We start from the raw sequence: 57,671 nt of genomic DNA, 5'->3' as shown, positions 1-57,671 counted from the left end.
TAAAATTCCGACTTTCGGCGATCACAGTGTACTGAACGCACTTTCTGTCATTGCACTTTGTCATTACGAAGAGATTGATGCAGAAGTGATTCAGGCACAGCTTCAAACATTTGAAGGTGTTAAGCGCCGTTTTAATGAAAAGAAAATCGGCAATCAAGTTCTCATTGATGACTATGCGCATCATCCTACTGAAATCACAGCAACGATCGACGCTGCAAGACAGAAATATCCGGACCGTGAAATCGTTGCGGTATTCCAGCCGCATACCTTTACACGCACACAATCGTTTTTAGAGGAATTCGCGGACAGCCTGAAGAAAGCTGATACGGTCTACCTTTGCGACATATTCGGTTCTGCACGCGAAAACATCGGGAAACTGTCGATTCAGGATCTGCAAGATAAAATCGATCGCGCCTCATTAATTGATGAAGAAGAAACGGCCGTCTTAAAGCAGCATGAAAATGGAGTTCTCGTTTTCATGGGAGCTGGTGACATTCAGAAATACCAGCAGGCTTATGAAAAGGCTCTGGCATAATAAACACAAAAAAAGCATGGGCGAGAACGCCACATGCTTTTTTTGTGTTTATTTTAGGTTTTCAGGATTCAAGCCTTCTAGCGCATCAATGACAAAACGGCCGTCTTTTCGGATAAGCACTCCGTCAAAATACATTTCTCCGCCCCCGTATTCAGGGCGCTGAATGTTTACCATATCCCAATGAATGTTAGAGTGGTTATCATTGAAAGCATCGTCATAGCACTGACCTGGAGTGAAGTGGAAGCTGCCGTCGATTTTTTCATCAAAAAGAATGTCCTGCATCGGATGCTGAATGTAAGGATTAACGCCAATTGCAAATTCACCGATATATCTTGCTCCTTCATCAGTGTCGAAAATGCTGTTGATGCGTTCTGTATCATTAGCAGAAGCTTCAATAATTTTTCCGTCTTTAAATGTGAGCTTTACATTTTCAAATGTAAAGCCGTTATATGGAGACGGAGTATTGTATGTAATCGTTCCATTAACAGAATCACGAACCGGAGCTGTATAAACCTCACCGTCAGGGATATTCATTTCCCCTGCACATTTAACAGCAGGAATGTCTTTGATGGAGAAAACCAAATCCGTTCCCGGCCCTGTAATTCTTACTTCATCTGTTTGATTCATTAAATCGGCAAGCGCGTCCATAGCTTTGTCCATTTTTCCGTAATCGAGGTTGCACACATCAAAATAAAAATCTTCAAATGCTTCGGTACTCATCTTTGCGAGCTGAGCCATTGATGAGTTCGGATAACGTAAAACAACCCATCTTGTTTTAGGAACGCGAATATCACGGTGAACCTTTTGGCCGATTGTTCTGCCCTGCAGCTTCATTTGAGCATCAGGCACATCAGCATGCTCGTTGATGTTGTCTCCTGAACGAAGGCCAATATAGGCATCCATTTTGCTCATGACATTTGCTTCAAACTCAGCCATCATGCCAAACTGTTCTTCCTGTCCTCCGAGCAGGAGAGCACGGTCCACCTGCTGATCTTTAAGAGAAACAAACGGATATCCCCCTGCAGCATATGCTTCATGGACGAGCGCTGTAACTAATTCTCTTTGCAGGCCAAAGTTTTCAATCAGTACCTTTTCTCCTTTTTGGAGCTTGACTGAATAATTGATCAAGTTCTTTGCGAGCGTTTGAATTCTTGGGTCTTTCACTTGTTTTCCTCCCGGTATGCGAATAAGTAATACATGTCTATTGTAACCGATGTCATAAAAAATTTTAAAATATTTATTGAAAATTTAAAAACACGGTCATAATAGAAAAGGAATCCCATTTTTTTTGTAGAATACTAGCTGTATGAAAAATCTTTATGTTTATAATTGAACACTAGAGGGAAACAGTTACTATCGCTTATTGGAGGTGCTGAAGTTGGAAATTATTTTATATTTAGCTGTTGCACTAATTGCAATTGCATTCACTGTACTGGTCGTTTTCCTGTCTAAGACGTTAAAATCCCTTTCCTCAACCTTAAACAATGTTGCCGGAACACTGGCAGGTCTTGAGAATCAAATCCAGGGGATAACGCTTGAAACGACTCAGCTGCTACATAAGACAAATGCTTTGGCAGAGGATATTCAGGAAAAATCAGAAAAGCTGAACACTGTTGTCTACGCGGTTCAGGGTGTTGGTTCATCTCTTCAGAATTTTAATGATTCTGTTCAGAAAGTATCAGCATCAGTAAGTACAAATCTTGAGAAAAACCAAGATAAAATCAATCAGGTTGTACAATGGAGCAACGTTGCAATGGATGTCTGGGGAAAATGGAAGCTGAAGAAGCAGAAATATGAGCGTCAGCAGAAACAGCCAACTTTATGAATTCGTTTTAAAAAAATATAAAATAAGAATCGCAATAGGGAGGAATTTATCATGAGTAAAGATTCAATCAACAGTAAAGATTTTCTTATCGGAACGCTAATTGGAGGAATTGTAGGAGCAACTACTGCATTATTCCTTGCACCTAAATCTGGTAAAGAACTTCGTGATAACATTGGTGAGCAGGCAGTCATTGTTAAAGAAAAAACAGGAAAAATTACAAATGATGCTCGTGAGAAAAGCAATGAATTTGCAGCACTTGCAAAAGAAAAGTCAGCTAATTTAACTCAGGTTGTATCAGAGCAATCTACTCAAATCATGAATAAAGTCCGTGATCTGAAAAGCTCTAAAGACCAAAACGGGGAGCAATCTGAAAACAATCCTGAAGATGTAAAGCTTAACTTAGCGCCTGAGGCATCAAGTGATGATCCTCAGCTGAACTCTTCCGTTCAAAGCCCTGTTAACGAAACAGTACATCAAGCTTCTGGATCTACACAGCATGCTGAAGAATTAAAAAAGCAAGTAAACAAAGAAATTGAAGAATCTAAAGAAGCATTTTCAGAAAAAAAATAAGACAACGAATCGGCAAAGTTAACAGCTTTGCCGATTGTTTTTATTTTAGAAGTAAATCATGTACAATAAACGAACCAATGAAATTTAGGAGTGAATGGAACAAGATGGCCAAAACAAAGATTGATACAGTTGAAGAATTCCAGCAAATCGCTGAAAGCGGAAAACCCTTTTTATTTTTCAAAAATAGCTTAACTTGTCCTATTGCACAGGCAGCCTACGAGCAATTCGAAACTTTTGCTGAGGAAAATGACTCGGTGAATGCCTATTACTTAAATGTCCAGGAAGCAAGACCGCTTTCAAATTATATTGCAGAAACTTACGGTGTGAAGCACGAATCACCGCAGGCTCTTCTTTTCAAAGACAAACAGATTGCATGGAACGAGTCGCATTGGAAAATCACAAAAGACTCATTAACTAAAAACGTTTTATAAAGCAGAGGATGGGACAGAGGCTTTAAAGCTCTGTTCCTTTTTTATGTGATCTGAGACATGATAGGAGAAAATGTAAAATGAATGAACGTTCTTTTGATCAATTATTAAATATAAAGACTGAGGAGGGTCAAAAAGGATTTGGCAAGTCAATGCATTATCACCGTTATGAACCGACTCCATATGCGGCACTGGAGAAATTGTTTCATGAATATGAGCTGAACAGCAGTGATCAAGTAGTTGACTTTGGCTGCGGAAAAGGCAGAACGAACTTCTATATTCATTATTTAAGCAATGCTGCTGTCAAAGGGATCGAAATGAACGAGGGATTCTATCAGGAAGCCATCCAAAATCGAGATCGTTATGTAAAAAAAGCCAAGAGCCGAAAAGGGCAAATCCAGTTTTATTGCTGTTTGGCCGAAGAGTATAAAATAGATCCTGCAGATAATCGTTTTTATTTCTTTAATCCTTTTTCAAAAGAAATTTTTATGAATGTCATAAATAATATCCTTCAGTCGGTTGAAGAGGCAAGGCGGGAGATCGAGCTGATTTTGTACTATTGTTCAGAAGAGTATATTTATTTCTTAGAAAACCAGACTGCTTTTGAATTTAAAAAAGAAGTCATTCTGCCTGGGTTTCATGACAGAAATCCGTTTGAACGATTTTTGATTTATAGACTTGAATATTAATTAAAAGGATGGAATTGAGTACTATTTTGAATGTCCAGTATTTTACAACTGTTTCGAATTCGAAAAATCCAAGAACAGTCGGATTGAGGAATCAAAGGCGTATTATGATTCCAAAGAAGCTGAGATCAGTCGAGATTGTGGAATCAAAGGAGTATTATGATTCCCAAAATGCTGAGATTAGACATGATAGTGGAATCAAAGAGGTGCTATGATTCCAAAAATGCCGAGATCAGACGAGATAGAGGAATCAAAGGAGTACTATGATTCCACAAATGCAGAGATCCGACGAGATAGTGGAATCAAAGAGGTGCTATGATTCAAAAAATGCCGAGACCAGACAAGATAGTGGAATCAAAGAGGTGCTATGCTTCCACAAATGCAGAGATCAGACGAGATAGTGGAATCAAAGAGGTGCTATGATTCAAAAAATGCCGCGACCAGACAAGATAGTGGAATCAAAGAGGTGCTATGCTTCCACAAATCCCGAGACCAGACAAGATAGTGGAATCAAAGAGGTCCTATGCTTCCACAAAAGCCGAGATCAGACGAGATAGTGGAATCAAAGAGGTGCTATGATTCCAAAAATGCTGAGAACAGACGAGATAGAGGAATCAAAGAGGTGCTATGCTTCCACAAAGGCCGAGATCAGAGGAGATAGAGGAATCAAAGAGGTGCTATGATTCCACAAAAGCCGAGATCAGACGAGATAGTGGAATCAAAGAGGTGCTATGATTCCAAAAATGACGAGAACAGACGAGATAGTGGAATCAAAGAGGTACTATAATTCCACAAAAGCCGAGATCAGACGAGATAGTGGAATCAAAGAGGTGCTATGATTCCACAAAAGCCGAGATCCGACGAGATAGTGGAATCAAAGCAGATTTTTTTATTATCACTATGCCTATCAGAGCTGAACAGCCGGTTCAGCTATTCCTAAAACCATTTAATACTTAATCTGTCTCCAGGCAGCAATTCTTCGTGAAAGGCTGTTTCTTTTTCATTTTTTAACAGGAGAAATTTTCTGCTTCCCTCAGTGGGGATCTTTATGTCGACAGCAGTGAAGACATCCTGAAAAATAAATGAGCTTGGAGGCTGCTTCTTAATGGTTAGGCGGTCACCATTGTGGATTTTATCCTCTAAGGAAAGAAGCTTTTCGTCTCTATAGACTTCAGCCTTCATCTTCTTAATTGTCAGGGGCTCCTTGTTATAGAGAACTTGCAGGGAATCATATGCTGCTATTTTAAGCTCAGACAGGACTTGGCTGATAGATGGTGATTCCGTTGGAACAGCTGTTATTTGATCCCATTCCTCAAATGGAGAGGATGGCAAAGCAGGAACGTTATTAATCAGAATTTTTCCAGAGAATGCATCAAGCTGCACCCTGCTGCCGTCCACTAAAAGATGAAATGGCGCAAAAGAGGCTCCACCTGGCAAAATGTCTTTTATCTGATCAGGAAACGAATAAGTAATGGAGTCCCTGTCAGCTACCATATCCGTTAAAGTGGCAGGCTTCCCATTTAAAGCAAGTTTTGCTTCAATTTGAACCCGTTCTCCATTTAACAGGATGGATTTGGCTGGAACAGCATCAATCAAATCAGAAAGGGCGACACTGAGTGACCGGCCGTCTTGTCCTTTTTCAATGATGATTTCATCTCCATTATTAATTTCATCTTCAACTGAACACACTTTTCCGTTTTTAAAAAGCAAAGGTGCTTCTCCATATGTGCCGGGAATTGTTATTGATTGTCCGTTTAAATCGGCAAAAAATGCGAGTCCAGGTTTTCCATAATAGTTGCTCAGCTGAATCCCGGAAGAGAGAAGACTGTCTGAAACTGTCAGTTTTCTCATATGCAGCAGCCGGACTGAGCGTTCATTTACTTTAACGCAGACATACTGAATCGGATTCTGGTTGGAGGAAATGGCGATTCCAATTGGGGTAACCAGTTCTGGCCCTTTTTTTAAATGCCCGGCAAGCTTGAGCTGCTTGATGGCGTCAATGCCTCTTATCGCAACCCTGTTTAATGGCAGGTTCAGTTTTTCGGCAATCAATTCAGGGAGCTCAGGTGTTAAACTTCCTCCTCCAATCAGCATGACTGCCTTTGGGGAAGTCTTCTTGTTTAAAGAATGAATTTCTTCTTTTATCGCACTTGCCAGTTTGTCAATTGAATCGTGAATCTGCGCAATCGCTTCTTCTTTTAAAATTTCATTTTCAAATCCTAAAATATCTTTCACAAGGATGCTCTCAGATGTATTCAGCTCTCTTTTTGCCTGTTCCGCATCGTGGAAATCCAACAAGAACTGATCAGAAATGGCTTCTGTTATTTCATCTCCTGCGATTGGAACCATTCCGTACGCAGTAACAGTTCCCTCATTTGTTATCGCAATATCGGATGTACCGGCCCCTATATCTACCAGTGCTACATTTAATCTTCTCATCGACGGCGGGATTAACACGTTTATTGCCGCAATTGGCTCAAGTGTCAAAGCCTTCATTTCTAAATTTGCTCTATTTAAGGCAGCAAGGAGAGATTCTACAACAACTTTAGGCAAAAAGGTCGCAATGATTTCTGCAGAGGCAATCTTGCCCTGCTGATCTACCAAACTGCCAATCTTTTGATGATCAAGGCTGTAATGAATCACAGAATAGCCGACACAATCATACTCCTGCATAGCTTTTTCTTTTAAGGCAAGCTGCTTCTGAGCTTCTTGAACGGCCATCAGCTCAAGATGAAAGACGGTTTCTGTCTGAATAATGGGTTTGCCTTCTATTTTGATATGAGCTTCTGCCCGTACCGTTTTTAGAGCCCTCCCCGCAGCAGCCACACAGACTTCACGAAGAGCTCCATGTTTTTCTTCAAGCTTTTCTTTAACAGAAGCAATCACATTCGAAACAGAGATGACATCATGAATTTGTCCATCGAGCATTGAGCGCTCTCCATGTTCCTGTATGACCGTATCAATGACTTCATAGGCACCGTCTTTTTCGGATAACAGCAAACCAACTACCGACCGGGTGCCAATATCTAATGCAAATGTGTAAGTCTCTTTTACCAAAATGAGCACCTCGTTTATTAATCTTCAAAACTTGAAAAATCCTATAAAACAGTATTGTTAGCGCTTAAAAACGCTTTATCACTTAAAAGCGTTTAAATGTTAAAGAAAAATGCGTGACAACGCGAAGGATTTTGTATATAATTATCACTAATTACTAAAGAAAATGTATCATATTTTCTTTTTTTAAGAAAGCTGATGCAGGTTTGCATCACGCCTGAACACTAGTTTTGAAGGGATGCATGTACAAGCCGGATTTCGGCTTTTCATAAGAGTTTCTTCAATTTTAAAAAACGCGAAAGGATGAGTGAGATGAGTAACGCCGAGTTAGAAGCATTGCGAGAGAGAGCAGAAGAGATTAATCTGCAGATTTTACAGCTGATTAATGAGCGAGGAAAGTTAGTACAGGATATAGGTAAAGCCAAGGAAGCGCAGGGCGTTAATCGATATGATCCCGTCCGTGAGCGAAGAATGCTTAACAAAATCAAAGAGAACAATGATGGACCTTTCGAAGACTCCACATTGCAGCATATTTTTAAAGAAATCTTTAAAGCAAGCTTAGAGCTTCAGGAAGATGATCACCGCAAAGCGCTTCTTGTTTCACGCAAAAAGAAGCCTGAAGATACAATTGTTGATGTTAAAGGCGTCAAAATTGGGGACGGAAGCCAAGTATTGATTGTTGGGCCATGTGCAGTAGAAAGCTACGAGCAGGTAGCTGCTGTTGCAGAAGAGGCTAAAAAACAGGGAATCCGCTTATTGCGCGGAGGAGCATTCAAGCCGCGCACAAGCCCTTACGATTTCCAGGGTCTTGGTCTTGAAGGCTTAAAAATTTTAAAACGCGTTGCAGATGAATATGATATGGCTGTTATCAGTGAAATTGTGAATCCGGCTGATATTGAAACAGCGATTCAATACATTGATGTTATCCAAATCGGAGCCCGCAACATGCAGAACTTCGAATTATTGAAAGCTGCGGGTGCAGTTAAAAAGCCTGTATTATTAAAACGAGGCCTTGCTGCTACACTTGATGAGTTCGTAAATGCAGCTGAGTATATTATTTCTCAAGGAAACGATCAAATCATCCTTTGTGAACGCGGCATCCGCACATACGAAACAGCTACTCGAAATACGCTTGATATTTCAGCTGTGCCGATTTTAAAACAAGAAACGCATTTACCGGTAATGGTTGATGTAACACATTCAACTGGCCGCCGCGATTTGCTTATCCCTTGTGCTAAAGCAGCACTTGCTATTGGTGCTGACGGCGTTATGGCTGAGGTTCATCCAGACCCTGCAGTCGCGCTGTCGGATTCAGCTCAGCAAATGGATTTCGATCAGTTCGCAGAGTTCATGAATGAGATTAGACCGTTAGTAAAAGTAAAGGCATAAATTTTTTATATGAGATAAAAAAACCGCCTGCAGCATCCTATCATCAGGATGTTGCAGGCGGTTTTTGTGTTCCTGCTAATAGTTCTCCCTTTTTAATATATGACCCTCTGCTTAATCCACTACATGAATGTAATCTATGATTCCAGTTCTATCAGGCCTCCTGTTCTCTATAAATCCATTATGAAGAGATGCAAGTGCTTTTGGAATATTTACATCCTGTTCTTCTATTAATGTTCGAACTTAGAAAGTCTGTTAAATTACCGCAGATTGCTTTCAGTTGTTAATCGAATCAATCCAATCCGCAAACGCCTTTTCATTAGTGGACAACTTACCCTTTGTTTCAGAGAGAATAAGTTATTAAAAGATTAATGGGTAATTTCTATAAATAGACAAATTGAATTGAATGAACTAGTTTTATTTTTGTAATTGGCTAAAAGTCAATCTTACGAGGAGGTGATAGCAATAAAGAGATTATTTGATCTATTTTGTTCATTTTTTCTTATTGTCGCACTCATGCCTTTAATGATGATAACTGCAATTTTGATATGGATATTTTTAGGGCCGCCAGTCCTTTTTAACCAAGTCCGGCCAGGGCTGCATGGAAAGCCATTTACGATTCATAAATTTCGTACAATGACCATTCAAAAGAGTGGTGAAGATTGTGATGAAAAAAGATTAACATCCTTTGGAAAGTTTATCAGGCGCTGTAGTTTAGATGAATTGCCACAGCTGTTTAATGTGCTGAAGGGAGATATGAGCTTTGTGGGGCCGAGGCCATTATTAATGGAATATCTGCCGCTTTATAACGAGGAGCAAAATCGCCGTCACGATGTAAAGCCGGGGATTACCGGCTGGTCACAAGTTAATGGCAGGAACTCAGTAAGCTGGGAACAAAAATTTAAAATGGATATTTGGTATGTTGAACACTGCTCTTTTTTCCTTGATATGAAAATCCTATTTAAAACGATTCTCAGAGTTTTTCAGGCGAAAGATATTAATCAAGAGGGAAGGGCAACTATGGACGTCTTTAGAGGCAATAAAGAACGACAATAACAGCATCAGGTTTTAATTGAATATAGGCGTAAGAACTTAAAGAGATAGCTCTGCATAACTTATGGAGAATGCCAATTATTAAACGATTTGAGAGGGAGAAAAAAATGAAAGAAGATACACTGGATTTTGCAAGTTTCTTTGAAATCATTTGGAAACGTTTCTGGATCATCATTCTGATTACTTCTTTTGCGGTGCTAACTAGCGCTTTTGTGTCATTTCAAATACTTACACCAATCTATCAGGCAAAAGTAAACTTCCTTGTTAGTCATCAATCTGATCCTGAAAATCCATCAACAAGCAGCATTGATGATTCTTTAAAACTTGTTACCACCTATCAGGATATTGTTCAGAGTCCAATCATTTTAAAATCGGCTCAAACTAAATTAAGTGAAGAAGGTCATATTTTCAGAATAGCAGAGGAAAACATAACCGTAGCAAGCAAAGAGGAATCACAAATGTTTGAACTGCTTGTAAACAATTCTGACAGGGAAGAAGCTATGCTTATAGCAAATGCAATCGCGGATTCTTTTGATGAACGGATTGAGGACCTCATGAATTTAAATGAGAGTAATGTCAAAATCATGAATAAGGCTGCTGTTAACTACGAGCCTGTCAGTCCGAAGCCTTTCCTGATCATGGGCGTAACATTTGTTGTTTCACTGATGGCATCCATCTGGATTACCCTTCTGATGCATTCTGTTAACAAGAGATCTAAGAAATCATAAATAAGGCTTTAAAAATAGATTATACGAAAAATCCTTACGATTTCCGTAACAGTAAGGGGTTATAAGAATGTATGCGATTTATTAAAGATATCTATATTCTTTTCTGTGTGTCTGCTTTATCCGCACTTGTATCCTTTGTAACAGGCATCTGGATCAGAAATATTCTTGGACCGGAGGATTACGGGGTTTGGCTTATCTACTCTTTAATATTAGTGTATGGCTACCGCATGCATCTTGGAATTTTAGATGGTTTTAGCCGGGATATTCCTCAGTTATTGGGGAAAAAAAATTTAAAAAGAGTCAAGCTTGTGCGAAATGTTGTTTTTACATGGATGATTATTTCGGGAAGCTTAGCGATTCCTGGCGTTATCATTGTTTTTCTATTGCCGCTTTCGGAATTTGAAACAATATTAAGCATCCTTGTCATACTGCTTGTTCCTCTGCAAAATTTTGCCTTGTTTTATAACATGCTTTTCTTATCCATTCAAAATTTTAAAGTAGTGGCAATCATTCAGCTGTTTATAGGATCGCTGCAGTATTTGTTTATGGCAATATTTTCAGTGAAATTTGGTATTTATGGTTTGCTGCTTGGTGTTCTTGCAGGAAATCTCATTGCGATTCTTTACAGTCAAATGAGATTGACTTTTAAGTTAAAGGTTAATTGGGACTGGAAAGTGATTAAGCAAATGATTGCATATGGTATACCGATCACTTTGATTGGTATCCTGCTTAACGTTTTCATCACAATTGACCGCCTGATCATTTTTTATTTCTTTGGACCTTCATCTGTAGGGCATTACGGAATAACGGCTTTTGTATATCAGGGCATTATGGTTCTGCCGAGTGTTTTACATCAAGTAATGTATCCTAAGATCAGCTTTAGATACGGGGAGACGGGCGAAAAAAGAGCCTTGAAGAATATCGTAGTGAATCCAACGATTTATTTATCTTATCTTAGCCCTTTCATTCTTGGCACCGTTTATTTGATTCTTCCAGTATTAGTTGAATGGCTGATGCCTCAATATACTGATGGTATAGAAGCAGCTAAATTCATTATCATTGGAATGTTCTTTTTAATTTGGGCTATGCTGTATGCTCATTACTTGACGGTCGTAAATAAACAGTGGACATATTTAAGAATTTTGTTTGCTGCAGTTATAATTAACACCTCTGTCAACCTGACACTTATTTATTTGGGATTTGATATTGAAGGCGTCGCGTTGGGTACTGCATTTTCTTATGTTATTTATCCCTTGCTTATGATGTGGTTTTGTTTTAAGGATATGGGAGAAACGCATAAGATGTATATTCAATCTGCAGGTTTAATCTTTCTGCCATTTATTACAATGATCAGTTTATTGTTTATGATTTATCACCTCCAATTGTATGTTGTTATAAGTTTAGTCATTTTTTTGACTGTCTATGGTTTATGTCTCTTTGTATTTTCATATCACATTTCATTTCTTCGTATATATCGTAATGAGTTGATTGAAAGGATTAAACGAAGATTCATCCATTAATCACAAGTGATCTATAAATAAAAAATGACAGCAGGATTTTATTTTATATATGTAAGATGCAAAACGGGAAAGTTTGGTGGTAGTATGCTATTTCAGTATCATCTGTTTCAAAAACTGCCTTGGATCTTCTTCTTTTTATGCACAGCTCTTTCATTAGGAACATTGCTTGCAATTAATAATTTTATGGTCAATATATATTTAATTATTATTTTGCTGAGCTTCTCAATTGCTATAGGGTTATCTGGGCTATTTAAGCATCCTAAAAATGTGATTAAAATCATTTTTATCGCCATATCAGTTCGAATCATCCTTTTCATCTTCTTGAAAATTTACTCATTTGAAAATGGTCTGGGCGGTTTTTTTCCAGGAGATGTAGATGCCCTTGTTTACCACGGTGATGCACTTGATGCAATCAGAACCCATTCCTGGATAAACGCACTTGAAGGAAATCTTGAATATACTTATTTTGTTGCCTTTTTCTATAATATCTTTGGGCCGGATATGAATGTTCCGCAGCTGATTAACCTTGGAGCGTCTGTCATTATCGTTCCTTTGATTTATGAGCTTGGATACAGAGTGGGCGGCAAGAAGACAGCAGTCATAGCAGCATTGCTGTGGAGTCTTTTTCCAAGTGCTATCTTCTGGTCGATATCCCTTTTAAAAGATGCTTTTGTTACGCTTGGAATGGTATTGGCAGGTTTTTTAATTTTAGGCATAAGCGGAAACAAATTAAACGGCAGAGATCTGATACTCGGAATTTGCGGGGTTATTATCGTCAGTTTTATGAGATCTCAGTTTTTGCTGGCCATCTCAATTCCAATTATTTTGATGATTTTGTTTCAGTTCTTTAAAGGAAATGGAACGTTTTTTAGAAATACTATCTTCTTTATAGTGGGTATTGTTCTATTCGGAACCCTTTTTGCGGGAGAGAACTTGCTTCAGACTGTAAGTAATTCAACATCTCAGACAGAAGTAAACCGGATTAATCAGATTGCATTAGAGGGAGGTTCAGGCATCCGGTTTGTAACACTGTTCCCGCCAGAGATCAGGTGGATTGTACAGCTGCCCTTTTCAATTTTTGCTCCCTTTCCATGGCAGTGGCTGTCTGTTGGTCAAGGTTTGTATCGGTTGTCCGGTCTGGAGATGATTGTCTGGTATGTATTATATTACTTTATCTGGAAAAACCGCAAAATACTAATCGCAAAAAATACCGGCAGCGTCATTATGATGTACGCATTCTCAGTATTTATAGCGGTATCCTTCAGTCTTCCTAATCTTGGATCTATTTATAGATATCGTTTAGCTGCACTTACCTTATTGCTGCCGCTTGTTTTTTATAAAACGATCTATAAAAAAGATAGAAAAGAATGATGCTATGAAAAAGAAGATTTTATTTGTGACCACCATCAGCAGAACGATAGAGGCTTTTTTAGTGCCTCATATCGTGTATTTTAAGAATAAGGGATTTAAAGTGGGAGTTGCAGCAAATACGGATCACAGCAATTTAAGCATTCTAGAAGAACTTGGAGTGACGATCCACCACGTCCCATTCAGCAGGTCTGTCTTAGATCGCGGGAATTTTAAGGCCTATCGAATGATAAAAAAGATCATTAAAGATTATCAAATCCTTCATTTGCATACACCCATTTCATCCTTTATCACCCGAATGGCTTCTTCTAAAACCCATACAGTCATTTATAGTGCACACGGCTTTCATTTTAATGAGAATGGATCAATCGCTGCCAATACTTTATATAAAATAGTTGAAAGAATAGCGGGAATGAAAACGAATAAGCTTATTGTTACTAACACAGATGATATTGCTTCTGCACGTAAAATCATTTCTCCAGAAAAAATTCATTATGTAAAAGGCGTAGGGATAGATCATCTTACTTACGATGCTGAGGGTTACACAGAACGCGATAAACTGTCATACAAAAATGAACTTGGCCTTAATGTTCATACAAAAATTATTACTCATATTGCTGAATTTAACGAAAATAAGAGGCAAATAGATATTGTGCGGGCTTGTGAAGTTTTAAAAGAAAAAACGGAAGATTTCTTGATTTTACTTGTTGGAACAGGGGAAGAATCAGAAACAATTAAAGAGATGGTAAGGGAATCAAACTTAGAAAAATATATTCGCTGTTTAGGATTCAGAACGGATATAGCTGAAATACTCAGTATAACGGATATTGGTCTTCTCGTATCTATTCGCGAAGGACTGCCGCGTTCATTAATGGAAATGATGGCAATGAAGATTCCAGTTATTGCAACGGATATTAGAGGGAACAGAGATCTGATTGAAGATGGAAAAAACGGCTATCTTGTTCCGATCAAAGATCCAGGAGAGCTTGCTGAGAAATGTCTGCTCCTTTTATCCAACGGAGCCCTTGCCAGACAATTTGGAGAAGAGGGAAGAGTGAAAATTGAAAACGATTTTTCCTTAGAGAAAGTATTAATCCAAATGGAAGAAGTATATATGGAGCTTGGAATTATTAAGAGAGAAAAGCTGTTCGAGAGGTGAAAGACCTGTTCGAAACAGCTTTCTTTTTTATATCCAGTTGTTCTTTTATTCGAACACCAAGGGATTTGGAAATAGTAATTGGTTTAACGAACAATACCGAATTGCCTTAATCGATTATCAAAATCTCTTTCATATTCATTAGTTAAGTACATAGATATAAATAAAAATTGTTTACGACACATGTTTCATATTAATCAAGGGATGTGGGTTTTTGAAAAATATCATTATCTTTGGTTCAGGAGGACATGCAAAAGTCGTGATTGATATTTTTGAGAAATCATTTGATTATCGAATCTTAGGCATATCAGATGAAAATCGTTCAAAAACAGAAAAAGTTTATGGATATGAAATTCTAAGCACAGAATATTTATTGAATAATATGGAAGAAATTCATGGTGGAATTATTGCATTTGGAGATAATTGGGCGCGAAATCAAAAAGCAGAAAAGATTATTAGACTCTTTCCGAATTTTCATTTCGTTCCTGCTATTCATCCCGCAGCAGTGATTGGCAGTGGAGTTTCCATTGGAAGAGGAACAGTTGTAATGGCGGGAGCTGTTATCAATAGCTGCACTGCTATTGGAGAGCATTGCATAATTAATACCTGTGCATCAATTGATCATGATTGTACGATTGAAGATTTCGCAAGTATTGCACCGGGAGCTACTCTGGGAGGAAATGTGAAAATCGGCAAATATTCAGCTATATCGCTAGGATCAAATGTTATACATTCTGTTCACATAGGGGAACACTCTGTAATTGGAGCTGGATCTACGGTTATAAAAAATGTTGATTCCTTTAAAGTAGCTTACGGTTGTCCGGCTAAGATCATCCGAAGCAGAACAAAGGGAGAAAAATATTTATAGAGCTTGTTCTTTCCGATTCATTCGCAAAGAGAAAGGAAAAAATATCCTTTTTGGAATAGGGCAAGACATTCTCTTCATATATGTCATTGAGACAATATGATCCGAGTGATTGAAAACTTAGAATAATCGGCGGCACATGATTATTCAGTAGGAGAATGCGCCATGAAGAACATATTAATTGAAAGGTCGGGCAAAGCATTCCTGCCGGTAGTTAATGCTTATCTAAAATACTTTAATGAGAAAGAAGAAGCGTTTCGGTTATACGATTCTTCTTTACTGACAGACTGGAAAACAGAAGATTTTGATATGGTATGGAGGTTTATGGGCATTGATGTATTTCAAAAATTAACCATTCCCGTGATTCATGAATACCCATCGCTTTCAACCGGTATGTTTCCTAAATTAAAGAATAAAATCAAGCAAACCGTCAACCGCAAACCTGAATTAAGAGTTTTTCTAAATCGTTCAGTAAAAGAGGGTATGAATTTTAAAGATCAAATTGAATATATTTATAGAGATATGGGTGTCGATGATATTTTCTTTGGAGTGGATCATTCAGAAAAAAATTTTGATTGTGTTTATGTAGGCTCAATTTCTAAAGAAAGAGACATCCACTTGCTTCTTGACTATTTTAAGTGGAAAGGGAAAAATCTGACCCTTCTGCTTATTGGAGATGTGAGTGATGAGATATACGGGGATTACAGGATGTGCGAAAACATTACTTTTACTGGAAAAATGAAGTATGAAGACGTTCCTGAATGTGCGGCTCAAGCTGTATATGGAATGAATTTTATGCCGGACAAATACCCTTATAATATACAGACATCAACGAAACTACTGGAATATTTATCTATGGGTCTTAAAGTCATTACAACAGATTATTTATGGGTGAGGAATTTCATGGATGAAAATGAAATTCAGCTTGTTACTGTTAATCATAGCCTGGATGGATTAGATTCGTTAATAAAAAAAGATAAGGCAAGATCTATTGATCGGGCCCATTTTGAAAAATATAAATGGTCTCATATTATTCAACAATCAGGAATAGAAGAAAAGATCATGAAACTGCTGTAAAAATCATCTGAATCAGCAGGGAATATGGAAGAGAAGGAGCTGAAACTTAAGACCTCAGGGGCTATGAGTCAGCTCCCTTTTTTAACTTCCTGAATACTCCTTATGTCCATAAAGAGTATTACATTCATTAAAGAAAGAGATGTGAACACCATGGAGTCTGAAACGAAACGCATCTTTCTTTCACCGCCGCATATTGGGGATAAAGAACAGCTTTTTGTTAAGGAGGCATTTGCTGAGAATTGGATAGCTCCGGTTGGCCCGAATATAAATATGTTTGAACAGGAGCTTGCTGTCTATACAGGAGCAGCAGGTGCGGTTGCATTAAGTTCCGGCACTGCTGCTTTGCATCTTGCCTTGCGCTGCTTAGGTGTCGGGCCGGGTGATACTGTCTTTTGCTCTTCTTTTACATTTGTAGCGAGCGCTAATCCAATTTTATATCAAGGTGCTGAACCAGTATTTATCGACTCTGAACCGCTCAGCTGGAACATGAGCCCATTGGCGCTGAAACGTGCTTTAATTGAAGCTGAAAACTCAGGTACATTGCCAAAAGCAGTAATTGTTGTCCATTTGTACGGTCAAAGTGCTGATATGGACCCTATTGTTGAATTGTGCAGCCAATATAAGATTCCAATTATTGAAGATGCAGCTGAATCACTTGGTGCGACATATAAAGGCAGAGCAAGCGGAACGATTGGCCACTTTGGCATTTATTCATTTAATGGAAATAAAATTATTACTACTTCAAATGGCGGCATGCTTGTTTCAAGTAATCTGAATGCATTAGAAAAAGCCCGTTTCTGGTCTACCCAGGCTAAAGAAAATACGAAATATTATCAACATGAAGAATTAGGCTATAATTATCGTTTGAGCAATATCCTCGCAGGCATAGGACGGGGTCAGCTAATGGTATTAGAAAGCAGGGTTGAAGCGAGGCGCAAGATATTCCAGCGGTATTTTGATGAGCTTTCAGCAATAAAAGGGATAACTTTCTTAACTGCAGCTCCATATGGCAGATCGACACATTGGTTAACAGCTTTACAGATTGATCCCATAAAGACGGGAATTTCAGCAGAAAGTATCATTGAAAAGCTGGAAGAAAATCATATCGAAGCGAGGCGTGTTTGGAAACCGATGCATTTGCAGCCTCTATATAAAGGTTTTTCCTACTATTCACATGAAGAGGGCAGAAGTTTATGCGATGATTTATTTCAAAAAGGAATGTGTCTGCCATCAGGATCAAATCTAACATTGAGTGATCAGATGAGAGTGATAAATTGCATCAAGCAGGTATTGCAGAAATCAGTTTAAAAACGATTTACAATACAGGCAGCCCCATATGTCATTCTTTTGTCTCTTTCTCCAGTCTTACATCTACTCAGCAAACGATTAATTTGTTGAAAGGAAAATAGGGGTGATGATGTGGATATTAAAGAAAAGATACAGAAAGAAATAGATAGTTTGAAATGTGAATTTAATTACAGAATTGCTACGATTGGAACCACTGTCAGAGAGTCACAGCCTTTTGCTGTCTTGCCAAGAAGAACGGCTTTAGGCTTTGAAGCCATAAATTTTTTGGTCATTGATCCTGAATATGCAGAAGAATGTTTTAAGTCGCTTGACGGCAATGTCAAATATATCTTAGTAGATATTGAATTAAAAAAGGAAATCAATCTTCTGCAGATTGCAAATCAATTTGTGAAGCAGGCAACAATCGTTACTTATAAACCGAATGATACAACTTTAGAAGCAGCTGATATGTTTTTGAGACACTATTTTAATGATGATTTAAGAAATAGAAAAGTACTAATTTATGGAGCTGGAAATCTCGGTTCCAAGCTATCTCTCAGATTAGCAGAGAGATTGGCAAAGGTTTACCTTGACTCAAGAAATAAGGAAAAAACGAAAGAAATAGTAACAGCGTTAAACTACTTGCTTCATAAATACTCCCAGAGTCATATCACGGCTGTACAGAATTATGATGACTTATTCAGCGAGATTGATATTTTAATAGCCTTTACTTCAGCTTCTAACGTGATCCCTCCCGTATACTTAAATTATTTAAAAAAGAAAGGTCTTGCATTAGACGGAGGAATTAATAATTTCACCTCGGACTTTATAAAAGGTGCAAAGAAAAATGGCATTAACTGCTATAGACTTGATGTCAGAACAGCCTTTCCCCATTCGGTCCTTTTTTCAACTGACTATACAAAAGATTTTTATCATAATATTCAAGGGGAGATGACGATTGATGATGTCAGATTAGTGGCTGGCGGAATTATTGGAAATGATGGAGACATTGTTGTAGATCGAATAAAAGATCCTACGCAGATTGTCGGCGTGGCAAATGGAATTGGCGGATTAAAACTTGAAAAAGAGTATTCAGATATAGAGAAGCTTACTATTGGAAAAATAAAGAATGAGATACTTAATTCTATATAAGCTGAATGTAATGGCAAGAAGATTAAAACTCATCCCTGTTTAAATCATCAGGAATGAGTTTTTGATTTGAAAATCTATTGATTTAGTCTAGTGGTTTTGATCAGGAGTATGATAGGTAGGAATAATCTGCTTAAGAAATTGTTTAATCTCTTCAGATTTTTGAGGGGATGAATTGTTATAAATAAGCTTTTCCAGCGTGCTGATAGAGGAGGGAAGGTTAAATTGTTTTAAGTTTATAGGTTTGGCTATATAAATGAGCTCGTGTTTTGAAGAAACACTTCCTTCTTCTGCAGTCAGAATTTCTTCATATAATTTTTCTCCTGGACGAATCCCTGTGTATTCGATCTTTATATCTCTTTCGGGTACAAGTCCAGATAATTTAATTAATTCTTTGGCAAGATCACTAATCTTTACAGGCTGGCCCATATCCAGAATGAAGATTTCTCCTCCTTGTGCAAAAGCCCCCGCTTGAATGACGAGCTGAACGGCCTCTGGAATTGTCATAAAATACCTTGTCATGTCTGGATGTGTGACAGTGATGCTTTCTCCAGCCTCTATTTGCTGTTTAAAAAGCGGGATAACACTGCCGCGGCTCCCTAAAACATTTCCGAATCGGACAGCAGCAAACTTTGTATGGCTCTCTTCATCCAAACTTTGGATAATGATTTCAGCTATCCGTTTTGTTACTCCCATGACACTTGTTGGGTTTACTGCTTTATCCGTAGAAATTAAAACAAATTGTTCTGTTTGGTATTGATGAGACACCTCTGCGATATTCTTAGTCCCGAATACATTGTTCTTAATAGCTTCTGTTGGATTGTGCTCCATTAAAGGCACATGTTTATGAGCAGCAGCATGAAAGACAATATTTGGACGGTGTTCTGAAAATATTTGAACGAGCCTTTCCCTGTCTTGTACATCTGCAATAATTGCGATACAAGAAATATTTGGAAATTTTTGCTTTAATTCATTTTCTATAGTATAAATACTATTTTCCCCATGTCCGAGTAATAGTAATTTCTCCGGGCTGAATTTAGAAACTTGGCGGCAAATCTCAGAACCAATGGATCCTCCAGCTCCAGTTACTAAAATTATTTTTCCTGTTACATATTCATTTATTCCTTTTAAATCTAATTCAATCGGAGATCTCCCAACAAATCTTCTACCCTTACATCCCTTATCATATTAATAGTGACCTTGCCGTTTAATACATCACTTATCCTTGGCAGAATCTTTGCAGGTATATTATACGCTTTACAGGCAGCTGCGATTTTGGCAATATCAGAACGCGGCACGGAAGGGATTGCGATAATGATGAGGTCGATTTTATATTTTTTCACAACCATTTGGAGGTCATTTATAGAGCCAACTACAGGAATTCCCATTATCTGAAGGTTTATTTTCGAGGGATCATCATCAACAAAAGCGATCGGCTGGAGTGGAGTATCTTTAGAATTCTTTATTTCTCGTAAAACAAGTGTTCCGGCATTTCCCGCACCCACTATAAGAACCCTTTTTCCTGAAGTATTTACTCTCCACTTAGTTTCCTGAAAAATTCTATGAGAAAACCTTGAAAATGAAAAGCTAAACATGAAAATGACTAAAGTAACCAAGAAAAAAGAATAAGGGAAAAGCAGATTGTTAAATATCTGGTACAGGAGAAAGTGCGTGAAATAAACAACAAATAATGAGTATACCAGCCCTTTAAATATCAAGGTAACTTCACCGATGCTTGCGTATTTCCACATTGATTTATTTATTTTCATAAAATGAAAAACGATTAATGTAGTCAGCAAGTATAAAAGAAAAACATACATAAAATCCGTTTTACTTATATCAAAGGAGCTCCCGGATAAAAGGAAATAAGAAGCTGACAAAGAAGTAAAGATAAGAAACGTATCAATTGCTAAAAATGTCAGGAATCTTTGATTCTTGTACACATATATTCCTCCATTATTATCTCTGAAACCAATCACTTTGGAACTAAGGTCTTGAATGCCAATTGTCATTCATATTTACTATGAGAAATTTACAGTCTTATGGTGAATCCAAATTCTAAACACTTATAATTTCCACAGCGTAATACCTTCAGGACAAGATGCTTGATTCAGTACATTCTTTATATCAAAAACAATTCCTTTTCCATTAATCAAAAGGGATTGTATGTCTGTCCAGCCCAGTTGCACATATTGCTGATGGGGGACAGCGATTATTACCGCATCAGCTGGTTTTAATTTATCTAAGGAGCAAATTGACAAACCATATTCTTTCTTTACTTCACCATGGTCTGCAAGCGGATCTGTCACTTGTACTTCAATGCCAAATTCATTTAGATGGTCAATAATATCAATTACTTTGGAATTGCGAATGTCAGGTACATTTTCTTTAAATGTTATACCTAACACAGTGACTAGTGATCCTTGTACGTTGAAACCTTGCTGGATCAATCGTTTAATTAAAGACATTGTAATAAATTGCCCCATATTATCATTAATTCTTCTTCCGGCTAAAATGACTTCAGGAAGATATCCGGTACTTTCTGCTTTATATGTCAGGTAATAAGGATCCACTCCAATACAATGTCCTCCTACCAATCCAGGTGTGAATTTCAAAAAGTTCCATTTAGTTCCTGCCGCCTTCAACACTTCAGTTGTATCTATATTTAAACGATTAAATATTATTGCCAATTCATTCATTAATGCTATGTTAAGATCTCTCTGGGTATTTTCAATAACTTTGGAAGCTTCTGCAACCTTTATGGATGGAGCCGGATATATATTATCCACTACCATTCCATATGTGTCGGCGATTATTTCCAAAGTCTTTTTGCATTGTCCTGAAACAACTTTGAATATATTCTTAAATGTATGTTCCTTATCACCCGGATTGATTCTCTCTGGTGAATATCCAACAAAAAAATCTGCTCCTGCTTTAAGTCCTGAGTATTTCTCTAATATTGGAATGCACACTTCTTCCGTAACACCTGGATAAACTGTAGATTCATATACGACGATTGTTTCTTTTTTTAAACGCCTTCCAACGATTTCTGATGCGGATATTATTGGTGTCAGATCCGGCCGTTTTGTTGCATCAATAGGTGTGGGCACTGTGATGATGATAAAATTACAATCCTTAAGTTTTTCAGGATCGTCTGTATAGGCAATTTCTGCAGCAATTAGTTCGTCCTTGGACAATTCGCCGGTATAATCTAAATTTTGTTTAAGAGTATTTATTCGATTTGAGTTGATATCAAACCCAGTCACAGGAAACTTTTCAGAAAATGCAACAGCCACTGGAAGTCCGACATAGCCAAGACCGACAACCCCAATCGTTCTTTTTACAGGAATAAGGCCATAATATTCTTTATACCAATCGACAAATTTTCCAATGCCTTCTTCAACAGATGTTGCGGGTTTAAAATCAACGTCACGCATTAACGCATCTACATCTGCGTAAGTTGCGGGAACATCTCCGGGCTGAAGCGGAAGCAATTGTTTTTCCGCTCTTTTACCTAATTTATCTTCTAGTACTGTAATAAAGTGCATTAGATCGACCGGCTGATTGTTTCCGATATTATATACCTTGTATGGGGTATGTTCTGAAAGGTCAGAAGGAGCGGGTTTTCTATCGATTAATCTGACAATCCCTTCAACAATGTCATCGATGTAGGTGAAGTCACGTTTCATTTCTCCATTATTAAATACACTGATCGGCTCACCGTTCAAAATCGCTTTCGTGAATTTAAACAGAGCCATGTCAGGTCTTCCCCATGGGCCATAAACCGTAAAGAAACGCAAACCTGTTGTTTTAAGCCCATATAGATGACTATAAGTATGAGCCATCAGTTCATTCGCTTTTTTAGTAGCTGCATACAAGCTTATGGGAGTATCTACAAAATCATTTACGGAAAAAGGCATTTTTTCATTCGATCCATAGACGGAGCTTGAGGAGGCATAGAGGAGATGGCTGATTTTATGATGGCGGCAAGCTTCAAGAATGTTCATGAATCCTACTATATTAGATTGGATATATGCATGAGGATTATCGATGCTGTAACGAACACCGGCCTGAGCTGCAAGATTGACAACTTTTGATGGGAGATGTTCAGAAAACGTGCTTTCTATTAAATCTTTGTCTTCCAATGGTCCGTAAATAAAAGTGAAATTTTCGTGATCTTTTAACAAATTCAGACGTGAATGCTTTAGTTCTACATCGTAATAATCATTCAAATTATCAATTCCGACTATTGAATAGCCCTCTTGCAACAATCGTTTTGATAGATGAAAGCCTATGAAGCCTGCACATCCAGTAATGAGAATTTTGTTAGAATTTGACATAAAAATCGCTCATATCCCTTCAAATAAGTGTTAACACTACTTGTATATGAAGGAAATGCATTATGGTTCTTAAATCTATGAAATTTGGGGAGTAACCTATTAAAGATAGAAATCAGCGTGAAGAAGGAATTGGCTTCTATTTAATAGAGAAATAAAAATGAACAGGTAGAAAAGAATTCAGCAGGCAGATGCAAATCCATGATTATCCTTGCACTTTTCATCAATCTTCTTTAAGATAAAATACAGTCAATCTGTTTTTGTATTGATTGCTCAGTTATGAACAAAAATGAAACTGCTTATGAAAACATATGTAAATAGGCTGTAAATAGATTGCTTACGTTTTCATAGTGTCGTATCATTATGTACATACATGCATAGCTTTTGTGATGAGAGAGTTTATTGCCCGTATATACGGGATAAATTGAAAATTGGTGACATTTTACTTTGAAAATTGTAAATGCTAATTATACATAGATATGGAATTAGAAGGAGTGTAATAAAATGAATAATATCACAATTTATGATGTAGCCCGTGAAGCAAATGTTTCAATGGCTACTGTTTCCCGGGTTGTAAACGGCAATCCGAATGTAAAACCGACAACACGGAAGAAAGTATCAGAAGCAATTGATCGCCTCGGCTATCGCCCGAATGCAGTTGCTCGCGGACTTGCAAGTAAAAAAACGACAACAGTAGGCGTTATTATTCCTGATATCTCAAGCACTTTTTATGCTGAGCTTGCACGCGGTATTGAAGACATTGCCACAATGTACAAGTACAACATCATTTTGAGCAACTCTGATCAAAACCGTGATAAAGAATTGCACTTGCTTAATACAATGCTCGGCAAACAAGTGGACGGCATTGTTTTCATGGGCGGAAATATTACTGATGAGCATGTAGAAGAATTTAAACGTTCTCCTGTACCGATTGTGCTTGCAGCTTCAGTTGATGTAAATGAGGTAACTCCATCTGTCAACATTAATTATGAACAGGCAACGTTTGATGCTGTTTCCATGCTGATTGAAAAAGGGCATAAACGCATCGGCTATGTGACTGGGCCAATGGAAGAGCCAATCAATAAAGAAATGAAAATGAACGGATACCGCCGTGCACTTACAGAAGCAGGTATTGCCGTTGATGAAGATTTAATTACTGAAGGTGACTACACCTACGATTCAGGTCTTGAAGCATTCGAAAAAATTAACGAGTTATCTGATAAGCCAACAGCTATTTTTGCCGGCACAGATGAAATGGCATTGGGAGTCGTTCACGCAGCGCAGGATAGCGGCTATGTGATTCCAAATGATATTGAGATCATCGGGTTTGATAATACAAAATTAGCAACCATGGTTCGTCCTCAATTAACAACAGTTGTTCAGCCGACATACGATATCGGTGCTGTTGCTATGCGTCTTCTGACTAAGCTGATGAACAAAGAAGAAGTGGAAAATCATATTGTTGAGCTTCCGCACCGCATTGAAATCAGACAATCAACTAAAGCATAATAACACAAAAAGAGCATTGGCTTAGCCGATGCTCTTTTTGTTATGTTTCAAAAAAACCATACAAATAGTAAAAGTATGGATTTTTTCGGTCCATGCTTTCTCTTCAAGATAGGGTCTTTCTGTCTTTTCCATGATTTTGCCTGAGAGGATAAAGAGCTTTCGCCACAGTTTGAGCGTTTTTTTCTTCGATTTCAAGTTTCCTGGGAATGGCTTTATATTGATCCTTGGCGTCTTCCCAGACAGAGGGGAGGGTAACGGGTGCTTCCGGCTGCCAGCGTTTGATCCATTCCTCAGGAAGCGATCCGGCTGCAGTCTGCTGTTTCATCTGCAGCCAGATCATTGCCCAGGCCCTCGGGACGACTCTCCAGATATCATAGCCTCCGCCTCCAACTGCAATCCATTTCCCGCCGCAGTATTGATCTGCAATTTCCTGAGCGATTTTAGGAATTTCCTTGAAAATCGCTGTTGTCGTTGCAAAATGGGTCAGAGGATCATAGAAATGCGCATCTGCTCCATTTTGAGTAATAATGACATCAGGCTTGAAGAATGCTGCTATCTCTCTAATGGACTGTCTGTAGGCATCGATCCATGATTCATCTTCTGTAAAAGCATCAAGCGGAATGTTAAAAGAGTATCCGTATCCTTGTCCGGCACCCCGTTCGGTCACATTGCCTGTCCCAGGAAATAAATAGCGGCCGGTTTCGTGAATCGATAACGTGCAGACGGTTGGATCATCATAAAACGTCCATTGCACGCCATCCCCATGATGAGCATCTGTGTCAATGTACAAAACCTTTGCCTGATATTTTTCCTGAATAAACTTGATGGCGACAGAGCTGTCATTGTAAATGCAAAAGCCTGAAGCTTTTCCGCGGAAGCCGTGGTGAAGTCCGCCTCCGAGATTAAGAGCCCGTTTAGCTTTGCCTTCCATTACTTGTTCGACTGCAGTAAGAGTTCCTCCAACAAGCAGGGCACTTGCTTCGTGCATGTTTTTGAAAATAGGTGTATCCTCGGTCCCGATGCCGTAATTAAGCGCTTCTTTTGGATCCAATTCTCCAGACCCTGCTTTTTTGACAGCGTCTATGTACTTTTTATCGTGAACAAGAGCAAGTTCTTCATCCGTCGCCATTCTTGGTGCAGCCAGTTCATCATCTGACAATGCGTTCATCTTTTTCAGAAGGTCATATGTTAATTCCACCCGCAGCTGATTGAACGGGTGATCCTGGCTGAATTTATATTGCTGAAAAAGAGGAGAATAGATGAAAATATTTTCTTTCATGATGAAATCCCCGGGATGTTAGGCCATAAAACGGTATATCCTTCTTTATTGAGCTCATCAATCAGTGCCATAGGATTCATGGTCTGCACTCTGAATACGAGAACTTTGAACCGCTCGTCTTTGTCAGGATAAACAAGAACACTTGCAATGTTTACTTTGCTTTTTCTGAAAACATCAGATACCTCAGACAGCATGCCGGCAACATTCGGAACCTTGACCTCGATTTGTGAGCCGGGCTGATTCGCTCCTGTCAGCTGAACAAAGGTATGGAGGAGATCTGTTTCTGTGACAATGCCCACTAGTTTCCCGTGCTTAATAATTGGCAGGCAGCCAATTTTGTGCTCATAAAAAATAGAAGAAATCTCCTCGACAAAATCAAGAGGATGACCAGTAATAGCATCTTTTTTCATGATTGATTTTAATGGTTTATTCAAGGTTTCTTTATTTTCACTCAGCTGAAAGATTGAAGGACTTGCATCTTTAATGTCACGGTCGGACACAATCCCCGCCAGCAGGTCATTTTCAGCTACGATCGGGATATGGCGGATTCGGTGTTCAGCCATTTTTTTAATTGCTTCTGCAATGGTAGCATCAGGTGTCAGTGTCACAATATCTTTTTTCATGATTTGTTCAACTATCATACATAAAACCCCTTTGTTTTAAAACGTGAACGAAAGAAGATCAGTACATAAACCGGTTTTTAAATCTGAGCTGATCAAACTGCTGAATTGAATCCTGATCCACTCTTTTTCCGATTTTAGCCATAAGGCAATTTGCGGGGTGGGAGCTGATTTCTGGTTCATCTGTTGCATACCACTCCAAACCGCCGGCATTCATCATTTTCTCCATCACTTTCCGGTATTCCCACACATTAAGTCCTGTGCCTTTTAAATCCCAGTGCCAATAATATTCTGTGGTGATGGTAATATAGTCTTCCATTGCATCATCCATCATGGAAACTCTCAACAGGTTTTTTCCGACAGAATAGCCGCGGTATTCAGGAATAACTTCGATTGCGCCAAGTTCAATGAGGTTTTCCATCTTGCCTTCTGACCATCTCTCCAGTGGGTCTGGATATAAATATGTAACATACCCGACAATGGTATGGCGATTTCTTGCTATAATAATACGTCCTTCGGGAAGAGCAGCTATTTCAATCAAAGCTTTGTGCTGCTGCTCAGGCTGCCTGAAAGCTACCAGATCATGATGAAATTCAAGACCTGCCAGTTTCTCGGCTTTTATTGGACCTTCGATAATGAGCGGCCCATAAGGAGTTTTAATCTCTTTTGCGTTATAGGTTTTAGGATGTTCCATTCATTCACCGCCTTCTATTGATGCTGGACTTAAATCTATTATACTAGAAAATCTGATAAATGAAGCGGTTACATTTAAAAACTGTGATTTTTTTAAAAATTGAGAAAAGATAGAATCTGTTCTATAATAGAGAATGTATATACTGAATAAGGGGGAGTTAAAGATGAAGTTGGAAGCGCTGCCAGCAGCAAAGGGGAACCACAATCTTGAAGACTATGCAAAAGCCTATGAAAATTTTGATTGGGCAGAAGCAGAAAAGCATTTATCGTGGTCTGAAACAGGGAGAATTAATGCTGCATACGAAGCAATTGACAAACATGCAGAATCTTTTCGGAAAAACAAGGTTGCCTTGTATTACCGTGACCCTGAAAGAGTAGAAAAGTATACGTTTAAAGAGATGAAAGATTTCTCAAATAAAGCAGGAAACATTCTTCGTCAATGTGCAGATGTAGAAAAAGGCGACCGTGTTTTCGTCTTTATGCCGAGAACTCCTGAATTGTATTTTACGGTGCTTGGTGCGATAAAGCTCGGAGCCATTGTCGGTCCTTTATTTGAAGCGTTTATGGAGGGAGCAGTGAGCGACCGCCTTCAGGACAGCGAAGCTAAAGTCATTGTGACAACTCCAGCGCTTCTTGAAAGAGTTCCGATTAATGATCTCCCGGCTCTGAAGCATGTTGTGCTTGTAGGAGAGAATGTTCATGAAGATGGTCCATACATAGATTTCTTGACAAGAATGAAGACAGCAAGCAATAAGCTTGAAATAGAATGGGTAGAAAAAACAGATGGACTGCTGCTCCATTATACATCTGGTTCAACCGGCAAGCCGAAAGGGGTTCTGCATGTTCATCAGGCGATGATTCAGCATTATCAGACCGGCAGCTGGGTTCTTGATTTAAAAGAAGACGATGTTTATTGGTGTACAGCCGATCCAGGATGGGTCACAGGGACCGTTTACGGGATCTTTGGACCTTGGCTGCACGGAGCATCAAACGTCATCGTAGGGGGCAGATTTAAGCCTGAACAGTGGTATGAAACAATCCAGAATTACGGAGTAACGGTTTGGTACAGTGCACCAACTGCTTTCCGGATGCTTATGGGTGCAGGAGACGAGCTTGTGAAACAGTTTGACCTCAGTTCATTGAGACACATCTTGAGTGTTGGGGAACCGTTAAATCCTGAAGTTGTCAGATGGGGCGTAAAAGTCTTTGAAAACCGTATTCATGATACATGGTGGATGACAGAAACGGGTGCACAGGTAATCTGCAACTATCCGTCCATGGAAATCAAGCCAGGGTCAATGGGGAAACCAATTCCGGGCGTCCAGGCTGCGATTGTTGATGACCAGGGCAATGAAGTTCCGCCATACCGCATGGGAAATCTGGCGATTAAAAAAGGCTGGCCTTCCATGATGCATACCATCTGGAACAACAAAGAAAAGTACGAGTCTTACTTTATGCCGGGAGACTGGTATGTTTCCGGGGACTCGGCCTACAAGGATGAAGACGGCTATTTCTGGTTCCAGGGCAGAATTGATGATGTCATCATGACATCAGGCGAGCGCGTCGGTCCATTTGAGGTTGAAAGCAAGCTTGTCGAGCATCCTGCGATTGCGGAAGCTGGAGTAATCGGAAAGCCGGATCCGGTCCGCGGTGAAATTATTAAAGCGTTCGTTGCGCTTCGGGACGGATACGAAGCTACAGATGAACTTAAAGAGGAAATCCGCAATTTTGTTAAAAAGGGGCTTGCTGCTCATGCAGCACCGCGTGAAATAGAATTCCGCGATAAGCTGCCAAAAACACGAAGCGGAAAAATTATGCGCCGTGTCTTAAAAGCGTGGGAGCTCGATTTGCCGACTGGCGATTTGTCGACAATGGAAGATTAATAGAATCAAATGAAAAAAGCTTGCAGATAGTCTGCAAGCTTTTTTCGTATAGTTCACTTTCATTCTTAATCTGGTTCAGGATGCTTCTATAGGTCAGCCGTTTGGTTTTTCTTCTTTTGGAGGAGTTTGCTCCTCATTATCCGCTGGCTTCTCCGGAGGTTTAGGGTCCGGTTTCGGATCGGCTGGTTTTGGATCTTTAGGTTTCGGATCCGCTGGCTTTGGTTCAGCCGGTTTCGGATTTTTAGGTTTAGAATCAGCAGGCTGCGCTTTCGGCTTTTGAGCTTGATAGGATCCGCTCGTTACAGTAGCAGATGCAGGTGATTCTTTTCCCGCTACATCAACTGCCACTACATAGTAGGCAGCAGGTGAACCTCCTATTGATGCAGAAAGACTTTTTGAAGCAGGGATGCTCGCTACTTTTTTGAAGTTCTTAGAGAAGTTTCCAGCTGCATAAACGCGGTAGCCTACAACATCGGAATCACCGCTTGTGTTCCAGTTCAGGCGGCCGCTCCCGATTCTTACTCCGGATACTTGTGATGGAGCAGAACCGTTGTCCCGAATTTCATTTCCATCTGTTACAACGATATTGCCCCAGTTTGTTTTGTTTGGCAGCAATTCTTTTAAATCGCTGAAGCTGCTTAAATTATGCTTCTGTAAAATTTCCTTTTTCAGCATCACACCTTGCTGAACGAATTCAGAAGGAGCAGAAGGCGGTACCTTGTATGCTCTGTCTTTTACAAATACATATTTTCCTGATGTTAAGCTGTCATCTGTTTTTGTTGGTACGAACTTCGCATTAAAGAGGTCTGTTGCAACAAGTCCGGCCTGCTGGCACATCGCAGAAGGCAGATCCCCGGACAGTGCGCAATATGATTTCTGAACGATTCCGCCGGGCATTTTAAACGTTTCTTTAGGGGCGATGAGCCCCGGATTCACATCATGAGCTGCATTCATCAGCTTTGACCATAAAAGGATGTTTCGGCGGCTGTAGGACATGCCCTTATAATCTTTTTGAACAGATTTAGGAGTATCGTATCCGATCCACGTTCCAAATGAAACATTCGGATTTGTGCCTACAAACCAAATATCCTTATAATCTTGGCTGGTTCCTGTTTTTCCTGCCCAGTCCGCGCTGAATGACAGGTAGTTCTTTGCGGATGAACCCGTTCCTTGTTTGATAACATCGCGCATCATGTCGATTGTTAAATAGGATGTCTGAGGTGTAAATACATCTATTGCTTTTGATTTGTGCTGATAAATGACTTCACCTGATTTTGTCTCAATTTTATCAATGAGATAAGCATCGATAAACTTTCCGCCATTTGCAAAGGTTGCATAGGCGTTAACGTTTTCTTCAACGGTAATGCCATTGGTCAGCCCCCCGATTGAGGTAGCTGGACCGCCGTCGGCTTTAGAGATGGTTGTGACTCCCATTTTCTTTAAATAGTTGAGAGGATTTTGATCTATCACTTTTAAATATGACTTGATGGCAGGTATATTATATGACTTTTCAAGTGCATAGCGGGCGCTTGTAAATCCATGGAAGCGGCCATCGAAATTCTTGGGGTTCCATTCGCCGATTTGCATTGGTACATCTGCAAGAACCGATCCAGGCTGGATGGCGCCGGTTTCCATTGCTGGAGCATAGGCAAGCAGCGGCTTCATCGTTGAGCCATTCGATCTCGGCGTATCCATCGCGTGATTAACCTGTTCTCTTTTATGATTTCTTCCCCCGACGAAACTGATGATTTTTCCTGTTTTATTCTCAATTAAAACAGCACCAACTTCAACGGGCTCCTGAACTTGTATTTTCTTCCCGGTATCTTTGTCTATTTTCACTTCAGGTTTATCGCTGCCGTAGTATTCATACGATTCAGCGATGGTTTTCATTTTGTCGTAAATATCTTTTTGAATAGTTGTATGGATTTTATAGCCGTTTTGCCTTAAGTTACGGTCAGCAAGTGCTTTGTATTCTGCGTATAATTCTTTGTTTTGCTTCAGTTCATCCATTTTATGGCCGTCTTTTTCAGCAAGCTGCGTTAAAATAATATCAGTAGCGCGTTCTTCGATTTCATAAGTCAGCCAAGGATATTGTTCAATGGAGGATGGCTTGGCCTTGGCCAGGCTCTTCCTTAAATCAAATTTGCTTGCTTCGTCGTATTCTGCTTGCGTGATGAAGCCTTTTGCATACATACGTCTCAGTACCGTCTTCATTCTGGATGTTCCAGCATCGAGGTTTTCCTTTATTTCACCTCTGTTTGTAAATGGAGTATAGCCGAATGGACTCTGAGGAAGTCCTGCAATAAAAGCGGATTGGGGAAGGGATAAATCCTTCGCATCCACACCAAATATCCCTTGTGCAGCGGCCTGTACACCGGCAATATTTCTGCCGGAAGCGTTTCTGCCTAAGTCTGCTACATTCAGATAAGCCTCCAAAATTTCCTCTTTTTCAAAGAAGCGCTCAAGTCTGAGAGCAAGCAGGATTTCTTTGGCTTTGCGGTCAAAAGAAACTTCATCTGTAAGAATTTGATTTTTTATCAGCTGCTGAGTGAGCGTGCTTCCCCCAGAACGGTTAGAGGAATTTGTTACTTCTTGAAAAAGTGCGCGCATAATTGCTTTAGGGACAACCCCGTCATGTTCGTAGAAAAACTCGTCCTCCGTAGCGATGACAGCATTTTTTACATGCTTTGAAATATCATCAATCTTTACTTCCTGCCGTTCAATATCCGCGCGGAGCTTCCCTAAATACACAGAATCAGAAAAATAGATCTGCGAGGTTTCTTCGTAATTATAAATATCTTTTTTCATGGAACTATAAGTGCGGAGAGGTTCATCTTTAACAAGCGATGCGAAATAACCTGCGCCGATTCCGCCGCCAAATGATGCGGCAATTAAACCGATGACAAAAAAGATCAGCATCAGGTTCCAGACGACACCGTATGTAATATTAAACCCTTTAACTGTTCTATGTTTGTAAGGCATAAATTTGCTGTACCAAGTTTTGAATTTATCCATTTATGTATCATCCCCCTATACAATCCTTTCAATTATATCATATAAAAACAGTACTTTTGTATGATTATGTCAGATGGTGATGAATCGTTTGACAAGTGAAATTCTATATGGTAAAAAAGATTTATTAGAATTTAAAAGAATTTAAAATGCTTTGAATGGAATAAGTAGTGAACATCTCCCTGTTTTAGAAAGCTGATGGCCGATGAAAATCAGTACACAGATGAATCATGAATTACCTCCAGGAGCTTCTTTTGTGAAAGGCTGAAATGCCAATTAGCGAAAGACGGTCAGAATGCCGTTATATATGCCGAGATAGGAATCAGTATGTCTTTTTCCTAAGTAGGGTGGTACCGCGTAATCACGCCCCTTCATTTATGAAGGGGCGTTTTTGTGTATTTATGAAAAAAAGGAGAGTGTCAGAATGAGCGAATTACTGAAGGATCTTCAGTTCAGAGGACTAATTAATCAAATGACAGACGAAGAAGGCCTGAAAAAGGTTTTGGAAGAGGAGTCTGTGAAATTATATTCCGGTTTTGATCCAACGGCAGACAGTCTGCACATTGGACATTTACTTCCGATATTAACTCTTCGCCGCTTTCAGCAGGCCGGTCACCGTCCGATTGCTTTAGTAGGCGGAGCTACTGGCTTAATTGGCGATCCAAGCGGAAAGAAAGCAGAGAGAACGCTTAATACTTCAGACATTGTACAGGAGTGGTCAAACAAAATTAAAGACCAGCTTTCCCGTTTCCTTGATTTTGATCCTTCAAGTGAAAACCCGGCAACACTTGCCAACAACTTTGACTGGATCGGATCGATGGATTTAATTACATTCTTAAGGGATGTGGGAAAAAACTTCGGCATTAACTACATGCTGGCAAAAGATACGGTGTCTTCAAGAATTGAATCCGGAATCTCATACACAGAGTTCAGCTACATGATTCTGCAGTCATATGACTTTTTAAATTTATACAGATCAGCTGGATGCAAACTTCAAATTGGAGGAAGCGATCAGTGGGGCAACATTACAGCAGGTCTTGAATTGATTCGCAAATCGGAAGAAAACTCCAAAGCATTTGGTTTAACAGTTCCATTGGTAACAAAATCAGACGGCACAAAATTCGGCAAAACAGAAGGCGGCGCCATCTGGCTGGATAAAGAAAAAACGACACCTTACGAGTTCTACCAGTTCTGGATCAATACAGATGACCGCGACGTTATGAAATACATTAAGTTCTTCACGTTCATGTCACACGCGGAAATTGAAGCTCTTGAGCAGGAGCTTATGAGTTCTCCAGAAAAACGCGCTGCCCAAAAAGCGCTGGCTGAAGAAATGACAAAGCTTGTACACGGAGCGGAATCTTTGGATCAGGCCATTAAAATTTCTCAGGCTTTGTTCAGCGGCAACATTAAAGAGCTGACAGGAGATGAAATAGAGCAGGGCTTTAAAGATGTGCCTGCATTTACAGTAGAAGAAGCTGAAATCGGCTTAATCGATTTGCTTGTTCATGCAAAGATCTCTCCTTCAAAACGCCAGGCAAGAGAAGATGTTTCAAACGGAGCAGTATACATCAATGGCGAGCGCATTCAGGACACGAACAAAGTTCTTGGAGCAGAAGACCGCATTGATGGTAAATTCACTGTTATCCGCAGAGGGAAGAAGAAGTACACGTTAATTCAATACAAGAACTAATGAAAAGAGCTAAGTGGTATTTCAGCCGAAACCTATAAACGTTTAAACTTGAGTGGATTGTAGCGGAAGGCAAGTGCCTGCAGCGGAAAGCAACGGGTGAATGTATAACCAAAACCATTATTAATGGGAAAAGAGCCAAAAAAAACGAAGCATGCTATTAAACAGCATGCTTCGTTTTTTAATTTAAGTGCATTTATTTATAGAATGGACCTTTGCAGTATTTCTTCCAAAAATTACACAAACTAATTTCATTACTTTCAGTTGTAATAGAACGTGTGTTTGCATATGATAAAAGGAGAATAAAGGAGCTGATACGATGAAGGTCTTATTGGAGAAATCAAAAAATCAGCAGATGCCGATTGAAATGATTTATCTTTCTGAAAAAGGATTTCTTACGCAAAGAACGATTATTGTGAAAGAAGTAAATGAACATTACATCAAGGTCTACTGTTTCTCTAAGCAGCAGATAAGGATCTTCAAAACAGGCAATATTCTTTCAGCTGCGATTCAAAAGAGGAAAAGAAAATTTGCTTAGTGTTTTTTTAATGGCAGAGAAGATTACGATTCAGTGTGAGGGGATGCAGAAGGTTTCATATAAAAGAAAAACCCTGGAAATCGTTTTATCAACGTTTCCAGGGTTTTTACAATTAACGAGAGTAGAACTCAACGATAAGAGCTTCGTTAATTTCAGCAGGCAATTCAGAACGCTCTGGTAAGCGAGTGAAAGTACCTTCTAATTTGTCAGCATCGAAAGTTAAGAATTCAGGAACGAAGTTGCTTACTTCGATTGATTCTTTAACGATGTCAAGATTACGTGATTTTTCACGTAAAGTGATTGTTTGACCTGGTTTCACTTGGAATGATGGAATGTCTACGCGGCTTCCATCAACCATGATGTGACCATGGTTAACGATTTGACGTGCCTGACGGCGAGTGCGGGCTAAACCAAGACGATAAACAACGTTGTCTAAACGAGACTCAAGAAGAATCATGAAGTTTTCACCGTGTTTACCAGTCATTTTAGCAGCTTTGTCAAATGTGTTGCGGAATTGACGCTCGTTCACACCGAACATGTGGCGAAGCTTTTGTTTTTCTTGTAATTGTAAGCCGTACTCAGATAATTTTTTGCGTTGAGTCGGGCCGTGCTGACCTGGCGCGAATGGACGCTTTTCTAATTCTTTACCTGTTCCGCTTAATGAAATTCCCAAACGACGGGAAAGTTTCCAACTTGGACCTGTATAACGAGACATATATGTCTCCTCCTTACATGTTTTTATTTGGCATAAAATAAAAACAGACTGACCCTGAACTGACATGCACATTTTGTTTTCATATATCCTCGCTCCAGCAGCAGAGAGTTACACGATACACCTCACAATGGAGGAACAAAATGAAATCACAGCAGCGGTATCAATAGGCTGCGAATATTTATTTTACACAACGAATATTATATGATTTTAATAATATAAAGTCAAGCAAACATTCGAAAAAAAGTGAGGGATGGAAGTTTAGAAAAACACATTAAATAGGTAAATTGGAAAATATTCTATGTTATACTGAAATGAATAATGCAGGATTTGACAGTACGGGGGATTTTTGTGATACATCTATCAGAATATACGTTAATGTCTATTAAGAGTCTTTTCTTTGATTATATCAGCAGCGAATGCCTGCAGAACAGCAAAAAACATGAAGAACATTTTGTCTGCACCCTTCAAAAAGCAATGGAATCAGAGGATGCTGCTCTTTTTAAATATGAAAATCATAAATATGTTCTGCTTGCTTCAACATCCGGCTTCTATCAATGCGATCGATTTATTAAACAGCAGGAACGGATTGAAATGCATGATCACGAGGCGGAGCTATTAATCCCTGGTGAATATCTTATAGTTATAAAAATAAAGAAGAATGCTTTCAGCAAGGAATTCTACGAAAAACTTTATAGTGAATGCGAACAATTCCTTTCCTATTTTATCAGAATGTCCAATAAAATGGAGAGTGACGCTAAATATAAATCTCTGTATCAGCTGACAGAAAAACTTCATTCGACAATGAATAAGGACGAGGTATTAGATCAGCTGATTGATTCGCTTCAAACGATGTTTCCAGCCTATCTTTTTTATCTGTTTTTGTCACAGGATAATGACAACAAACAAAATTTGCCGATTAAAAGCTTGGATTACGAAGGAAATTACGGCAATGAAAAAGCGATGGAGGCATATTTGTCAGGTGATGTGCAGTTTGAGCTGTATGAACATTCAAATCATCTTGTTGTATATGCTCCGCTTAGAGGAAAGCAGGGGGTTTACGGAGTTTTAGAAGCCACCAAGCAAAATCAGTCTCATTTAGACAAGGAAGTGATGCTGATTATTACATCTCTGGCAAAGGCTGCCGGCCATGCACTTGAAAATGCAAAGCTTTATGAACAATCAAAAAAGCTTGTTTCAGATCTGCAGCTTATAAATGAAACATCTCACCGGCTGAATAAAAATCTGAGGCTGGTTGAAACGATGACTTTCATGTCAGACCGAATCATGCGTTCATTTTCTGCTGAAGAGGTTGGCTTTTATTATATGAATAAGGATGGGCAGCCCTGTATATTGCCGGGCAGTACGCCTTTTTTTCACAAAGGAGAATCAGAGCCTTATTTGAATTTGGTTCACAGCAAATTCAGCCGGCATCTAGAAGGGTTGTTTATCGGAGAAGCAAGTGGAAGCGGCAAATTACAATATTCCTCTCTGATTGCCATACCAATGATTCAAAGCGAGCAGCTGAAGGGATTTGTCATTGTTCTTCATTCTGACTCTTATCATTTTACCTTTGAGATGTTTAAGCTGATGCAATCACTTATTCATCATTCTACGCTGGCGCTTGTAAATTCCATGCTCCGGGAAGAGCTTGAGATGCTTGTAAAAACAGATCATTTAACCAATTTACATTCCCGCAACTTCTTGGATGAGTCTGTACAGAGTTCTCTGGGTAAAGACAGTCAAGGAACGTTCATTCTTATGGACATAGATGATTTTAAGCTGGTGAATGATACATATGGACATCAAGTTGGTGATGAGGTTCTCATTCAAGTAGCAAGGATTATCAAAAGCAATATCCGTGAACAAGATGTGGGTGCAAGGTGGGGCGGAGAAGAACTTGCGGTTTATCTGCCGCAGACTGATCTTGCAACAGGAATCTCAGTAGCGAACCGCCTTGTTGGTTCCGTGCTGAAGGGTACAGATCCGACAGTTACTGTTTCTTGCGGAGTCGCTCATTGGAAGGATCGCCGGCATGATACGCTGAAAAGAATAATCAGGCGTGCCGACAAAGCTTTATACAGTGCAAAGGAAAGCGGGAAAAACCGCGTCATTTTTCAACAGGATATAGAGGTCGGATAAGAAAGATGTCATCTTAGAGAGGTGACTTCTTTTTTTGCCTAATCAAGAAAGCGCTTTCAAAATCTATAGAACTATCATATGATAATGAATGTAAACAGAGAAGGGGGAGAGAACACTGGGGAAGGAATTCAGCTTTGAAACAAAAGTCATTCACGGTCAAAAACCAATGAAGGACCCATATAACAGTTTGACGCCTCCGCTTTATCAAACAGCGACGTTTGTATTTGACCGGGCGGAAACAGGAGAAAAGCGTTTTGCGGGAGAAGAAGAAGGTCATATTTATTCCCGGTTAGGAAATCCGACTGTACAATTGGCAGAACAGAAAATCGCGGCACTTGAAGAGGCAGAAGCGGCACTTGCCTTCGGTTCCGGTATGGGAGCTGTATCAGCGGTTCTCATGTCTATGGTCAAAACAGGTTCCCATATCCTATGTTCTAAAGGAATCTATGGATGTACATTTGGATTGCTGAAAATGCTTGAAGAAAAATTCGGAATCACTTATTCATTTTCAGAATTGAACAGTATAGAAGAAATAGAAGCAGCCATTAAGCCGGAGACTTCATGCATCTATATTGAGACACCCATTAACCCAACTATGCAGCTGATTAATTTAGAAACAGTGACCGCTGCTGCAAAAGCACACGGATTAAAAGTAATTGTAGATAATACCTTTTGTTCACCATATCTGCAGCAGCCGCTTTTGCTGGGCTGTGATATTGTTCTGCACAGTGCAACAAAATATATCAGCGGCCATGGCGATGTGATTGGCGGTTTTGTTGCAGGCAAAAAAGAATACATTCACAAACTTGCCATGACGGAAAGAAAAGATATCGGAGCCATAATGTCTCCATTCGATGCCTGGCTGCTGCTTAGAGGATTAAAAACACTGCCTGTCCGAATGGACCGCCACTGTGAAAATGCAGGGGAAATTGCAAAGAGGCTGCTTGCGCATCCCTCTATTGAACGTGTTACCTATCCATTTTTAGGGAATCCGGAGCAGGTTGCTCTTGCTAAAAAGCAAATGAAAAAGGGAGGAGGACTCATTACCTTTACTCTTAAAAACCATGATAAAGCAGCAGCACAGGCGTTTATCAACTCGCTGCGGCTGATAAAGATTGCCGTCAGTCTTGGGGATGCAGAGTCCTTAATTCAGCACCCTTCAACAATGACGCATTCCGTAGTTCCAGAGTTTGAAAGAATGCAAATGGGAATCGAAGATAATCTTGTCCGGCTGTCGGTAGGCCTTGAAAGCGTCGAAGATATTTGGGAAGATCTAGAACAGGCTTTAGAGCGAAAATAAAACAAAACCGGAACTTTAAGGGTTCCGGTTTGTTCATGTTCATCATGGTCACAAATAGTCTGTCAGAGCTTCAGTAAATTGCTCCAAGTATTCTTGATCGAGTTCGCTGAAACGATTTTTTACAGGGCTGTCGATATCAAGCACGCCTAACAGCTCTCCTTCTTTTACAATAGGAATAACGATCTCAGACTGTGATGCTGCATCACAGGCGATATGGCCAGGGAAAGCGTGAACGTCAGCAATCCGTGCTGTTTTTTGATTGGCTGCAGCTGTCCCGCATACTCCTCTGCCCATAGGAATTCTGACACATGCAGGAAGACCCTGGAAAGGCCCCAGTACAAGTTCGCTGTCTTTATATAAATAGAATCCGACCCAGTTCACTTCTTGCAAAAATTGATTCAATAAAGCAGAAGCGTTCGATAAATTAGCGATCCGATCGCTTTCTCCGTCTAATAGTGCTTTAAGCTGTTTAATGAGCAGCTGATAATTTTCTTCTTGTTTGCCGCTGTATTTTTCGACATGAAACATGATGATTCCCCACCTTTGTGTATTTTTCCCCATTATTAAAATGAGCGAGACAAACTTTGTCGAGAAAACATTAAAGGATAAACCTCCTGCTTCCTTGAAATAACAATAGTAATGATGAAAGGGGTGAGAATTATGCCAATCCAGCCGAACGTCCCCAATCAAACGAAAGAAAAGATTATTGACGCCGCTGTAGCATTATTTAACACACAAGGCTTTAATGGGACTTCTGTCAGGGAAATCGCCAAAAAAGCAAATGTAAATGTTGCTCACATCTCCTACTATTTTAATGGAAAGGGCGGCCTCTTGGAGTACCTGGTCTCCAAGTATTACGAAGGATACCTTTCTGTCATTGAAAAAGGCTATATTCGCCTGAGCCATGAAACACCGAAAAATTGTCTTCTGCTCTTAATTCAGGATATTTTAAACTACCAGCATCAAAATCGTCAACTTGCAAGGTTTGTTCTAAGAGAAGTTACCTTAGATTCTACCTTAATCAGAGAAGTAATGACGACCTATCTGACGAAGGAAAAATACTTTTTTAAAGCCATTCTTGAAGAGGGCATTAAAACCGGTTATTTCCGCAAGGCGCCAATGGTGCACATTTTAGTGCAATTAAAGAGCCTGCTGAATATGCCTTATCTTCAGCCTCAGTATATGAGTGAAGTTCTCTATATACAGACACATGAAACTTATTTCGTAAAGCAATACTTCCATGAAATTGAAATATGGATCGATCATCTGCTTTGCGACCCAGCACAAAAAGAAGCTATTGTTTAAGAAATACATGTGAACCTAAGAAAGAGCCTCTTCAAAAAGGGAATAGTGTGCACCAACATCCTTTGCACTATGGGCGTCAGACCCGTATATGAGAGGGATGTTTTGTTTTTTCGCCTCGCTTATCATCCATGGATCAAGATAGATGGCTCCGCATAAATCTTTCCTTAAACCTGCCACATTAAAATCAAGCTCCATGTTCTGCTCTTTAACGGCGTGCAGCAGGTCATACTGCATGTCTTTTATATTGAAATCTGCAGGAAACCGTTTTTGGAATTTATTTATCAGAGTGAGATGACCCAGCCGTTTAGGTTTATGGGGACCTAGATTCGATTTAACTGCGGCAAGCATTGTTTCATAATATTTTATATGAAGTGATTCCAGGCTTCCTGCGGCCTCCATCATTTGCAAGAACGTATTCTCATGAAAATCTGCGCAATAATATTGGCCATTTAAATTTAAAAAGTGAACCGACAGCACAGCATCGTCAATATATCGGCCGTATCCAGACAGAAACGATTCTGTTTCACGTTCAAAACCTTCTATATAATCAATTTCAAATCCGAGATTAATCTTAATGTCATTTGAGTATTTTTCTTTTACTTTTAACAGTTGTGAGATATAGTCGTTTAAAAGTCTCATATTCATTGCACTGTCTTTATCAGGAACGGGATCGGAAAAACCCTCCGGCAGCGGGGCGTGCTCCGTAAATGTCAGCTCTTCTAATCCCATTTTCAGAGCTTTTTCGATATACATTTCAAAACTGTCTGCTGTACCGTGGGGACAAAATGGCGTATGGACATGTCCGTCTTTTTTTCTCAAGCTTCTCACACCTCTCGAAAACCGCGAAATATGGCGATAAATTATGTAAAAAAATTTAAATTATCGGTCAAAAATTGTCGTTTACATGGTATCATAAATACAATGAAATAACATCATTCACAAATAAATACACTTTACATAAGAATTCGACAATCGTTACTTACATTCATATAAAAATATTATACCTTGTTATGACGATTTGCTGGAACACAACGAGGGGGCTCATTATGGAAGTCGTTATTGGACTTATTGTCATTTTGCTGGTTTTATTTAGTGCCGGCTACGTTATCAGAAGGAACATATACAAAGAAGTTGATCGTTTAGAAGCCTTGAAGATTGAGATTATGAACCGGTCGATAGTAGATGAACTTTCAAAAGTCAAAGACTTGAAAATGACAGGACAAGCCGAAGAATTATTTGAACGGTGGAGAAAGGAATGGGATGAGATTATTACAGCCCAGCTTCCTGAAGTAGAGGAACTTCTGTTTGATGCAGAGGACTATGCGGACAAATACCGTTTCACCAAATCCAAAAAGGTTTTGGAGCATATCGAAAAAACACTGAAGCTTGTTGATGAATCGATTGAAATCATTATATCGGAGATTAATGAGCTGATATCGAGCGAAGAAAAGAACAGCACAGAAATAGAGGACGTAAGGGCAAATGTGAAAAAAGCAAAAAAGACGCTTCTTGCACACAGCCATACGTTTGGAAAGTCTCATGCAAAGCTTGATGCAAAGCTTGGGGAGATTGTTGAAGCATTAAAACAATTTGAAGCAGAAACCGAGGCAGGCAACTATTTGGCTGCAAGAGAGATTCTGCTCATTCAAAAAGAAGAAATTCTGATCCTGCTGTCTAAAATCGATGACATACCAAAGCTTTTGGCAGAGTGTCACACGGTTATTCCAAATCAGCTGGCAGAGCTTGCCGAGGGTTATCAGGAAATGCTTGATAATGGCTTCCATTTGAAGCATATTCAGCTTGAAACAGAGCTTCTTAAGATGACTAAGCAGCTTGAGGAGCATATGGAGCTTCTGGCTGAAGCAAATACAGCTGAAGTAAAAGATAGCTTAGAAGAGATTCAGGAAGCAATTGACACATTCTATGATCTTCTGGAAAAAGAGGTACTCGCCCATCATTATGTGCAATCTGCCACAATCAAGATTGATCAGCAGCTTGCAGACCTTCTCGCTAAGCGCAAAGAAACACAGGAAGAAGCAGAACTTGTAAGACAGAGCTATCAAATTTCTGAAGCTGATTTAGATAAACAGAGAAAACTGGAAAAGCAAATTAACTCACTATATAAGCAATTCTCTCATATTCAAAACAACCTGCAGACAGAACAGCTTGCTCATTCGATTTTAAAAGAAGAGCTGGAAGAACTTGAGAAGCATATAGCTTCTGTTAAAACCGAGCATCAGGATTTCAGTGAATTGCTGCAGGCACTCCGCAAAGAAGAGCGGGAAGCAAGGCAAGCATTGTCTGATGCAAGAAAACAGCTGCACGACTCCAGCAGAAAAATTCAGAAAAGCAATGTGCCTGGACTGCCTGAAAGTCTTGCTCAGCTTCTTCAGGACGCCAAGCAATCGATCTCTCAGGTTTCACGCAGGCTTGAAGAGATTCCATTGAATATGGTTGAGGTTAATGCACTGCTTGATGAAGCTGTTAAGAACATAGAGACGTTCTCCAAGCAGGCCGAAGAAATGATTGAACAAGTCTATTTAGCTGAAAAAGTAATTCAATATGGAAATAAATACAGAAGAAGAAATGGAACTGTCGCTGATCAATTAAAAGAGGCAGAATTGCATTTCCGCAAATATGAATACAGCAAGTCGCTTGAAAAAGCAGCCGCGGCTCTTGAACAAGTTGAGCCAGGTTCACTCTCGAAGCTTCAAATCATTTTGGATGAAGAAACAAAACCATCCTCATAAGAAAGATCCCGTACCTCATGGTACGGGATCTTTTTTATCAATTTTTATTTTCTTCGCGAATTGGCCAAGGCTGCGCCGCTTTTTTGATTAGTCCGAGTGGAGGAGATGATAAACCCAATAATACCGCCAATGACAGCAGGAACTAAGAATCCAATGCCGTAGTCGAATAACGGAACAATGGATGTAAGCCACTCGTCAGCTGCTCCTGGGAGCAGGCCTCCAGCTTTTAATCCATCAGCAATGCTAATAACCGTCGTCAAGATTAAACTGCAAATGTAAACTTCAGGTACACCTTTAAAATAATGGTGAAGAAAAGAAAGAATGATCAGAACGATTGCAAGTGGATATAAAGCAATCAAAATTGGTACAGAAAAGGCGATTAGCTTTGTTAATCCCGCGTTTGCAACGATTAAACTGAATAAACAAATAACTGTAATGATCAGTTTATACGAAACACTTGGAAAAACCTTTGAGAAATACTTGCCGCAGGCTGAAACCAGGCCAATGCTTGTTGTCAAACAAGCAAATGTAATAGCAGTGCTTAAAATCACATTTCCTAATGAACCAAATAGGATAGTAACTGATTCCGATAAAACAGCTCCGCCATTATCGAGATAACCAATTTGAGTTACGCTTGTAGCTCCCAAGTACGCAAGGGAAATATAAACTGCTGCAAGACCTGCAGCAGCGATTAACCCGCATCTGATACAGATTTTTGCAATGGCAGAACGGTCTGTAATGCCTCTTTCTTTGACTGCATTGATGACAACAATACTGAAAACTAGAGCAGCAAGAGTATCCATTGTCAAATATCCTTCCAAAAATCCTTTGAAAAAGGACCCCTCTGCATATTCTCCTTTTGGAACTTGCATTTCTCCCATAGGTGTTACAAACATTTTAATAGAGATAAGAGCAAGTACGATCAGCAGGATTGGGGTTAAAAGCTTACCGACTGTATCTACAATCTTCGTTGGGTTGAGAGACAGCCAAAACGTAATTCCAAAAAAGATAATGGTAAATATAAATAAAGGCAAACTGCTTTCTGCTGCTGACTCTGTCAAGAAAGGCAATATTCCAACTTCATATGTGACTGTTCCTGTCCTTGGAATGGCAAAGACAGGTCCTATGGCTAAATATAAGATGAATGTAAATACTAATCCGAAAACTGGATGTACCCTGCCTGCGAGAGATTGAACATCACTGCCTGATACTCCTATTGCGACAACCCCAAGGAGCGGAAGTCCGACACCTGTTATCAGGAATCCGATAATCGCCTCCCACATGTTTACACCAGCCTGCTGGCCTAATCCAGGCGGAAAGATTAAATTACCTGCTCCAAAAAATAAAGCGAAGAGCATAAGTCCTATAGTTAAAGTTTCTTTTAATGGCAATGATTTTGACATGAAAATCCCCCTGAAGACTGAGTGTTAGGAATGTATCCGTTTTCATCCTACCACATTATCTAAAAAATTTGTCGAAAAATAAGATTAAATCAGTTTTTATTATATTCAAAAAATTTAATATGTCAAATAGTCAAACATTTATTTCTTATTTGCTGATTTTATGTTATTATGATTGTTTGTTTCGTACATCATTACTCTTTTCTTTAATTATACAGTTTCAAAACTCCTTATTTTTTCAATGTATTGGAGGATCGAATATCTTGATTTACCTTGATAATAGTGCAACCACAAAACCATATGATGAAGTATTGCATGCTTTTGCACATGTTGCAACCCGTTTTTTTGCCAATCCATCCTCGCTGCACGGTCTAGGCGCAGAAGCCGAAAACCTATTAGCACAGGCAAGAAAACAAATGGCTGGCCTTTTAGGAGCAGATGAAAACGAAATCATCTTCACATCAGGTGGCACTGAAGGAAATAACTTAGCCATTAAAGGCACGGCCCTTTCTCTAAAAAAGAGAGGGAATCATATTATTACTACCCAAATTGAACACCCTTCTGTCATTGAAAGCTGCAGACAGCTGCAAGAGCTGTTTGACTTTGACGTAACGTATCTGCCTGTAAATGAAGAAGGAATTGTTAAAGTTGAAGATATTAAAAAAAACATCAGAAAAGAAACCATTTTAGTATCCGTTATGCATGTGAATAATGAAACAGGTTCGATTCAGCCCATAGAAAAAATCAGCAGTCTGCTTGAGGATTATCCGGGAATTTATTTTCACGTTGATCATGTACAGGGGGCGGCTAAAGTTCCTCTTTCACTTAAAGGCATTGATTTATGTACACTGTCAGGCCACAAATTCCATGCATTAAATGGCTGCGGAGTTTTATATGCCCGAAAAGGAATGAAACTCGAGCCCCTTTTATCAGGAGGCGCACAGGAGATGCAGGCCCGTTCAGGCACGGAGAGCATCGCACTTGCGGTATCAATGGCAAAAGCGTTAAGAATGTCAGCTGAAAAATATGAAGCCTGCAAAAATGATTTGCAACAGATGAAAAGAATGCTGTTTGAAGAACTGAATAAAATAGATGGTATTGTCTTAAATACATCTGAGATTGCATCAGCACCCCATATTATTAATTTTTCCGCACCTGGCATCCAGGCAGAAGTGCTTTTACATATGCTTGAACAATCCGGAATCTTTGTTTCAACAACATCTGCCTGTTCGTCAAAAAGAAAAAAGAGCAGCACGGTACTGCTAGCTATGGGAAAAGGCGAAGCTGTGGCATCAAGCTCAATCCGCATAAGCCTTTCATATGAAAATACATTTGAAGAGCTGGAAGAATTTATGGCTGCTTTAAAGAAGTCTCTTGAAAAATTAACGAAATTAACGAGGTAGTAAGATGAATTATGATCATATTTTAATTCGATATGGAGAAATTTCTACAAAAGGAAAAAATCGAAAACGGTTTGTTGATCAGTTAAAAGAAAATATTAAACTGGTCCTTCATGAGTTTCCGGCCTTAGTCTACAGCAGCAACAGAGACCGGATGTATATCAGGCTTCATGGAGAAAATCACGAACTTATTCTTGACAAACTGAAAAATGTATTCGGCATCCATTCTTTTAGCTTAGCTTTAAAAACAAAGAATGAACTTGAAGCTATTAAAGATGGAGCACTTGAGCTGATGTCTGAGCAATATAAACCTGGAGATACCTTTAAAATATCCGCTAAAAGAGCAGATAAAACGTTTCCCCTCCTTACAAATGAAATCAATCACGCAATCGGCAGCCACATTCTGCATAATACGGAAGATTTAACAGTTGATGTGCACGAACCTGACATTGATTTAAGAGTTGAAGTCCGTGCAGAAGCTGCCTATTTGACGTGTAAGGATTATCAGGGAGCGGGCGGTCTTCCTGCAGGGGCAAGCGGAAAAGCTGTATTGATGCTCTCAGGCGGGATTGACAGTCCTGTTGCTGGGTTCTTTGCAATGAAACGCGGCATCGATGTGGAAGCCGTTCACTTCTTCAGTCCGCCGTATACGAGTGAGCGCGCCAAGCAAAAGGTAATGGACCTGGCAAAAAAACTTACTTCTTTTAGCGGACAAATCAAGCTGCATATTGTTCCGTTTACGGAAATACAGGAAACGATTCAAAAACAGGTTCCCGAAAGCTATAATATGACATCTACAAGGCGGATGATGCTAAAAATAGCAGACAGAATCCGCGAAAAACAGGGCGGATTAGCGATCATCACCGGAGAAAGCCTTGGACAAGTTGCCAGCCAGACAATTGAGAGCATGTTTGCTATCAATGATGTAACAAGCACTCCGATTATCCGTCCGCTGATCACTTATGATAAAACGGATATCATCTCTATAGCCAAGCAAATTGGAACCCATGATACCTCCATTTTGCCATACGAAGACTGCTGCACTATTTTTACACCAGCATCTCCAACTACAAAACCAAAACTTGAAAAAGCGCAAAGGTTCGAGAGTTTCCTCGATTTTGAACCGCTGATTGATAAAGCAGTTGAAGATACGGAAGTAATCGTCATTTTACCATCTGAAGATAAAGAATTAAAAAGTTTGTTTTAAACATTAAAATTGTGAACAATTACCAAAATTAGTTTGAATGAAGCCATGTGTTTTTACACAATCTATACTCACAAGGAGGTGAAAACACATGGCAAACAACAGCTCAAACCAATTAGTAGTACCAGGCGCACAACAAGCGATCGACCAAATGAAATACGAAATCGCTTCTGAGTTCGGAGTGAACTTAGGACCTGAAACAACTGCTCGTGCTAACGGTTCTGTAGGTGGTGAGATCACTAAACGTTTAGTATCTTACGCTCAACAAAACATGGGTGGATTTTCAAAATAATCTGAACTAAATAGATATGGCTACGAAGGGTGGGGACCATACCCCACTCTTTTCTATTCGATTTTTTATGCTTGCGGAGCATTTTAAATAGAGGAGGTTTTTCATAATGACAAAGAATAATCGTCCAAATACTGAATTTGAAGGCGGACAGGAGCAAGATCAGAAACAGGAGAAGTCTAAAAAGCAAGGCCGCAAAAGAAGTAGTGAACCTAAAAATGCAGTAGAATCGAATGAGCAAAGCTGAGCTTTGGCGCGGATGATCTTTCCGCGCTTTTTTTAATGGTTTAGGAAATTATAAAATGTAATAGGTTGTGGATAATGAAATAAAGTTATCTACGGTAAGCGCAAGCGCCTAGATCCTCGGTCAGAACAAATCCGCCAAAAAAGTCGGGACCCGGACTTTTCTGTCGGATACTTATCTGCCTGTCGGATCTGACCAAGGCGCTTACGCTTTTGTTCTTGGATTGAAACAAAGGAATAAACTAAATGTAAGATATTTCGCAATAATATTCAAAAATGTTAAAATATTATGTATAATTTACTATGAGATAACAAGGAGGGGTCACAATGTTGAGAGATGAGCTAATTGCGCCAGAAAACTATAACCTAGTAGAAGAAGTAGAAAAGCATGCAAAAGATGCAGACAGGATCGCATTGAAGTGGGAGAATGAAAAAGGCGATAAAGAAGAACTTACATACGGACAGCTTCTTGACAAAGCAAACAGAATTGGAAGCGCTTTATTAACTAAAGGGCTTACTCAAGGAGATAAAATTCTTGTCATCATTCCGCGTTTTCCAGAAGCCTATGCAGTATACTTGGGAGCATTAAAAGCTGGCTTTGTTGTTATACCAAGCTCAGAGATGCTGCGCACAAAAGATCTTCAATATCGTGTGACCCACGGAGATGTGAAAGCAATCATCTCTTATACGGATTTCACAGGTGAATGCAAAGAAATAAATGAATTTGATTCTCTTCATAAATTTTCAATCGGCGGAAAGGCTGAAGGCTGGTATTCGCTTGAGGATGAAGCGGCAAAGGAATCAGGCGAGCTTAAACTTGCGGAGACTAAAAGAGACAGTCATGCCTTTTTATCTTATACATCAGGCACCACGGGCAACCCAAAAGGGGTCGTGCATACTCACGGCTGGGCTTTTGCTCATTTAAAAACAGCAGCTGCAAATTGGCTGAGCATTGAAGAGAATGATGTGGTCTGGGCAACAGCAGGACCGGGCTGGCAAAAATGGATCTGGAGTCCATTCCTATCCGTCCTTGGGTCAGGTGCAACGGGACTTGTCTACAATGGCCGATTTGAGCCAAAGAAATATCTCCAGCTCCTTCAGGATTATAAAGTTAATGTATTATGCTGCACACCGACTGAGTATCGTCTGATGGCTAAGGTAGACAATTTAAAGGATTACTCTCTTCCTGCTCTGCACAGCGCCGTTTCAGCCGGTGAACCTTTAAACAGGGAAGTTATTGATACATTTAGAAATTACTTTAATATCGAAGTTCGGGATGGATACGGACAGACTGAAAATACCCTTCTTGTCGGAGTGATGAAAGGCATGGAAGTTAAGCCGGGTTCAATGGGCAAGCCTACTCCCGGAAATAAAGTTGAAATCATTGATGATGAAGGTAACATCTGCAAAGATGGAGAAGTGGGTGATATTGCAGTCCATGTTGATACACCTGCTTTATTTAAAGAATATTATAAAGACGCTGAGCGTACAGCTATGCAATTCAGAGGCAGTTATTATATTACTGGGGATCGAGCAAGAAAAGATGAAGACGGGTATTTTTGGTTTGAGGGAAGACGGGATGATATCATCATCAGTTCAGGTTATACAATTGGGCCGTTTGAGGTTGAAGATGCACTCGTTAAACATCCTTTTGTAAAAGAGTGCGCTGTCGTGGCAAGTCCGGATGAACTGCGCGGAAGCATCGTCAAAGCGTATGTCGTCCTGCAGGATGACGTGGATGAGAGCTCGCCTGAACTTATTCCTGTCTTGCAGGATCATGTGAAAGAGCTGACAGCTCCTTATAAGTACCCCCGAAAAATTGAATTTGTTTCTGAGCTGCCTAAAACTACGTCAGGCAAAATCAGAAGAATTGAATTAAGGCAGCAGGAACTTGCAAAAGCGTAATAGGCAAACGAACCAGGCAGATGACTCTGTCTGGTTTTTCCATGCACCGAGTGATAACATAGATTGAAAAAGAAAGCTGGAGGAATGTCACCGTGGGCACGCTTTGGTTTGGCGGAACAATTTATACTTTAATAGAAGAAAACGATACGGTTGAAGCGGTCTATGTTGAAAATGGCCTTGTTGTGGATGCTGGAGAAGAAGAGAACCTTCGGGCTGAATACCTTTGCACGGAAGAAGTCGATCTTGAAGGTGGCGTTATGATTCCGGGATTTACTGACAGTCATATGCATTTAATGGGTCATGGTGAAAAACTGCTCCGTTTGGATTTTACGAAGATGACCTCATCTGATCAGGTCATTCAAAGTCTTCGCGAGCGGGCAGAAGGACTTGAGCCGGGAACGTGGATTGTTGGTGAAGGATGGAACGAAAATCAGTTTAAAGATAAGAAAATTATTCATTGCAGAGAACTTGATGAAGTGACTGGCGTTCACCCGGTGATGCTGAAACGAATTTGCCATCATGCGGTCATAGCTAATACAAAAGCAATGGAACTTGCAGGAATAACTTCTGCTACTCCTGACCCGGAAGGCGGAGTTATTGTAAAAGATCAGGAGGGCAATCCGACTGGGTACTTGCTTGATCAGGCACAGGAACTTGTTTTTCAGGCGCAGCCCCAAGTCTCTGAAGCATACTTAAGAGAAGCATTGATGAAATCGATAGAGGATTGCCACAAAAAAGGTCTTGTAGGCGGACATACTGAAGATTTGGCCTATTATGGCAGCCTTGAAAATACTTTGCAGGCTTATGATGAAGTCATTAATCATGAAAAAATGAAATTCAGAGCTCATCTGCTTGTCCATCATTTAGTGATAGATGAATTTCAGCAAAAAGAACGGGATCTCGGCCCATTTATTGAATTCGGGGCAATGAAGCTCTTTGCAGATGGTGCGCTTGGCGGCAGAACAGCTCTATTAAGCGGTCCTTACCAGGATGATCGTGAAACAAACGGAGTAAGTATTCATTCAGATGAAAACTTGGAGCGTCTGATTCAAACAGCGAGAAACTACGGAATGGAAGTTGCCATTCATACAATTGGTGATTTGGCTTTTGAAAAAGCGATTGATGCGATTGAAGCGCATCCGCCTGTGAAACCGAATCAGCACGACCGGCTTATTCATGCACAAATCTTAAGAAGAGATTTAATCGAAAGAGCTAAAAATCTGCCGATTATATTGGATATTCAGCCTCGATTTGTTTCCAGTGACTTTCCTTGGGTGATTGACAGAATTGGCGAGGATAAAATGAAGGATTGTTATGCTTGGAAAACGCTGATTTCAGAGGGCTTGAAATGTGCAGGCGGATCAGATGCCCCTATTGAGCCAATCGATCCGATCCTCGGAATTTATTCCGCAGTGAAAAGAGAAAGCATTTACGATCATCAAGTATATATGCCTGAAGAGAGACTCTCTGTCTACGAAGCTGTGGAACTATACACAAAAGGCAGTGCGTATGCGGTTCATCACGAACATGGCCGAGGATGCATAGCAAAGGGATTTTCAGCTGACTTCACCGTTCTGAGCAAGGATATTTTTAAAGAGGATGCCCTGCTTGAAACAGAAGTGGTTATGACAGTTGTGGACAATACAATCGTATATAAAAGAGAAAGACATGCAGATTGATCCGCATGTCTTTCTCTTTTTGATTGCCAAAACAGGTGGTCTATGGTGCTCTGCGTTGGCTTTGCTTTTCTATTTATAAAAACGTGCGTTTTACTTTTTCCCAGAACGAATTATCCTTTAGTTTTACCGTCTTAATAATGGATTGGCTTAGAGACAGTTCTATTTTTTCGACGTGGCGGATGCTGAGTGCATCGTTATCCATGCCGATGACAGGATGATCATTTCCATCCTGGACAATTTTCAGGGTCAATTTTCTGTCTCCGCTTAAAATGAATGGAGATCCAAGTGTACGGTATTTATTGTTATTAAGTGACGCAAGCTCGCTTACTTGAAGACATGGAAGAAGCGGATCGACAACAGCACCCTGTACAGATTTATTGTAGGCAGTGCTTCCTGTCGGCGTTGAAATAATCATGCCGTCTCCTCTGAATGTTTCAAAATGCAGGTCGTCAATAAATACATCAATAACAAATGTTTTAATAATGCCGGAGCGAATAGAACATTCATTCAGGCACTGAAACGTTGTGTGGCCGTCGATTGTAACATCGAGAATCGGGTAGCGTCTTACTTCGATTTGTGCTTCTTTCATTGCTTCAATGATTTTATCTGTTTCTTCAATTTTAAAGTCGCAATACAGGCTGACCGTTCCTTTAACGGAAATGCCCACATACAGACAGTCATCTCTGAAATTCGTTTTTCTGACGGCTTGAAGGAACGTGCCGTCACCGCCTATACTTACTATAATATTTGCTAGTTTTGAATCAGGTACAACTTTAAATCCCTGTTCTTCAGCCAGAGAGGTAAGCCCTTTCACTTTTTGTACTAGTTCATCGTCTTTTTTGTAATAAAAATAAACGTTGCGGCGATTATCTGTCATGTTAGTCCTCCTTAATGTTGGAAAAGTTACACAATCTTAGCAAATGGTGTTACAATACTTTATGGTGTTTAGTTTACCATTTTCAGCATAAAGATTAAAAGAATTGCACGTTTTTAATGCCTTTTTTATGAAGTTTGTTTTTTATTAAGGCTATTTTTAAAAATATCGTTGCTAATGCCTTAAATGTTAAAAGCCTTTAGTGGATTGCAGCGGATAAACTTGACTCCTGCGGGATATAGAGCAAAGTGGGAGACCCTACAGGCAAAGCCGAGGATGCTCCCATGCGCTCCGCGGAAAGCAAGTTCCTGAAGCGGAAAGGAACGGACAACATTTATAATTGAAAACAACAATCTATGAGAAAACAGCCTTTAATAAAGAGAACCTGCTTCATACATAATTAAATAAGGGAATAGATTTTTATTACGTCTCGCAAAAATCAGGGAGGAATCATCATGAATGGAAAACGATGGGGGGCACTTGTCATTGCCGCTGTCCTGTTTGGTATTTCAGTTGTCGTCAGTTTAACCAATATGGCTTTGGCAAACAGCAATGCTTTTACAAATGCCCTCACTGCCAATGAAGAATTTACAGAAACGGTTTTGGAACCTGGAAATGAATCTAAAAAAATTGTTGTGCTTGAAGTAAACGGAGTCATTCAAGATACAGGGGAAAATGTCACTTCCTTTTTTGAAACAGCAGGCTATCAGCATCAGCAATTTTTAGATATGATTGATGCTGCTGCGAAAGATAAAAGTGTTCGCGGCATTATGCTGAAAGTGAATTCTCCGGGCGGAGGAGTCGTTGAAAGTGCAGAAATACATAAGCATTTAATTGAAGCAAAAGAAAAACACAAGAAAAAGATCTATGTTTCTATGGGCACAACCGCTGCCTCTGGAGGGTATTATATCTCAGCTCCAGCTGACAAGATCTATGCGGCTCCCGATACATTGACTGGTTCATTAGGGGTTATTATGCAGGGGATTAACTACAGCGGTCTTGCAGAGAAGTACGGCGTGAAATTTGAAACGGTTAAAAGCGGTGAGTTTAAAGACATCATGTCTCCTGCGCGCGAAATGACGCCTGAAGACAGAGAAATTCTGCAGACAATGGTTAATAATGCCTATCAGGGCTTTGTTGATGTGATTGCAGATGGTCGCGGATTGTCTGACGGAGAAGTGCGGAAACTTGCTGATGGCCGTATTTATGATGGCCGCCAGGCAAAGGAATTAAACTTAATTGATGAACTGGGTTACTCTGATGATGCTTTAAAAGGAATGAAAAAAGATTTGAAAATAGAAGGCGCTCACGTTGTTGAATATGAAACAAGTGCAGGTCTTGATTCGCTGCTTGCTCTTGGCGCCAATAAAGTGTTCAGCGAGGAGTTTGAACTGATGGGATTATACCGCTTTTTCTCACAATCGAATTCACCTCGTATGATGTACCTGTATTCAGAATAAGAGGAGGTTTTGCAAATGGATGCTACGTATGAAGAAGGACATAACCACGAGCAGCCTCTTCAGAGAATAGAAGAAAGCCATCCAGTAATGAATGTTCATTACGCAGGCTTCTGGCTCCGGTTTTGGGCTTATTTAATTGATTTAATTGTGATTGGAAGCGTAAATCGAATCGTCTTTCATCCTTTATTTACATGGCTTGAGATTCCGACATCAGACAATTTCATTTTCTCTCCTATCCAAATTTGTACGGCAGTCTCCTTCTATCTGTACTTCGTCTTCATGACAAAGTACTTGGGGCAGACATTGGGGAAAATGGTATTCGGGCTCAAGGTCATATCCCTTAAGAACGAAAAGCTGTCGTGGAGCACTGTTTTATTCAGAGAGCTGATTGGACGTTTTATTTCTAAATTTACTTGGATTGGCTATGCTGTAACTGCTTTTACGCCTAAAAAGCAAGGAGTCCATGATCTCTTTGCAGATACAACTGTCATAACGGAATATTTGAAAAAAAATGAACCTGCTGCCGAATAAAGGCCGCAGGTTTATTTTTTTTTTGGAGGGTGATAATGAAAGATTGAAAGGTTGTGAAGAAAGGTGTTATGGATCTGGATTATTGCATGTGCACTTTTTTTGTTCTTTCTTTTCCTTATTTTTATGAAAATAACGGTGATATTTGATTTGAAACATATCGGAGACGATGATGAAATAAAAATCAAGCTGAAAGCCGTGTTCGGGCTGCTGAAGTATACCATCAAAATCCCTCTCGTAAAAGTAGATCCGAATGGGCCGAATCTTATTTTAAAAGAAGAGAAAAAAATGGGTGAGGCAAGTAAGCCTAAAGAAAAAGATGAAAAAATCTCTCCTGATGATTTTTTGACCAGTTTAAAAGATGTGAGAGAATTAACGCAGCATATCGTTCATTTACATGCTATTATTCAAAAGTTTTTAAAACATGTGCAAGTTGTTAAATTTGAATGGCGTTCTCAAATCGGAACAGGAGATGCAGCAGCTACAGGCATGCTTATTGGACCGGGCTGGACAATAAAAGGCGCCGCGGTAGGGATTATCAGTACCTATATGAAGCTGAAAAGCCAGCCAATCTTGTCAATAGAGCCGAATTTTTATCAAAAGAGTTCTAAAACAATCCTTTCATGTATGCTTCACTTTCGAACAGGGCATGCTATTGTAGCGGGATTACGCTTGCTCAAATATTGGAGAGGCGGACGTCCAACCTTTATTAATCAGCAACTTTCTTTTCTTTCAAAAGAAAAGAAAAATAAACCAGCATAGAGGAGGCTACTTATCATGAGTGATCATCCGATTCAAGGACTTATGAAAACAGCTATGGAAAACCTGAAACAAATGATTGATGTAAACACAATCATTGGTGATCCTGTAGAAACACCTGATGGCAGCGTCATTTTAACTGTTTCAAAGGTTGGTTTTGGTTTTGCAGCTGGCGGAAGTGAATTTAATGCCTCAGGCCATGAGGAAAAAACTCATACCGGAACAGGCACAGGCGGATCGTCGGGAGGTCAGAAGCTGCCTTTTGGCGGAGGAAGCGGGGGCGGTGTCTCCATTACTCCAATTGCTTTTTTAATTGTCGGGACAAATGGCATCAAAATGCTGCATTTAGATGAAAGCACGCATTTATATGAAAAGATTCTTGACACTGCTCCCCAGGCGGTAGAAAAAATCCAGGGGATTTTCAAAAAAAATCGCAGTGACAGCAATCAGTCGCAAAATCAGCAGCAAAAAGAAGATTTTGATATTTAATAATAGGCGCCTGTCATTCATTGACTGGCGCTTTTAATATGAAATCAATGCCGGAACGTTTATTTCCCTTACAATAATTTAAATATTTTGTAAATGAATAGGCGTAAACATTGCAAACGCGCTGTAATCAAGCTATATTTACACTGTACATACTTATTAGGGAGGAGTTTTTTAATGGCATCTATTACATTTAAACAAAATCCAGTAACGCTTATCGGCAACGAGGTAAAGGTTGGGGACACGGCACCGAATTTCACAGTGCTTGCAAATGATATGTCTGAAGTTTCATTATCTGATTCTAAAGGACAAGTTCGTATTCTATCTGTTGTACCTTCAATTGATACAGGGGTATGTGATGCGCAAACACGCCGTTTCAATGAAGAAGCAGCTAAATTGGATAACTTAAAAGTATTAACTGTCAGTGTAGACCTTCCTTTTGCACAAAAACGCTGGTGTGCAGCTAACGGCATTGAAAATGTCCAAACAGTATCTGATCACCGCGATCTATCTTTTGGAGAAGCGTATGGAGTGCATATCCAGGAATTAAGATTATTGGCTCGTGCTGTATTTGTAGTTGACAGCAATGACAAAGTGACATACGTTGAATACGTCAGTGAAGCAACAGATCACCCGGATTACGATGCTGCAATTGAGGCTGCTAAAGCAGCAAACTGATGATTGCCAAAAAGAACCTCATGGCCCATGGGCACTGAGGTTCTTTTTTTTTATTCTAGCCGAACGGATTTGTGTCCTCAACGGGACTCTTTGATTCCACTTTTCATTGGGCCGAAAGGATTTGTGTCCTCAACCGGACTCTTTAATTCCACTTTTTATCTAGCCGAACGGATTTGTGTCCTCAACCGGACCCTTTGATTCCACTTTTCATCGAGCCGAACGGATTTGTGTCCTCAAACGGAGTCTTTGATTCCACTTTTCATTGAGCCGAACGGATTTTTGTCCTCATACGAACTTTTTCATTCCACTTCTCCTCAAACCGGACAGATTGGTGTCCTTATTATACGAACCCGTTGTTTCCTTTTTTGTTTGCGAAAAAAGCAGGACTCGGGGTTTGCGGCTTGAAATATATAATACTGATCAGTAGAATGAGGAATACGAACATTGAAGGAGGAAACGACCATGCAAGCCGTTTCGAAAGTAGAAAAGCTGTTTAGTTTGATGAATGAATCAGCTGAATTGATATCAAAAGAATTAAATTGTACATATATAGAGGCAGTCGCTGAAACTGGAGAAAATTTATTTCAAGGTGAAGTACTTCAGGAGGATATGAGCGAAATCGCCAAAAAGAACCTTGCAAAAAAATATGAACAATCTAATATCCGTTCATATGAAAAAGAAGAAATCCGCAAAGCATTCCAGCTTGTTATCTTAAAAGGGCTGAAAGAAGGCGCCCATGCCAATCACCAAATGACCCCTGATACAGTTGGCTTGTTCACTGGATATCTTGTGAATAAATTTGCTTCAGATCAAAAGGAAATCTCCCTTCTTGATCCTGCAGTAGGGACAGGGAATTTATTAACTGCTGTTTTAAATCATTTGAAACAAGAGCATACAGAAAGCTTCGGCGTAGAAGTTGATGACCTTCTTATTAAGCTTGCTTTTTTAAATGCTAATCTTGGGGAGCACTCCGTTCAGTTTTACAATCAGGATTCACTGGAACCCCTTTACATTGATCCAGTCGATTATGTCATTTGTGATTTGCCGATCGGCTATTATCCAAATGATGTGGGAGCAGACAAATTCAAACTCAAGGCGGACAGCGGCCATTCATACTCCCACCATCTCTTTATTGAGCAGAGTATTAATTACACAAAAGCAGGCGGCTATCTTTTCTTTATTGTCCCAAACCACTTATTTGAATCAAAAGAAGCTCCAAAGCTGAAGGAATACTTGAAAGAACAGGTCATTGTCCAAGGACTTCTGCAGCTGCCTGAATCTCTATTTAAAGACAAACAGCATGCTAAAAGCATTTTTATCCTTCAGAAAAAGGGAGAGGGCGTCTCAGCTCCTAAACAGGCAATGCTTGCGGAACTTCCCAAGTTCTCAGATAAAGCAGGCATGCAGTCGATCATGAAACAGCTGGACAGCTGGTTTGCAGAGAATAAAAAGTGAGTTTTAAAAAGGAAAGGCCGGCGGCGGTCTTTCCTTTTTTGTGTTGAAAAAATCAGAATAAAATGAATATAACCTGTAAACGATTGCATGCCGGAAATGTACTTGAAATGTCTGACATGCAATGTTTAAATGAGAAAGTCAGATAATATTCGGGTTCATTTGTAAAGAATAAGGAAGAGAACCATTTCTTATTTTTAAATAGGCAAATTGCTTTATATAAAAAGGAGCGGTAAACATAATGGCAAAAGTAATTGCAATTAATGCAGGGAGCTCTTCTTTGAAGTTCCAATTATTCGAAATGCCGGCTGAGGACGTATTAACAGCTGGTCTTGTAGAACGCATCGGTTTAGATCAAGCAGTATTCACGATCTCAGTAAATGGAGAAAAAATCACAGAAACGACTGATATTCCAGATCATGCTGTTGCTGTTAAAATTCTTCTTTCTAAATTAACTGAGCTTGGAATTATTGGTTCATTGGATGAAATTGAAGGGATTGGCCACCGTGTTGTTCACGGCGGGGAAAAATTCGATGATTCCGTGCTGATTACACCTGAAACACTGAAAGAAATTGAAGAGCTTTCAGAACTTGCTCCTCTTCATAACCCGGCTAACGTTGTCGGCATTAAGGCTTTTAAAGAGGTTCTTCCAAACGTGCCTGCTGTAGCTGTTTTTGATACAGCTTTTCATCAGACAATGCCGGATCAATCTTTCTTATACAGCCTTCCTTACGAGTACTATGAGAAATTCGGCATCCGTAAATACGGCTTCCACGGAACGTCTCATAAGTATGTTTCAGAAAGAGCGGCTGAATTATTAGGCCGTCCAATTGAACAGCTTCGTCTTATTTCCTGCC

Annotated in this window: 50 protein-coding genes, 1 pseudogene and 1 other annotated feature (2 of these 52 cut by a window edge); of the genes and pseudogenes, 36 read left to right on the top strand and 15 right to left on the bottom strand. The window is 39.6% G+C overall.

The features are described 5' to 3' along the window. Window positions 1-535, top strand: the 3' portion of a protein-coding gene (gene murC, locus AC3ISE_RS17275; protein WP_489221923.1) for a UDP-N-acetylmuramate--L-alanine ligase. The gene continues 764 nt to the left of window position 1, outside the view; the window shows 535 of its 1,299 coding nt (coding positions 765-1,299); the start codon falls outside the window, past its left edge; its stop codon occupies window positions 533-535. A gap of 48 nt (window positions 536-583) precedes the next feature. On the opposite strand, the gene AC3ISE_RS17270 is transcribed toward murC, so the two are convergent. Then, window positions 584-1,699 carry an aminopeptidase gene (locus AC3ISE_RS17270; RefSeq protein ID WP_489221922.1) on the bottom strand — a complete coding sequence of 372 codons (1,116 nt, stop codon included), beginning with the start codon at window positions 1,697-1,699 and terminating at the stop codon, window positions 584-586. 214 nt (window positions 1,700-1,913) lie between these two features. Between AC3ISE_RS17270 and AC3ISE_RS17265 the strand changes: the two genes are divergently transcribed. The 4 genes from AC3ISE_RS17265 to AC3ISE_RS17250 all read left to right on the top strand — a co-directional run bounded on the left by AC3ISE_RS17265 (window position 1,914) and on the right by AC3ISE_RS17250 (window position 4,047). Then, complete coding sequence (locus AC3ISE_RS17265; protein ID WP_489221921.1) at window positions 1,914-2,360, top strand: DUF948 domain-containing protein; 447 nt, start codon at window positions 1,914-1,916, stop codon at window positions 2,358-2,360. A 51-nt stretch (window positions 2,361-2,411) separates the two neighbouring features. After that, entirely contained in the window at window positions 2,412-2,930 is a 519-nt protein-coding gene (locus AC3ISE_RS17260; RefSeq protein ID WP_309192333.1) for a YtxH domain-containing protein, read from the top strand. A gap of 104 nt (window positions 2,931-3,034) precedes the next feature. Further along, window positions 3,035-3,361 carry a bacillithiol system redox-active protein YtxJ gene (ytxJ, locus tag AC3ISE_RS17255; protein ID WP_489221920.1) on the top strand — a complete coding sequence of 109 codons (327 nt, stop codon included), beginning with the start codon at window positions 3,035-3,037 and terminating at the stop codon, window positions 3,359-3,361. Window positions 3,362-3,438: 77 nt separating this feature from the next. Beyond that, window positions 3,439-4,047 carry an SAM-dependent methyltransferase gene (locus AC3ISE_RS17250; protein WP_489221919.1) on the top strand — a complete coding sequence of 203 codons (609 nt, stop codon included), beginning with the start codon at window positions 3,439-3,441 and terminating at the stop codon, window positions 4,045-4,047. Between the two features lie 933 nt (window positions 4,048-4,980). Here the strand turns inward: AC3ISE_RS17250 and pilM are convergent. After that, a complete protein-coding gene (gene pilM / locus AC3ISE_RS17245; RefSeq protein WP_489221918.1) occupies window positions 4,981-7,101 on the bottom strand; it encodes a pilus assembly protein PilM in 2,121 nt (706 codons plus the stop codon). A 309-nt stretch (window positions 7,102-7,410) separates the two neighbouring features. Between pilM and AC3ISE_RS17240 the strand changes: the two genes are divergently transcribed. The 10 genes from AC3ISE_RS17240 to AC3ISE_RS17195 all read left to right on the top strand — a co-directional run bounded on the left by AC3ISE_RS17240 (window position 7,411) and on the right by AC3ISE_RS17195 (window position 18,690). Further along, window positions 7,411-8,487: a bifunctional 3-deoxy-7-phosphoheptulonate synthase/chorismate mutase gene (locus AC3ISE_RS17240; protein ID WP_489221917.1), complete on the top strand. Its 1,077-nt coding sequence runs from the start codon at window positions 7,411-7,413 to the stop codon at window positions 8,485-8,487. A 462-nt stretch (window positions 8,488-8,949) separates the two neighbouring features. Next, window positions 8,950-9,540 (top strand): sugar transferase, encoded by a 591-nt coding sequence (locus AC3ISE_RS17235; protein WP_489224368.1) that lies wholly within the window; start codon window positions 8,950-8,952, stop codon window positions 9,538-9,540. Window positions 9,541-9,644: 104 nt separating this feature from the next. Continuing rightward, complete coding sequence (locus AC3ISE_RS17230) at window positions 9,645-10,265, top strand: YveK family protein (protein ID WP_489221916.1); 621 nt, start codon at window positions 9,645-9,647, stop codon at window positions 10,263-10,265. Window positions 10,266-10,336: 71 nt separating this feature from the next. After that, the gene (locus AC3ISE_RS17225; RefSeq protein ID WP_489221915.1) at window positions 10,337-11,785 is read left to right on the top strand and encodes an oligosaccharide flippase family protein; all 1,449 of its coding nucleotides are present in this window, start codon (window positions 10,337-10,339) and stop codon (window positions 11,783-11,785) included. 84 nt (window positions 11,786-11,869) lie between these two features. Further along, complete coding sequence (locus AC3ISE_RS17220) at window positions 11,870-13,156, top strand: hypothetical protein (RefSeq protein ID WP_489221914.1); 1,287 nt, start codon at window positions 11,870-11,872, stop codon at window positions 13,154-13,156. A 4-nt stretch (window positions 13,157-13,160) separates the two neighbouring features. Continuing rightward, window positions 13,161-14,312, top strand: a complete 1,152-nt coding sequence (locus tag AC3ISE_RS17215; protein ID WP_489221913.1) for a glycosyltransferase family 4 protein — start codon at window positions 13,161-13,163, stop codon at window positions 14,310-14,312. A gap of 211 nt (window positions 14,313-14,523) precedes the next feature. After that, entirely contained in the window at window positions 14,524-15,177 is a 654-nt protein-coding gene (locus tag AC3ISE_RS17210) for an acetyltransferase (RefSeq protein WP_489221912.1), read from the top strand. A 162-nt stretch (window positions 15,178-15,339) separates the two neighbouring features. Continuing rightward, window positions 15,340-16,251 (top strand): glycosyltransferase, encoded by a 912-nt coding sequence (locus AC3ISE_RS17205; RefSeq protein WP_489221911.1) that lies wholly within the window; start codon window positions 15,340-15,342, stop codon window positions 16,249-16,251. Between the two features lie 150 nt (window positions 16,252-16,401). Beyond that, the gene (locus AC3ISE_RS17200; protein WP_489221910.1) at window positions 16,402-17,559 is read left to right on the top strand and encodes a DegT/DnrJ/EryC1/StrS family aminotransferase; all 1,158 of its coding nucleotides are present in this window, start codon (window positions 16,402-16,404) and stop codon (window positions 17,557-17,559) included. A 111-nt stretch (window positions 17,560-17,670) separates the two neighbouring features. Next, entirely contained in the window at window positions 17,671-18,690 is a 1,020-nt protein-coding gene (locus AC3ISE_RS17195; RefSeq protein WP_489221909.1) for a Rossmann-fold NAD(P)-binding domain-containing protein, read from the top strand. Window positions 18,691-18,777: 87 nt separating this feature from the next. Here the strand turns inward: AC3ISE_RS17195 and AC3ISE_RS17190 are convergent, their stop codons facing one another. The 4 genes and pseudogenes from AC3ISE_RS17190 to AC3ISE_RS17175 all read right to left on the bottom strand — a co-directional run. After that, complete coding sequence (locus AC3ISE_RS17190) at window positions 18,778-19,743, bottom strand: UDP-N-acetylglucosamine 4,6-dehydratase family protein (protein ID WP_489224367.1); 966 nt, start codon at window positions 19,741-19,743, stop codon at window positions 18,778-18,780. A gap of 77 nt (window positions 19,744-19,820) precedes the next feature. Next, window positions 19,821-20,456 carry a nucleoside-diphosphate sugar epimerase/dehydratase gene (locus AC3ISE_RS17185; protein WP_489221908.1) on the bottom strand — a complete coding sequence of 212 codons (636 nt, stop codon included), beginning with the start codon at window positions 20,454-20,456 and terminating at the stop codon, window positions 19,821-19,823. Window positions 20,457-20,753: 297 nt separating this feature from the next. Next, window positions 20,754-22,037, bottom strand: coding sequence for a nucleotide sugar dehydrogenase (locus AC3ISE_RS17180; protein WP_489224366.1), 1,284 nt, complete (start codon window positions 22,035-22,037; stop codon window positions 20,754-20,756). A 6-nt stretch (window positions 22,038-22,043) separates the two neighbouring features. Beyond that, window positions 22,044-23,027: pseudogene (locus AC3ISE_RS17175) on the bottom strand (NAD-dependent epimerase); the annotation flags it as partial. Window positions 23,028-23,528: 501 nt separating this feature from the next. Between AC3ISE_RS17175 and ccpA the strand changes: the two are divergent. Then, entirely contained in the window at window positions 23,529-24,533 is a 1,005-nt protein-coding gene (gene ccpA / locus AC3ISE_RS17170; protein WP_191555854.1) for a catabolite control protein A, read from the top strand. A gap of 103 nt (window positions 24,534-24,636) precedes the next feature. On the opposite strand, the gene AC3ISE_RS17165 is transcribed toward ccpA, so the two are convergent. From AC3ISE_RS17165 to AC3ISE_RS17155, 3 genes are read right to left on the bottom strand one after another with little or no spacing between them, the layout of a single operon-like run. Continuing rightward, entirely contained in the window at window positions 24,637-25,815 is a 1,179-nt protein-coding gene (locus tag AC3ISE_RS17165; RefSeq protein ID WP_489224365.1) for an acetoin utilization protein AcuC, read from the bottom strand. Further along, the gene (locus AC3ISE_RS17160) at window positions 25,809-26,453 is read right to left on the bottom strand and encodes an acetoin utilization AcuB family protein (protein ID WP_489221907.1); all 645 of its coding nucleotides are present in this window, start codon (window positions 26,451-26,453) and stop codon (window positions 25,809-25,811) included. The genes AC3ISE_RS17165 and AC3ISE_RS17160 overlap by 7 nt, the downstream gene beginning before the upstream one ends. A 40-nt stretch (window positions 26,454-26,493) precedes the next feature. Next, complete coding sequence (locus AC3ISE_RS17155) at window positions 26,494-27,126, bottom strand: GNAT family N-acetyltransferase (RefSeq protein ID WP_489221906.1); 633 nt, start codon at window positions 27,124-27,126, stop codon at window positions 26,494-26,496. A 163-nt stretch (window positions 27,127-27,289) separates the two neighbouring features. Here AC3ISE_RS17155 and acsA point away from each other — a divergent pair, with 163 nt between their 5' ends. Beyond that, on the top strand, window positions 27,290-29,008 hold the full coding sequence (gene acsA / locus AC3ISE_RS17150) for an acetate--CoA ligase (protein ID WP_489221905.1): 1,719 nt from the start codon (window positions 27,290-27,292) through the stop codon (window positions 29,006-29,008). Window positions 29,009-29,101: 93 nt separating this feature from the next. Here acsA and AC3ISE_RS17145 read toward each other — a convergent pair whose 3' ends face one another. Next, on the bottom strand, window positions 29,102-32,023 hold the full coding sequence (locus AC3ISE_RS17145; protein ID WP_489221904.1) for a transglycosylase domain-containing protein: 2,922 nt from the start codon (window positions 32,021-32,023) through the stop codon (window positions 29,102-29,104). A gap of 142 nt (window positions 32,024-32,165) precedes the next feature. Beyond that, window positions 32,166-32,394 (top strand) — a binding site (T-box leader). A gap of 50 nt (window positions 32,395-32,444) precedes the next feature. Here AC3ISE_RS17145 and tyrS point away from each other — a divergent pair. After that, a complete protein-coding gene (gene tyrS, locus AC3ISE_RS17140; RefSeq protein WP_489221903.1) occupies window positions 32,445-33,713 on the top strand; it encodes a tyrosine--tRNA ligase in 1,269 nt (422 codons plus the stop codon). Window positions 33,714-34,029: 316 nt separating this feature from the next. Continuing rightward, a complete protein-coding gene (locus AC3ISE_RS17135) occupies window positions 34,030-34,248 on the top strand; it encodes a hypothetical protein (RefSeq protein ID WP_489221902.1) in 219 nt (72 codons plus the stop codon). 112 nt (window positions 34,249-34,360) lie between these two features. On the opposite strand, the gene rpsD is transcribed toward AC3ISE_RS17135, so the two are convergent. After that, window positions 34,361-34,963 (bottom strand): 30S ribosomal protein S4, encoded by a 603-nt coding sequence (gene rpsD, locus AC3ISE_RS17130; protein ID WP_070876502.1) that lies wholly within the window; start codon window positions 34,961-34,963, stop codon window positions 34,361-34,363. A 348-nt stretch (window positions 34,964-35,311) separates the two neighbouring features. Between rpsD and AC3ISE_RS17125 the strand changes: the two genes are divergently transcribed. Both AC3ISE_RS17125 and megL read left to right on the top strand, forming a co-directional pair. Continuing rightward, a complete protein-coding gene (locus tag AC3ISE_RS17125; protein WP_489221901.1) occupies window positions 35,312-37,102 on the top strand; it encodes a sensor domain-containing diguanylate cyclase in 1,791 nt (596 codons plus the stop codon). A gap of 115 nt (window positions 37,103-37,217) precedes the next feature. Further along, complete coding sequence (gene megL, locus AC3ISE_RS17120; protein ID WP_489224364.1) at window positions 37,218-38,402, top strand: methionine gamma-lyase; 1,185 nt, start codon at window positions 37,218-37,220, stop codon at window positions 38,400-38,402. A 48-nt stretch (window positions 38,403-38,450) separates the two neighbouring features. On the opposite strand, the gene AC3ISE_RS17115 is transcribed toward megL, so the two are convergent. Next, on the bottom strand, window positions 38,451-38,930 hold the full coding sequence (locus tag AC3ISE_RS17115) for a GAF domain-containing protein (RefSeq protein WP_489221900.1): 480 nt from the start codon (window positions 38,928-38,930) through the stop codon (window positions 38,451-38,453). A 132-nt stretch (window positions 38,931-39,062) separates the two neighbouring features. Here AC3ISE_RS17115 and refZ point away from each other — a divergent pair, with 132 nt between their 5' ends. Continuing rightward, complete coding sequence (gene refZ / locus AC3ISE_RS17110) at window positions 39,063-39,707, top strand: forespore capture DNA-binding protein RefZ (RefSeq protein ID WP_489221899.1); 645 nt, start codon at window positions 39,063-39,065, stop codon at window positions 39,705-39,707. Window positions 39,708-39,722: 15 nt separating this feature from the next. Here the strand turns inward: refZ and hisJ are convergent, their stop codons facing one another. Continuing rightward, window positions 39,723-40,526 (bottom strand): histidinol-phosphatase HisJ, encoded by an 804-nt coding sequence (gene hisJ, locus AC3ISE_RS17105; protein WP_489221898.1) that lies wholly within the window; start codon window positions 40,524-40,526, stop codon window positions 39,723-39,725. A gap of 227 nt (window positions 40,527-40,753) precedes the next feature. Between hisJ and ezrA the strand changes: the two genes are divergently transcribed. Then, window positions 40,754-42,457, top strand: a complete 1,704-nt coding sequence (gene ezrA / locus AC3ISE_RS17100) for a septation ring formation regulator EzrA (RefSeq protein ID WP_489221897.1) — start codon at window positions 40,754-40,756, stop codon at window positions 42,455-42,457. A 44-nt stretch (window positions 42,458-42,501) separates the two neighbouring features. Here the strand turns inward: ezrA and brnQ are convergent, their stop codons facing one another. Then, window positions 42,502-43,860 (bottom strand): branched-chain amino acid transport system II carrier protein, encoded by a 1,359-nt coding sequence (brnQ, locus tag AC3ISE_RS17095; RefSeq protein ID WP_489221896.1) that lies wholly within the window; start codon window positions 43,858-43,860, stop codon window positions 42,502-42,504. 260 nt (window positions 43,861-44,120) lie between these two features. Between brnQ and AC3ISE_RS17090 the strand changes: the two genes are divergently transcribed. The 6 genes from AC3ISE_RS17090 to AC3ISE_RS17065 all read left to right on the top strand — a co-directional run bounded on the left by AC3ISE_RS17090 (window position 44,121) and on the right by AC3ISE_RS17065 (window position 50,577). Continuing rightward, window positions 44,121-45,260, top strand: a complete 1,140-nt coding sequence (locus AC3ISE_RS17090; protein ID WP_489221895.1) for a cysteine desulfurase family protein — start codon at window positions 44,121-44,123, stop codon at window positions 45,258-45,260. Window positions 45,261-45,264: 4 nt separating this feature from the next. Next, complete coding sequence (gene thiI, locus AC3ISE_RS17085) at window positions 45,265-46,464, top strand: tRNA uracil 4-sulfurtransferase ThiI (protein ID WP_489221894.1); 1,200 nt, start codon at window positions 45,265-45,267, stop codon at window positions 46,462-46,464. A gap of 88 nt (window positions 46,465-46,552) precedes the next feature. Further along, a complete protein-coding gene (locus AC3ISE_RS17080) occupies window positions 46,553-46,753 on the top strand; it encodes an alpha/beta-type small acid-soluble spore protein (protein WP_029279082.1) in 201 nt (66 codons plus the stop codon). Between the two features lie 106 nt (window positions 46,754-46,859). After that, window positions 46,860-46,997: a hypothetical protein gene (locus tag AC3ISE_RS17075; protein WP_489221893.1), complete on the top strand. Its 138-nt coding sequence runs from the start codon at window positions 46,860-46,862 to the stop codon at window positions 46,995-46,997. Between the two features lie 323 nt (window positions 46,998-47,320). Further along, window positions 47,321-48,898, top strand: coding sequence for an acyl-CoA synthetase MbcS (mbcS, locus tag AC3ISE_RS17070; protein ID WP_489221892.1), 1,578 nt, complete (start codon window positions 47,321-47,323; stop codon window positions 48,896-48,898). A 92-nt stretch (window positions 48,899-48,990) separates the two neighbouring features. Then, window positions 48,991-50,577 carry an amidohydrolase gene (locus AC3ISE_RS17065; RefSeq protein ID WP_489221891.1) on the top strand — a complete coding sequence of 529 codons (1,587 nt, stop codon included), beginning with the start codon at window positions 48,991-48,993 and terminating at the stop codon, window positions 50,575-50,577. 73 nt (window positions 50,578-50,650) lie between these two features. Here the strand turns inward: AC3ISE_RS17065 and AC3ISE_RS17060 are convergent, their stop codons facing one another. Beyond that, entirely contained in the window at window positions 50,651-51,454 is an 804-nt protein-coding gene (locus tag AC3ISE_RS17060; protein WP_489221890.1) for an NAD kinase, read from the bottom strand. Between the two features lie 452 nt (window positions 51,455-51,906). Here AC3ISE_RS17060 and sppA point away from each other — a divergent pair, with 452 nt between their 5' ends. The 7 genes from sppA to AC3ISE_RS17025 form a co-directional block, all read left to right on the top strand. Further along, complete coding sequence (sppA, locus tag AC3ISE_RS17055; RefSeq protein ID WP_489221889.1) at window positions 51,907-52,911, top strand: signal peptide peptidase SppA; 1,005 nt, start codon at window positions 51,907-51,909, stop codon at window positions 52,909-52,911. Window positions 52,912-52,926: 15 nt separating this feature from the next. Continuing rightward, entirely contained in the window at window positions 52,927-53,442 is a 516-nt protein-coding gene (locus AC3ISE_RS17050; protein WP_133313552.1) for an RDD family protein, read from the top strand. Between the two features lie 147 nt (window positions 53,443-53,589). Beyond that, entirely contained in the window at window positions 53,590-54,201 is a 612-nt protein-coding gene (locus AC3ISE_RS17045) for a DUF2953 domain-containing protein (RefSeq protein ID WP_489221888.1), read from the top strand. 15 nt (window positions 54,202-54,216) lie between these two features. Continuing rightward, complete coding sequence (ytfJ, locus tag AC3ISE_RS17040) at window positions 54,217-54,687, top strand: GerW family sporulation protein (protein ID WP_489221887.1); 471 nt, start codon at window positions 54,217-54,219, stop codon at window positions 54,685-54,687. A gap of 174 nt (window positions 54,688-54,861) precedes the next feature. Beyond that, entirely contained in the window at window positions 54,862-55,362 is a 501-nt protein-coding gene (gene tpx, locus AC3ISE_RS17035; RefSeq protein ID WP_223437231.1) for a thiol peroxidase, read from the top strand. A gap of 462 nt (window positions 55,363-55,824) precedes the next feature. After that, entirely contained in the window at window positions 55,825-56,817 is a 993-nt protein-coding gene (locus tag AC3ISE_RS17030) for a class I SAM-dependent methyltransferase (RefSeq protein ID WP_489221886.1), read from the top strand. 238 nt (window positions 56,818-57,055) lie between these two features. Then, window positions 57,056-57,671, top strand: the 5' portion of a protein-coding gene (locus tag AC3ISE_RS17025) for an acetate kinase (protein WP_489221885.1). It continues 572 nt past the right edge of the window; the window shows 616 of its 1,188 coding nt (coding positions 1-616); the start codon lies at window positions 57,056-57,058; its stop codon lies beyond the right edge, outside the window.

The sequence above is a fragment of the Metabacillus sp. KH_069 genome (genome assembly GCF_057838075.1).
This window is presented reverse-complemented; position numbering and strand designations above follow the sequence as displayed.

Coding starts and splice junctions, on each gene's coding strand:
- AC3ISE_RS17205 (WP_489221911.1), top strand. CDS start 15,340: ATGAAGAACATATTAATTGAAAGGTCGGGCAAAGCATTCCTGCCGGTA.
- sppA (WP_489221889.1), top strand. CDS start 51,907: ATGAATGGAAAACGATGGGGGGCACTTGTCATTGCCGCTGTCCTGTTT.
- AC3ISE_RS17250 (WP_489221919.1), top strand. CDS start 3,439: ATGAATGAACGTTCTTTTGATCAATTATTAAATATAAAGACTGAGGAG.
- AC3ISE_RS17075 (WP_489221893.1), top strand. CDS start 46,860: ATGACAAAGAATAATCGTCCAAATACTGAATTTGAAGGCGGACAGGAG.
- thiI (WP_489221894.1), top strand. CDS start 45,265: ATGAATTATGATCATATTTTAATTCGATATGGAGAAATTTCTACAAAA.
- AC3ISE_RS17080 (WP_029279082.1), top strand. CDS start 46,553: ATGGCAAACAACAGCTCAAACCAATTAGTAGTACCAGGCGCACAACAA.
- tpx (WP_223437231.1), top strand. CDS start 54,862: ATGGCATCTATTACATTTAAACAAAATCCAGTAACGCTTATCGGCAAC.
- rpsD (WP_070876502.1), bottom strand. CDS start 34,963: ATGTCTCGTTATACAGGTCCAAGTTGGAAACTTTCCCGTCGTTTGGGA.
- AC3ISE_RS17230 (WP_489221916.1), top strand. CDS start 9,645: ATGAAAGAAGATACACTGGATTTTGCAAGTTTCTTTGAAATCATTTGG.
- acsA (WP_489221905.1), top strand. CDS start 27,290: ATGAAGTTGGAAGCGCTGCCAGCAGCAAAGGGGAACCACAATCTTGAA.
- AC3ISE_RS17220 (WP_489221914.1), top strand. CDS start 11,870: ATGCTATTTCAGTATCATCTGTTTCAAAAACTGCCTTGGATCTTCTTC.
- AC3ISE_RS17060 (WP_489221890.1), bottom strand. CDS start 51,454: ATGACAGATAATCGCCGCAACGTTTATTTTTATTACAAAAAAGACGAT.
- mbcS (WP_489221892.1), top strand. CDS start 47,321: ATGTTGAGAGATGAGCTAATTGCGCCAGAAAACTATAACCTAGTAGAA.
- AC3ISE_RS17115 (WP_489221900.1), bottom strand. CDS start 38,930: ATGTTTCATGTCGAAAAATACAGCGGCAAACAAGAAGAAAATTATCAG.
- AC3ISE_RS17050 (WP_133313552.1), top strand. CDS start 52,927: ATGGATGCTACGTATGAAGAAGGACATAACCACGAGCAGCCTCTTCAG.
- AC3ISE_RS17260 (WP_309192333.1), top strand. CDS start 2,412: ATGAGTAAAGATTCAATCAACAGTAAAGATTTTCTTATCGGAACGCTA.
- AC3ISE_RS17160 (WP_489221907.1), bottom strand. CDS start 26,453: ATGATAGTTGAACAAATCATGAAAAAAGATATTGTGACACTGACACCT.
- AC3ISE_RS17240 (WP_489221917.1), top strand. CDS start 7,411: ATGAGTAACGCCGAGTTAGAAGCATTGCGAGAGAGAGCAGAAGAGATT.
- AC3ISE_RS17155 (WP_489221906.1), bottom strand. CDS start 27,126: ATGGAACATCCTAAAACCTATAACGCAAAAGAGATTAAAACTCCTTAT.
- ezrA (WP_489221897.1), top strand. CDS start 40,754: ATGGAAGTCGTTATTGGACTTATTGTCATTTTGCTGGTTTTATTTAGT.
- AC3ISE_RS17030 (WP_489221886.1), top strand. CDS start 55,825: ATGCAAGCCGTTTCGAAAGTAGAAAAGCTGTTTAGTTTGATGAATGAA.
- AC3ISE_RS17200 (WP_489221910.1), top strand. CDS start 16,402: ATGGAGTCTGAAACGAAACGCATCTTTCTTTCACCGCCGCATATTGGG.
- ytfJ (WP_489221887.1), top strand. CDS start 54,217: ATGAGTGATCATCCGATTCAAGGACTTATGAAAACAGCTATGGAAAAC.
- ytxJ (WP_489221920.1), top strand. CDS start 3,035: ATGGCCAAAACAAAGATTGATACAGTTGAAGAATTCCAGCAAATCGCT.
- tyrS (WP_489221903.1), top strand. CDS start 32,445: ATGAGCGAATTACTGAAGGATCTTCAGTTCAGAGGACTAATTAATCAA.
- AC3ISE_RS17225 (WP_489221915.1), top strand. CDS start 10,337: ATGCGATTTATTAAAGATATCTATATTCTTTTCTGTGTGTCTGCTTTA.
- AC3ISE_RS17185 (WP_489221908.1), bottom strand. CDS start 20,456: ATGAAAATAAATAAATCAATGTGGAAATACGCAAGCATCGGTGAAGTT.
- ccpA (WP_191555854.1), top strand. CDS start 23,529: ATGAATAATATCACAATTTATGATGTAGCCCGTGAAGCAAATGTTTCA.
- AC3ISE_RS17135 (WP_489221902.1), top strand. CDS start 34,030: ATGAAGGTCTTATTGGAGAAATCAAAAAATCAGCAGATGCCGATTGAA.
- brnQ (WP_489221896.1), bottom strand. CDS start 43,860: ATGTCAAAATCATTGCCATTAAAAGAAACTTTAACTATAGGACTTATG.
- AC3ISE_RS17215 (WP_489221913.1), top strand. CDS start 13,161: ATGAAAAAGAAGATTTTATTTGTGACCACCATCAGCAGAACGATAGAG.
- AC3ISE_RS17145 (WP_489221904.1), bottom strand. CDS start 32,023: ATGGATAAATTCAAAACTTGGTACAGCAAATTTATGCCTTACAAACAT.
- refZ (WP_489221899.1), top strand. CDS start 39,063: ATGCCAATCCAGCCGAACGTCCCCAATCAAACGAAAGAAAAGATTATT.